The 43,679-nt window shown below is 58.7% G+C and carries 32 protein-coding genes; 15 read left to right on the top strand and 17 right to left on the bottom strand.

The window, feature by feature from the left end; all coding sequences use genetic code 11:
* Positions 1–158: 158 nt before the first annotated feature.
* Entirely contained in the window at positions 159–1,454 is a 1,296-nt protein-coding gene (locus MnOB_RS17640) for a dicarboxylate/amino acid:cation symporter (RefSeq protein ID WP_077525531.1), read from the bottom strand.
* A 323-nt stretch (positions 1,455–1,777) separates the two neighbouring features.
* Between MnOB_RS17640 and MnOB_RS17635 the strand changes: the two genes are divergently transcribed.
* Entirely contained in the window at positions 1,778–2,776 is a 999-nt protein-coding gene (locus tag MnOB_RS17635; protein ID WP_077525530.1) for an AraC family transcriptional regulator, read from the top strand.
* A 138-nt stretch (positions 2,777–2,914) separates the two neighbouring features.
* On the opposite strand, the gene MnOB_RS17630 is transcribed toward MnOB_RS17635, so the two are convergent.
* From MnOB_RS17630 to MnOB_RS17620, 3 genes are all read right to left on the bottom strand, one after another.
* Entirely contained in the window at positions 2,915–4,294 is a 1,380-nt protein-coding gene (locus MnOB_RS17630; protein WP_077525529.1) for an ATP-binding protein, read from the bottom strand.
* Positions 4,291–4,968, bottom strand: coding sequence for a response regulator (locus MnOB_RS17625; RefSeq protein WP_077525528.1), 678 nt, complete (start codon positions 4,966–4,968; stop codon positions 4,291–4,293). Before MnOB_RS17625 ends, MnOB_RS17630 begins: the two co-directional genes overlap by 4 nt.
* 61 nt (positions 4,969–5,029) lie before the next feature.
* On the bottom strand, positions 5,030–5,635 hold the full coding sequence (locus tag MnOB_RS17620; protein WP_077525527.1) for an outer membrane beta-barrel protein: 606 nt from the start codon (positions 5,633–5,635) through the stop codon (positions 5,030–5,032).
* Between the two features lie 404 nt (positions 5,636–6,039).
* On the opposite strand from MnOB_RS17620, the gene MnOB_RS17615 reads away from it, so the two are divergent.
* A complete protein-coding gene (locus MnOB_RS17615) occupies positions 6,040–6,756 on the top strand; it encodes a 4'-phosphopantetheinyl transferase family protein (protein ID WP_077525526.1) in 717 nt (238 codons plus the stop codon).
* Between the two features lie 125 nt (positions 6,757–6,881).
* On the opposite strand, the gene MnOB_RS17610 is transcribed toward MnOB_RS17615, so the two are convergent.
* Positions 6,882–8,498: an ATP-binding protein gene (locus MnOB_RS17610; RefSeq protein ID WP_077525525.1), complete on the bottom strand. Its 1,617-nt coding sequence runs from the start codon at positions 8,496–8,498 to the stop codon at positions 6,882–6,884.
* A gap of 32 nt (positions 8,499–8,530) precedes the next feature.
* Complete coding sequence (locus MnOB_RS17605; protein ID WP_077525524.1) at positions 8,531–9,256, bottom strand: response regulator; 726 nt, start codon at positions 9,254–9,256, stop codon at positions 8,531–8,533.
* Between the two features lie 711 nt (positions 9,257–9,967).
* On the opposite strand from MnOB_RS17605, the gene MnOB_RS17600 reads away from it, so the two are divergent.
* The 3 genes from MnOB_RS17600 to MnOB_RS17590 all read left to right on the top strand — a co-directional run bounded on the left by MnOB_RS17600 (position 9,968) and on the right by MnOB_RS17590 (position 19,469).
* Positions 9,968–12,859, top strand: coding sequence for a ribonucleoside-diphosphate reductase subunit alpha (locus MnOB_RS17600; protein WP_077525523.1), 2,892 nt, complete (start codon positions 9,968–9,970; stop codon positions 12,857–12,859).
* Between the two features lie 252 nt (positions 12,860–13,111).
* On the top strand, positions 13,112–14,359 hold the full coding sequence (locus MnOB_RS17595) for a ribonucleotide-diphosphate reductase subunit beta (RefSeq protein WP_077525522.1): 1,248 nt from the start codon (positions 13,112–13,114) through the stop codon (positions 14,357–14,359).
* Between the two features lie 223 nt (positions 14,360–14,582).
* Positions 14,583–19,469, top strand: coding sequence for a DEAD/DEAH box helicase (locus MnOB_RS17590; RefSeq protein WP_077525521.1), 4,887 nt, complete (start codon positions 14,583–14,585; stop codon positions 19,467–19,469).
* 177 nt (positions 19,470–19,646) lie between these two features.
* Here the strand turns inward: MnOB_RS17590 and MnOB_RS17585 are convergent, their stop codons facing one another.
* Positions 19,647–22,289: an AAA family ATPase gene (locus tag MnOB_RS17585; protein ID WP_077525520.1), complete on the bottom strand. Its 2,643-nt coding sequence runs from the start codon at positions 22,287–22,289 to the stop codon at positions 19,647–19,649.
* A gap of 389 nt (positions 22,290–22,678) precedes the next feature.
* Here MnOB_RS17585 and drt2 point away from each other — a divergent pair, with 389 nt between their 5' ends.
* A complete protein-coding gene (drt2, locus tag MnOB_RS17580) occupies positions 22,679–23,962 on the top strand; it encodes an antiviral reverse transcriptase Drt2 (protein WP_077525519.1) in 1,284 nt (427 codons plus the stop codon).
* Between the two features lie 217 nt (positions 23,963–24,179).
* Here the strand turns inward: drt2 and MnOB_RS17575 are convergent, their stop codons facing one another.
* Genes MnOB_RS17575 through MnOB_RS17565 form a run of 3 tightly spaced genes read right to left on the bottom strand, consistent with a single transcriptional unit; the run spans position 24,180 to position 26,123 of the window.
* The gene (locus tag MnOB_RS17575; RefSeq protein ID WP_077525518.1) at positions 24,180–24,662 is read right to left on the bottom strand and encodes a ubiquitination-like system serine protease family protein; all 483 of its coding nucleotides are present in this window, start codon (positions 24,660–24,662) and stop codon (positions 24,180–24,182) included.
* Positions 24,659–25,858 (bottom strand): ThiF family adenylyltransferase, encoded by a 1,200-nt coding sequence (locus MnOB_RS17570; protein WP_077525517.1) that lies wholly within the window; start codon positions 25,856–25,858, stop codon positions 24,659–24,661. The genes MnOB_RS17575 and MnOB_RS17570 overlap by 4 nt, the downstream gene beginning before the upstream one ends.
* Complete coding sequence (locus tag MnOB_RS17565) at positions 25,833–26,123, bottom strand: multiubiquitin domain-containing protein (RefSeq protein WP_077525516.1); 291 nt, start codon at positions 26,121–26,123, stop codon at positions 25,833–25,835. Before MnOB_RS17565 ends, MnOB_RS17570 begins: the two co-directional genes overlap by 26 nt.
* Before the next feature lie 213 nt (positions 26,124–26,336).
* On the opposite strand from MnOB_RS17565, the gene MnOB_RS17560 reads away from it, so the two are divergent.
* The gene (locus MnOB_RS17560; protein ID WP_077525515.1) at positions 26,337–27,185 is read left to right on the top strand and encodes a helix-turn-helix transcriptional regulator; all 849 of its coding nucleotides are present in this window, start codon (positions 26,337–26,339) and stop codon (positions 27,183–27,185) included.
* 6 nt (positions 27,186–27,191) lie between these two features.
* Here MnOB_RS17560 and MnOB_RS17555 read toward each other — a convergent pair whose 3' ends face one another.
* The gene (locus tag MnOB_RS17555; protein ID WP_158713829.1) at positions 27,192–28,052 is read right to left on the bottom strand and encodes a DUF7828 domain-containing protein; all 861 of its coding nucleotides are present in this window, start codon (positions 28,050–28,052) and stop codon (positions 27,192–27,194) included.
* 142 nt (positions 28,053–28,194) lie between these two features.
* On the opposite strand from MnOB_RS17555, the gene MnOB_RS17550 reads away from it, so the two are divergent.
* Positions 28,195–29,226, top strand: coding sequence for a hypothetical protein (locus MnOB_RS17550; protein WP_077525513.1), 1,032 nt, complete (start codon positions 28,195–28,197; stop codon positions 29,224–29,226).
* Here the strand turns inward: MnOB_RS17550 and MnOB_RS17545 are convergent.
* The gene (locus MnOB_RS17545) at positions 29,223–29,459 is read right to left on the bottom strand and encodes a hypothetical protein (protein WP_077525512.1); all 237 of its coding nucleotides are present in this window, start codon (positions 29,457–29,459) and stop codon (positions 29,223–29,225) included. The genes MnOB_RS17550 and MnOB_RS17545 overlap by 4 nt on opposite strands.
* Before the next feature lie 142 nt (positions 29,460–29,601).
* Here MnOB_RS17545 and MnOB_RS17540 point away from each other — a divergent pair, with 142 nt between their 5' ends.
* Both MnOB_RS17540 and MnOB_RS28870 read left to right on the top strand, forming a co-directional pair.
* Positions 29,602–31,611 (top strand): DUF262 domain-containing protein, encoded by a 2,010-nt coding sequence (locus MnOB_RS17540; RefSeq protein WP_234358284.1) that lies wholly within the window; start codon positions 29,602–29,604, stop codon positions 31,609–31,611.
* Between the two features lie 64 nt (positions 31,612–31,675).
* Positions 31,676–31,888, top strand: a complete 213-nt coding sequence (locus tag MnOB_RS28870) for a hypothetical protein (protein ID WP_158713828.1) — start codon at positions 31,676–31,678, stop codon at positions 31,886–31,888.
* 169 nt (positions 31,889–32,057) lie between these two features.
* On the opposite strand, the gene MnOB_RS17535 is transcribed toward MnOB_RS28870, so the two are convergent.
* The 3 genes from MnOB_RS17535 to MnOB_RS17525 are packed head-to-tail and all read right to left on the bottom strand — an operon-like array spanning position 32,058 to position 35,409.
* Positions 32,058–32,963: a ParB/RepB/Spo0J family partition protein gene (locus MnOB_RS17535; protein WP_077525510.1), complete on the bottom strand. Its 906-nt coding sequence runs from the start codon at positions 32,961–32,963 to the stop codon at positions 32,058–32,060.
* A complete protein-coding gene (locus tag MnOB_RS17530; RefSeq protein WP_077525509.1) occupies positions 32,960–33,856 on the bottom strand; it encodes a ParB/RepB/Spo0J family partition protein in 897 nt (298 codons plus the stop codon). Before MnOB_RS17530 ends, MnOB_RS17535 begins: the two co-directional genes overlap by 4 nt.
* The gene (locus MnOB_RS17525) at positions 33,856–35,409 is read right to left on the bottom strand and encodes a recombinase family protein (protein ID WP_077525508.1); all 1,554 of its coding nucleotides are present in this window, start codon (positions 35,407–35,409) and stop codon (positions 33,856–33,858) included. Before MnOB_RS17525 ends, MnOB_RS17530 begins: the two co-directional genes overlap by 1 nt.
* A 122-nt stretch (positions 35,410–35,531) precedes the next feature.
* Between MnOB_RS17525 and MnOB_RS17520 the strand changes: the two genes are divergently transcribed.
* Positions 35,532–35,885, top strand: a complete 354-nt coding sequence (locus tag MnOB_RS17520) for a hypothetical protein (protein ID WP_077525507.1) — start codon at positions 35,532–35,534, stop codon at positions 35,883–35,885.
* 120 nt (positions 35,886–36,005) lie between these two features.
* Here MnOB_RS17520 and MnOB_RS29640 read toward each other — a convergent pair whose 3' ends face one another.
* Positions 36,006–36,404, bottom strand: coding sequence for an MbcA/ParS/Xre antitoxin family protein (locus MnOB_RS29640; RefSeq protein ID WP_077525506.1), 399 nt, complete (start codon positions 36,402–36,404; stop codon positions 36,006–36,008).
* Entirely contained in the window at positions 36,397–36,732 is a 336-nt protein-coding gene (locus MnOB_RS17510; protein ID WP_077525505.1) for a hypothetical protein, read from the bottom strand. Before MnOB_RS17510 ends, MnOB_RS29640 begins: the two co-directional genes overlap by 8 nt.
* 1,166 nt (positions 36,733–37,898) lie before the next feature.
* Here MnOB_RS17510 and MnOB_RS17500 point away from each other — a divergent pair.
* Genes MnOB_RS17500 through MnOB_RS17485 form a run of 4 tightly spaced genes read left to right on the top strand, consistent with a single transcriptional unit; the run spans position 37,899 to position 43,357 of the window.
* Positions 37,899–38,549, top strand: coding sequence for a TnsA endonuclease N-terminal domain-containing protein (locus MnOB_RS17500; RefSeq protein ID WP_077525503.1), 651 nt, complete (start codon positions 37,899–37,901; stop codon positions 38,547–38,549).
* A 4-nt stretch (positions 38,550–38,553) separates the two neighbouring features.
* Positions 38,554–40,482, top strand: a complete 1,929-nt coding sequence (locus MnOB_RS17495; RefSeq protein WP_077525502.1) for a DDE-type integrase/transposase/recombinase — start codon at positions 38,554–38,556, stop codon at positions 40,480–40,482.
* On the top strand, positions 40,479–41,423 hold the full coding sequence (locus tag MnOB_RS17490) for a TniB family NTP-binding protein (RefSeq protein ID WP_077525501.1): 945 nt from the start codon (positions 40,479–40,481) through the stop codon (positions 41,421–41,423). Before MnOB_RS17495 ends, MnOB_RS17490 begins: the two co-directional genes overlap by 4 nt.
* Complete coding sequence (locus MnOB_RS17485; RefSeq protein WP_077525500.1) at positions 41,420–43,357, top strand: TniQ family protein; 1,938 nt, start codon at positions 41,420–41,422, stop codon at positions 43,355–43,357. Before MnOB_RS17490 ends, MnOB_RS17485 begins: the two co-directional genes overlap by 4 nt.
* Positions 43,358–43,679 lie beyond the last annotated feature (322 nt).

The raw sequence follows: 43,679 nt of genomic DNA, 5'->3' as shown, positions 1-43,679 counted from the left end.
GCGCATGGCCTACGGCTATCGGGACAGCGACTTCTTTTTCATGAAAATCAAAGCCGCCTTCCCCGGTAATCCGTGAAGAACCAAAAAAAAGCCCGGCTACGGGGGCCGGGCTTGAGAAAGTCTCCTCACAGGGAGGAGAACGCTGTAGCAGTCGTCGATCAGGCAGCGGTCTGCGGAGCGGCTGGAGCTTCGGACTTGCCGCCGGAAGCCAGCTCGCGCTGCAGGGTGTTTTCGTCCAGCTGTTTGCACCACTTGGCGACCACGATGGTGGCAACGCCGTTGCCGATCAGGTTGGTCAGGGCGCGGGCTTCGGACATGAAGCGGTCGATGCCGAGGATCAGCGCCAGGCCGGCAACCGGCAGGTGGCCAACGGCGGACAGGGTGGCGGCCAGCACGATGAAGCCGGAACCGGTGACACCGGCGGCGCCCTTGGAGGCGATCAGCAGCACGGCCAGCAGGGTCAGCTGGTGGGTGAGGTCCATGGGGGTGTCAGTGGCCTGGGCAATGAACACCGCCGCCATGGTCAGGTAGATGGAGGTGCCGTCCAGGTTGAAGGAGTAGCCAGTGGGGATCACCAGACCCACCACGGACTTATTGGCACCCAGCTTTTCCATCTTGTTCAGCATGCGCGGCAGGGCCGACTCGGACGACGAGGTGCCGAGCACGATCAGCAGTTCTTCGCGGATGTACTTGATGAAGCGCAGGATGCTGAAGCCGTGGGCACGGGCGATACCACCCAGGACCACCAGGATGAAGAACACGCAGGTGATGTAGAAGCACAGCATCAGTTGGCCGAGCTGCACCAGCGAACCCACGCCGTACTGGCCGATGGTGAAGGCCATGGCGCCGAAGGCACCGATGGGAGCGACCTTCATGATCATGTTGATGATGCCGAACATGACCTGGGCGATGCGGTCGATGAACTCCAGCACCGGCTTGCCGTAGTCACCCATGCGTTGCAGGGCGAAGGCGAAGATCACGGAGAAGAACAGCACCTGCAGGATGTCACCCGAGGCGAAGGCGCCGACGATGGTGCTGGGGATCACGTTGAGCAGGAAGGCAATGGTGCTCTGTTGTTCGCCAGCGGCGGCGAAGGCAGCAATGCCCTTGGTGTCCAGGGTGGACGGATCGACATGCATGCCGACGCCAGGCTGGACGATGTTGACCACTACCAGGCCGATGAGCAGGGCAACAGTAGAAACGATTTCGAAATACAGCAGCGCGTAGCCGCCGGTCTTACCCACTGCCTTCATGTCCTGCATGCCGGCGATGCCGCTGACCACTGTGCAGAAGATGATGGGCGCGATGGCCATCTTGATCAGTTTGACGAAGCCGTCACCCAGGGGTTTGAGCGCAACGCCCGTCTCTGGATAGAAGTGCCCCAGCAGGATGCCGATGGCGATGGCGACGATGACCTGGACGTACAGGCTCTTGTAGAACGGTTGGCGGGACATGGCAGTGTTCCTTTCAAGTGATCCCGACCTGTTCCGTAAGGCCTGGCGTCACTGTGATCGACGGATCTCCCTGTCTGGGAGACTTTTGTTGTTGTGCGGTCCAGTCGAATGGACGGCACTGTCTCCATAGCAGCCACTGTGCCAAGTCTTATAATTTATAAAAATTCTTATATTTCAATCACTTACTAATACATCAAGCTTGAATCGATGTGCTGATCGGGCGGATTTCCGCCAGAGCCCCAGGGGGATTTCCGCCACTCGCACCCTTGTGGCCGCCTCCAGCCGCGCCCTAAGATCGGCCTCCCCGACCACGGATCAGCCTCATGCGCGAGCGCACCATCGCCAGCCATTTCGTCCGGGCCGCCCTGGGCGGTGCCCTGCGCCACGGCGTGGACTGCACCTCCTTGCTGCGTGCCGCCGGTATCCAGCCCGCCGTGCTGGACGAACCACGGGCACGGGTGGCGCCCGAGCAGTTCGCGCGGCTGATGCAGGTGCTCTGGGAAGCGCTCGACGACGAGTACATGGGCTTTGGCCGGCAACCCAGCAAACGCGGCACCTTCGCCATGATGTGCCACGCCATCATCCATTGCCGCAGTCTGGAAAAGGCCCTGGTCAGGGGCACGCTTTTTTATGGTCTATTCCCCGATTCGCCGCGAATCCAGCTGGAACGGGAAGGCGACTTCGCCGTCCTGACGGTGGATGACACATTGCTCCGCGACCCGGACCACTTCCTGGTGGAAAGCCTGCTGGTTATCTGGCATCGGCTCGGCAGCTGGCTGATCGGCCAGCGCATCCGGCTGGAGGAAGCCACCTTCAGCTACGCCAAGCCAGCCCACGCCGCCGAATACGAACTGCTCTTCCCCACCAGCCGCCACTTCGAGGCGCCACGCATCAGCCTGCGCTTCCATTCGCGCTACCTGGCCATGCCCCTGCTGCAGGACGAACGCACCCTCAAGCACTTCCTTGAACATTCCCCGGCCGATCTGCTCGCTCGCCCCGACGGCGGCGACAGCCTCACCAGCCAGATCCGCCGCCTGCTCGGCCGCGACTGCCGCACCTGGCCAGACCTGGAAGCAGTCGCCCAGCACCTGCACATCAGTCCGCAGACCCTGCGCCGACATCTGCGGGAAGAAGGTTCGAGTTTCCAGGAACTGAAGGACCATCTGCGCCGCGACCTGGCCATCTACCACCTCGGCCGGGATGAACTCTCGATCCAGGACATCGCCGAGCAGCTGGGCTTTTCCGAACCCTCGGCATTCCACCGGGCGTTCAAGAAGTGGACCGGGCTTACGCCTGGGGTTTATCGGGCGCAGGAGGCTTGAGCCGCGCTGGGATGTAGGGGCGAATTCATTCGCCAAGCAGAACGCAGTTCTGCCGTAGGTTGGTGCCGAGGAACGAGGCCCAACACTTCGGGCCCTCACCCCCTCCCCTCTCCCAGAGGGCGAGGGGAGAAAAGCAGATCAAATCAACGGAAACCGAATCCTGAACTCCGCTCCACCCAGCGACGACTCTTCGAGGAACAGCTCGCCGTCGTAGCTCTCGATGATGTCCTTGACCACCGCCGTACCGATGCCCTGCCCCGGATGCTGCGCATCCAGGCGTTCGCCGCGCTTGAGGATTCGATCACGCTGGCCCTCCGGTACGCCGGGGCCGTCGTCTTCCACCTTGAGCTCGCAATGACCGTCGCGCACGTGGGCGCTGACCCGGATCTCCCCCAGGCACAGGCGGAAGGCGTTCTCCAGCAGGTTGCCGAGCATCTCCAACAAGGCGCCCTGCTCCATGGGGATCATCAGGTCCTTGTCGAAATCCCGTTCGACCCGCACGCGCTTCTCCCGATAGACCTTGTCCAGCGCGTCGCAGAGGGTGTCCAGCAAGGGCGCCAGGTGCACCCGGTGACGTACCAGGCCGCTCTTGCGCAATGACGCTCGTTGCAGTTGATAGCTGATCTGCTGGCTCATGCGCTCGATCTGGCTCTGCAGCACCCGCGCCTGCTGGCGGTCATCGGGTTTGGCGGCGATGTTCTCGCTGACGCCCTGCAGCACGGAGAGCGGCGTCTTCAAGCTGTGGGCAAGGTCGTCCAGTGAGTTGCGATAGCGCTCGCGCTGGCGGCGTTCGCTGTCCAGCAGGCGGTTGAGTGATTTGGTCAGGCGCAGCAGCTCGCGGGGGTGTTCGTCACTCAGGCTGTCGCGGCTGCCGGATTCCACCTGGTCCAGCTCGGCACTCAGGCCGCGCAGGCTGCGAAAGCCCCAGGTCAGGCCGAACCAGAGCAGCCCGAGCAGCACCAGCAACGCGCCCCCCAGCCAGAGATAGAGCTGCTTGAGGAACCCGTCGTACATGGACTGGTAGTCGCTCACCGGCTGCATGGTGACGACACTGTAGGCAGCCCGTTGTCCGCGCAACAGGTCCACCTCCATGTCGTAGACGAAGAACTCGCGACCCCTGGCATCGGCGACCCGGAGAAACTCGTGCCCCTGGCCGTCGTAGCGCGGCCGGTAGGTCACCTGCTCGTCCCGTGAAGACAGCGACTGCCAGACCAGGACGCCTTCACTGTCGTAGATGTAGCCCAACTGGCTGGCTTCCAGGTTGTCGAACTCCTCGTTCGGCAGCTTGTCGGGCATCTCCAGCTGACCGTTTTCCACCCGGGCCGCCGCGATCAGCGCACTGGCATCGGCCGCCAGGCGCTGTTCGATGGACTGGTCGAGGGCGATCACGAACGCCCCGCGCAGCGCCGGCAGCAGCGCTAGCATGAACAGCACCGCCATAGCCGCCGCACCGAGCATCAGTCGCAGACGCAGCGACCACCCAGTGGGGTGGAAGAAGCCTCGCCATCGCTGGGTCATCGGCAGCGCTCGGTGAACAGGTAGCCCTGGCCGCGCACGGTGTCGATCGGCTTGAAGCCACTGCCGCCCTCCAACTTGCGGCGCAGGCGCCCGACCAGCACTTCGATCACATTGGGGTCGCGCTCTTCGTCATTCGGATACAGCTGCTCCATCAGCCGCTCCTTGGCCACCACCTGCTGGTGATGACGCATGAGGTATTCAAGGATGCGGTATTCGTAGGCGGTGAGCGCCACCGGCTCGCCATCCAGCTGTGCCTGCTTGCGGTTCAGGTCCAGCAGCAGAGGGCCCGCCTCTATCGTCGACTGGACGAACCCCGAAGAGCGCCGCAACAGCGCATTGAGCCGCGCCTCCAGTTCCTCGAACTGGAACGGCTTGACCACATAGTCGTCGGCACCGGCAGCCAGTCCCTCGACCTTGTCCTGCCAGTTGCCACGGGCGGTAAGAATGAGGATGGGGAAACTCTTGCCCTGGCTGCGCAGCTGGCGGATCAGGTCCAGCCCGCTCATGCCCGGAAGGCCGAGATCGACCACGGCCAGGTCATGGTTGTACTCCGCAGCACGATAAAGCGCTTCCTCGGCGTCGGGCACCGCATCCACGACGTGTCCCTGCTCGCCAAGACGGGTGTAGAGGTGATGGCGCAACAGCGCCTCGTCTTCCACGACCAGCAGTTTCATGGGCCGTTCTCCCTTTCATAGAGGCGGCCGGGCAAATGCCCGGCCTGTTGCATGGAACGCATCAGAACTTGTAGTTGGCGCCCAGGTAGGCCTGGCCGCTGCTGTGCAGGTCCAGGGAGCCCAGGCGCGGACCTCCGTGTTCGCCCATGTCGGTGCTGACGTTGGTACGCAGGTAACGGTAGCCGGCCTCGATCGACGCGTTCTTGCTCAGGTCCTGGAGAATACCGGCCTGCAGACCAGCAGCGTAGTTGATGTTGCTGTCGCGACTCATGGCCTTGCTTTCCTGCTCGAGCTTGACCAGGCCGAGGGTCGCGCCGCCGAACAGCTTGGTGTTGTAGTCGCCCACCGGCACGAACACGTCGTAGCTGCCGAGCAGGTTCTGCTGACGCAGCTTGTAGCCACCGTCGGTATCGGAGAAGTTCTCGTAGGTCATGTAGTAGCGGCCGCCGTCAGTCTGCTGGCCGGCACGTACACCCCAGGTGTCGGTCTTGTGAATGACCTTGTCCAGGTTGGGGTTGTTCAGGTTCGCGTTCAGCGAATCGGACTTCTGGATATTGTTGTTGGTCTGACCCCAGGTCAGGCCGACGAAGTTGTCCGCGGCCTGGGCGCCGGCGGCGGCAAGGGCCAGGGCGGAAGCGAGGGCGATACGACTGAAGGTACGGTTCATGATGCGATTCCTCTTCGAGTGGTCGAGTAGTTGGCTGAACTCGGGGCTAGATTGCCCATCGACCACTGAACCGCTCCTGAACCCTCCTTGAACCTGAGCTGAACGAAACTTCTTACCCTGTCTGAAGCCCTATCCGTCAGGCGTCTGCTCATCCCTCGCGCCCTGAATCGCGAGCAAAAAAAACGGGAGCCCATCCGGGCTCCCGCACTCAATTCAGAGAAAATGTCCGGAACCGGCACTGCCGGTCTTCCAGACTACAACCTCACCTGCGTTCCAGAAGAAACGCCCGGCTAGTCTGGCAAAAACCGGGGCCTGGCTTCCGTTTCGCTTTGTTTGCCATTTGCAAACATATGTAAACGGCTGCGCCGCTGGCCGATTCTGACAACGCCGGGCAGAATGCCGCCATGACTTCGATCCACCCCGCCTGCTGCAGCCCCTTCGACGCCACCTGGCCCTTCCCTGAAGCCCTGTCGGGTGTGGTCATGCGCTCCTGCCGCTTTGACCCAGCCCTGCTCGCCGCCGACGACTTTCCGCGCAGCGCCATTGCCGCACCGGCCAATATCCAGCGCTCGGTGGCCAAGCGGCAGACGGAATTCCTCGCCGGCCGCCTCTGCGCCCGCGCGGCGCTCGTCGCCCTGACCGGCCGCGCCGATGTGCCCGCCCTCGGGGAAGATCGTGCACCGGTCTGGCCGGTCGGTATCACCGGCTCCATCAGCCACAGCCACGGCCTGGCCACCGCCCTGGTCGCCAACGCCAATCAGTGGCGTGGCCTGGGCCTGGACCTGGAAGAACCCATGTCGGCCGAACGCGCCCTGCGCCTGGCGGAAGAAATCCTCACGCCGGCCGAACTGCAACGATTGGACGGCCTCACCCCCGACCAGCAGGCCCGGCGCATCACCCTGACCTTCTCTATCAAGGAGAGCCTGTTCAAGGCCCTCTACCCCATCGTGCAAAAGCGCTTCTACTTCCACGATGCGGAGCTGCTGGATTGCGATGACGCGCGAGCGCGCCTCAGGTTGCTGATCGACCTGTCGGCGGAATGGAAGACCGGGAGTGAGCTGGAAGGCTGGCATTGCGACTTCCAGGGGCGGTTGCTGAGCCTGGTGGCAGTCGCTGCCTGAGTCAGAGTTCCTTGTAGGGGCGAATTCATTCGCCAAGGGCAGCGCAGCTGCCCCGGATTCGATGGGCAGACCTTCGGCCTGCTTGGCGAATGAATTCGCCCCTACAGGGTGCCCCGTCGGCAGTGTTACAGCGTCTCCGCCTCGCTCTGCCGCCGCGGCCACACCAGGCTGAAGCGCGCGCCACCCAGCGTTTCGCTGCGACTGATCTGCGCGCGACCGGCGTGCCAATAGATGATGCGCCGCACGATGGACAGCCCCAGCCCATGGCCGCCAGAGGCGCGGGTGCGGCTGTCGTCCAGGCGCATGAAGGGTTTGAAGATCTTTTCCCACTGACTTTCCGGCACGCCGGGGCCATCGTCCTCGACATCGATGCGGCAACGCTTGTGGCCGATCTGGTAGTTCAGCTGAACCCGCGACTCGGCATGGCGCATGGCGTTGCTCACCAGATTCTGCAGGGCGCGGTGCAAGTAACGCGGTTCAGCCTCGACCCAGGCACCATCGGTCCCGACGTTCAGGCACAGGCCGCGCTCGATGCGCACATTGGCGCGCAGATGGGAAAGCTCGGCGATCACCTGGTCGAACAAGGCATCCAGGTCCACGCGCTGGAAATGCAGGGCCGGCGAGCCCTGCTCCAGGCGCGCGTAAGTCAGCATCTCGTCCACCAGCTTGTCCAGCTCCTGGATATCGCTGTCCATGCCATCCATGTACTTGCGCCGGGCACTCTCGCTTTCGGCGTCGGCGATCATCTCCAGACCGAAACGCAGTCGCGCCACTGGGGTACGCAGCTCGTGGGATACGGCGCGGATCAGTTCCCGCTGCAGCATCAACAGGCGCTGCAACTGCTCGGCCATACCGTTGAACGCCGCCGCCAGACGCCCTACTGAGTCCGCGCCCCTGGCCGGCACCCGCGCATCCAGCTTGCCCTGAGCGATGTCGGTGGCGGCACTTTCCAGTCCCATCAAGCGATGTTCCAGCTGCCGCACCAGGAAGTAGACGGTCAGGCCGATCAAGGTCAGGCCAAGCAAGCCGATCAGCACCAGCATCTGCGGTGGATAAGGGTTCATCTGGTGCAGCGGGCCCATCTCCAGTACCCAGGGCGTGTCCACCATCCCGGCGAATACTCGGATGGAATCGCCATCCTTGCCCAGAGCCATCACCGTATCGCCCTCATCCACCCGGCGGCGCTGGTCGATGTCGAGATCGGCGCTCCTCAACGGGATCAGACGCAGGTCGAAGCCGAACTGCTTGTTCTCCTTGAGCGACGCCAGACGCTGGGGTTGCTCGTTGACCGGGAAGCGCACCAGCTCATCCATCAATAGATAGACGGTGGCCCGTGCCAACTGCTCGCTGATCTGCTCCACCTCGCCGGTAAGCAACAGGCGTTCGCTCATGCTGACCAGGCCATAAACCCGCGCAGCATGCGGACCGGTCTGCTCAACCAGCACCTGGCCACGCACCAGACGGCTGCGCGCGCTGCTGTCCAGCTTCGAGGCGTCCATGGATTCCAGTTTCAAGGGAATGCCCAGCAGGCGCCCCCAGAGCACTACCGCGCGGCGGCGCTCCACTTCGTTCATGGGCTGGAGATTGTCCGCCATCAGGCGGAAGGTGCCGCGGGCGAGGCTCTCGCGGTACTGGTCGGAGCGCACTTCGTTGACCTGGTGAATGGTGAACGCGCCGAGAAGCGCCACCAGCACCAGCGTCACCAGCATGCCGCCATAGATACGCAGGAAGATCGAGTTCATGCCCAATTGCTCAAATGGTGACCAAAGGCGGTTCAGACCAGCCCTTCAGCGGCCTCTCTTACAAATAGGTAGCCCTTGCTGCGCACTGTCTTGATCAGGCGCGGGTGCATGGGGTCGTCCCCGATCTTCGGGCGGATGCGCGAAATGCGCACGTCGATGGAGCGGTCCTGGCCGTCGTACTCGATGCCGCGCAGGGAGTTGAAGATCTCCTCACGGGACAGGATGCGGCCGGCGTTCACTGCCAGCAGCCAGAGCAGGTCGAACTCGGCGCTGGTCAGCTCGATGCTGCGCTCACTGAGCCAGGCCTCGCGCATGGCGTTGTCGATGACCAGCGGGCCGAACTCCAGCCGCCGCTGGTTCTCTGCCACCGGCGCTTCGGCCACCGCCTCGGTGCGCCGCAACAGCGCACGGATGCGCGCCAACAGCACACGCGGGCGTACCGGCTTGCAGACGTAGTCGTCGGCGCCGAGCTCCAGCCCGAGAATCTGGTCCATGTCGTCGGTGCGCGCGGTGAGCATCAGGATCGGCCCCTCGTACTGGCCGCGCAGCTTGCGGCAGATGGACAGGCCATCCTCGCCCGGCAGCATCAGGTCCAGCACCACCAGATCGGGGCGCTCCTTGAGAATGCGCGCCACCGCCTGGCCGCCATCGGATTCGATGGCCACCTGCAGGCCGTTGCCTTCCAGATACTCGCGCGTCAGATCGGCCAGTCGCTGATCGTCTTCGACTATGAGGATTCGCCAGGCTTCTTGCTCCACCACGCACTCCCGTAGACAGCGTCCAGACCATCATGAAAAGGGGCGCATTGTATCAATGACGGACCGATAGCACAGCGCATGCCAACCAGATCCGAAAACACAAGATATTGTGTTAGCTTGCGACGCCATCGACAGCGCCGCCGCACCTCGAAAAACGTCCTTTCGGCGGCGACGAACGGCAGAGCCTAGAGCCACTGGGCCTTTGCCTCCGTTACTCCGCAGTCACCCACAAATCACCCACAAGTTATCCACAGGCTAGATGTTGTGGGTCGCCTTGCAATACCCCCAACAGCGCATTATCTTGTACCCCCATCAAGCCCAGCCCCTACATATTGGGGTGAGGGCGTACCACCGGACACAATTAGAATCAAGCGCTAAAGGCTTTTTCAGGGCCTGACCACCGGTGTGTAACTAGCGGTATTTCACCCACCATCTGCCCCAGGCGAATGGTGCCGGCCCAGGACACAAAGAAGGTGACTGGGGGCCGGAAGCCGGTGCGGCGTGAACAGCGTCCACCACTAGGTATTGTGTTTGTCACGGCGCTTTAACACCGTGACGTTTGACTTGTAGGGCCAGGAAGGCACTTGAGTCCTGTCCTTCTGCCTCGTAGCTCCACGTTTCGCGTCCGGCGCATCGCCGTGCGTATCGCGTTGTGAAAAGGAATGAAGGCGACTCGGGCGCCCTTACATAAATCAGAACATGGAGAACCCCATGCAGACCGACACCACTCGCGAGAACCCGCAGGCCGCAGCGCCGCAGGCAGCAGATTCCAATCAGGATCTGGCCGCCACTGCGCCCGGCCAGCTGCGCGTGATCAAACGCAACGGCACCGTCGTCCCGTACACCGACGACAAGATCACCGTTGCCATCACCAAAGCGTTCCTCGCAGTGGAAGGCGGTACTGCCGCTGCTTCTTCGCGCATCCATGAAACCGTCGCCCGCCTGACCGAGCAGGTCACCGCGACCTTCAAGCGTCGCATGCCTTCCGGTGGCACCATCCACATCGAAGAAATCCAGGACCAGGTCGAACTGGCCCTGATGCGCGCCGGCGAGCAGAAAGTCGCCCGCGACTACGTGATCTACCGCGAGTCCCGCGCCCAGGAGCGCTCCAAGCGTGGCGCTGGCAGCGACGTCGCCCAGCCGCACCCGAGCATCCGCATCACTCGCGCCGATGGCAGCCAGCAGCCGCTGGACATGGGTCGCCTGAACACCATCATTAGCGAAGCCTGCGAAGCCCTGGCCGAAGTCGACGGTTCGCTGATCGAGCGTGAGACCCTGAAGAACCTGTACGACGGCGTAGCCGAGAAGGACGTCAACACCGCCCTGGTGATGACTGCCCGTACCCTGGTAGAGCGCGAGCCGAACTACTCCTACGTCACCGCCCGCCTGCTGATGGACACCCTGCGCGCCGAAGCGCTGGGCTTCCTCGGCGTTGCCGAGAGCGCCACTCACCACGAGATGGCCGACCTCTACGCCAAGGCCCTGCCGGCCTACGTGGAAAAAGGCGTCGAGTTCGAACTGCTCGACCCGCAGCTGAAGACCTTCGACCTGGAAAAACTGGGCAAGGCCATCAACCACGAGCGTGACCAGCAGTTCACCTACCTCGGCCTGCAGACCCTGTACGACCGCTACTTCATCCACAAGGACGGCATCCGCTTCGAACTGCCGCAGGTCTTCTTCATGCGCGTGGCCATGGGCCTGGCCATCGAAGAGAAGCAGAAAGAAGAACGCGCCATCGAGTTCTACAACCTGCTGTCCTCCTTCGACTACATGTCGTCGACCCCGACCCTGTTCAACGCCGGCACCCTGCGTCCGCAGCTGTCGTCCTGCTACCTGACCACCGTGCCGGACGACCTGTCGGGCATCTACAGCGCGATCCACGACAACGCCATGCTGTCGAAATTCGCCGGTGGCCTGGGCAACGACTGGACCCCGGTCCGTGCGCTGGGCTCCTACATCAAGGGCACAAACGGCAAGTCCCAGGGCGTGGTTCCGTTCCTGAAAGTGGTGAACGACACCGCCGTCGCCGTTAACCAGGGTGGCAAGCGCAAGGGCGCTGTCTGTGCCTACCTCGAAACCTGGCACATGGACATCGAAGAGTTCATCGAACTCCGCAAGAACACCGGTGACGACCGCCGCCGCACCCACGACATGAACACCGCGAACTGGATTCCGGACCTGTTCATGAAGCGCGTGTTCGACGATGGCCAGTGGACCCTGTTCTCGCCGTCCGAAGTACCGGACCTGCACGACCTGACCGGCAAGGCCTTCGAAGAACGCTACGAGTACTACGAAGCCCTGACCCAGTACGGCAAGATCAAGCTGTTCAAGACCATCCAGGCCAAAGACCTGTGGCGCAAGATGCTCTCGATGCTCTTCGAGACCGGCCACCCGTGGCTGACCTTCAAGGACCCGTGCAACCTGCGCAGCCCGCAGCAGCACGTGGGCGTGGTCCACAGCTCCAACCTGTGCACCGAGATCACCCTGAACACCAACAAGGACGAGATCGCGGTCTGCAACCTGGGCTCGATCAACCTGGTCAACCACATCGTCGATGGCAAGCTGGACACCGCCAAGCTCGAGAAGACCGTCAAGACCGCAGTGCGCATGCTCGATAACGTTATCGACATCAACTACTACTCGGTTCCGCAGGCTCGCAACTCGAACCTCAAGCACCGTCCGGTTGGTCTCGGCATCATGGGCTTCCAGGACGCTCTGTACCTGCAGCACATCGCCTACGGCTCCGACGCGGCTGTCGAGTTCGCCGACAAGTCCATGGAAGCGGTGAGCTACTTCGCCATCCAGGCTTCCTGCGACCTGGCCGATGAGCGCGGCGCCTACGAGACCTTCGATGGTTCCCTGTGGTCCAAAGGCATCCTGCCGCTGGACTCCCAGCAGATTCTGATCGAAGCCCGTGGCCAGAAGTACATCGACGTCGACCTGACCGAGTCCCTGGACTGGGCCCCGGTTCGCGAGCGCGTCAAGAAAGGTATTCGTAACTCGAACATCATGGCCATCGCGCCGACCGCGACCATCGCCAACATCACCGGCGTATCGCAGTCCATCGAGCCGACCTACCAGAACCTCTACGTGAAATCGAACCTCTCCGGCGAGTTCACCGTGATCAACCCCTACCTGGTACACGACCTCAAAGCCCGTGGCCTGTGGGACCCGGTCATGGTCAACGACCTGAAGTACTACGACGGTTCCGTGCAGCAGATCGAGCGCATCCCGCAAGACCTGAAAGACCTGTACGCCACCGCGTTCGAAGTCGAAACCAAGTGGATCGTCGACGCCGCCAGCCGCCGTCAGAAGTGGATCGATCAGGCCCAGTCCCTGAACCTCTACATCGCCGGCGCCTCGGGCAAGAAACTGGACGTGACCTACCGCATGGCTTGGTACCGTGGCCTGAAAACCACCTACTACCTCCGCGCCCTGGCCGCCACCAGCACCGAGAAGTCCACCATCAACACCGGCAAGCTGAACGCCGTATCGGCAGGTGGCAGCGACACCCTGCAAGCCGCTCCGGCTGCAGCGCCGGCACCGGCTCCGGTGCCCAGCGCATGCTCCATCGATAACCCGGACTGCGAAGCCTGCCAATAAGGCATCGCACGGGCCGCCCCCTCTCCTCAGGGAGAGGGCTCTTCCCTCCCCTCTCCCGCTTGCGGGAGAGGGGCCGGGGGGAGAGGGTAAAAAGGCAGCACCGATATCCGAACAAGCCCACCCACAAACCGGGTGTGCACAGGCCAGGGCAATCCACCGCCCCGTCCTTGATCCAACGCTTTCGCGTGCATCCATCCACGCACCCAAACACCCAGGCCGGCACAGACCGGTCCGCAGACCAGGAGAGGAACAATGCTCAGCTGGGACGAATTCGACAAAGAAGACCCCACCGAAGCCAAGGCAGCCACCGCCGTTGCCCAGGCCGCAGCCAAGACCATCGACAAGCTCGACGACGAAGCCGCCGGCTCCGTTGAAGACGCCCGCGCCGTATCGGCCAACGACTCCGATGCCGTCGCCCGCGCCAAGAAGGCCCTCGACGCCCTCGACATCCAGGAAGGCCTGGACGACCTCGAAGGCTCCGCCGCGCGCGTGCAGGTTGGCGACAAGCAGATGATCAACGCCCGCGCCGACCTCAACCAGCTCGTACCCTTCAAGTACGACTGGGCCTGGCAGAAGTATCTGGATGGTTGCGCCAACCACTGGATGCCGCAGGAAGTGAACATGAACGCCGACATTGCTCTGTGGAAGAGCAAGGACGGCCTGTCTGAAGACGAGCGCCGCATCGTGATGCGCAACCTCGGCTTCTTCTCCACCGCCGACTCCCTGGTTGCCAACAACCTGGTGCTGGCCGTGTACCGCCTGATCACCAACCCCGAATGCCGCCAGTACATCCTGCGCCAGGCCTTCGAAGAGGCGATCCACACCCACGCCTACCAGTACTGCATCGAGTCGCTGGGCATGGATGAAGGCGAGATCTTCAACATGTACCACGAGATTCCGAGCGTCGCGAAGAAAGCGTCCTGGGGCCTCAAGTACACCCGCTCGATCTCCGACCCCGAGTTCAAGACCGGCACCCCGGAAACCGACCGCCAGTTCCTGCGCAACCTGATCGCCTACTACTGCGTACTGGAAGGCATCTTCTTCTACTGCGGCTTCACCCAGATCCTCTCCATGGGCCGCCGCAACAAGATGACCGGCACCGCCGAGCAGTTCCAGTACATCCTGCGTGACGAGTCCATGCACCTGAACTTCGGCATCGACGTGATCAACCAGATCAAGATCGAGAACCCGCACCTGTGGGATGCCCAGATGAAGGACGAAGCCACCCAGATGATCCTGCAGGGCACCCAGTTGGAGATCGAATACGCTCGCGACACCATGCCGCGCGGCGTACTGGGCATGAACGCCGCGATGATGGAGGACTACCTCAAGTTCATCGCCAACCGCCGCCTGACCCAGATCGGCCTGAAAGAGGAATACCCGGGCACCAGCAACCCGTTCCCGTGGATGTCCGAAATCATGGACCTGAAGAAAGAGAAGAACTTCTTCGAAACTCGCGTCATTGAATACCAGACTGGCGGCGCGCTGAGCTGGGACTGACGGAAGTAGTCGCTCAAGATCACTAAAGCATGAAACCTTCTCACTAAATGTGAAACGGCTTCACCAAAAAGGCTGCCAAATGGCAGCCTTTTTTTGTTTGTTACCCGCAGATACCTAAGTGCCCCCAACTCCTCAAAAGCTGTAGCAATTCCTTCCAATTGGTAGACTGCTGAGATTTGGTGCCCATGACGCACCTGTCGTGCCTAAAAGGAATTCCTCTTCAATGTCCGCCCTTCAATCCCTGCTCGACACCTACCGATCTGCATCTCTCACCGAACGCGAGAAAGGCACCTACTTCGAAGAGCTGATCTGCACCTACCTGCGCAACGAAGCCACCTACCGTGACCTGTACGATAAGGTGTGGATGTACGCTGATTGGGCCAAGGAACAGGGGCTGGACGGTCGCGACACCGGCATCGACCTGGTGGCACGCACCCAGGGTACCAGCGAGTTCCACGCCATCCAGTGCAAGCTGTACGCCGAGGACTACCGCGTCCAGAAGAAGGACATCGATAGCTTTTTCACCGCCTCGGGCAAGGCGCCGTTCTCGCATCGGATCATCGTTGCCTCCACCAACAACTGGAGCGAACACGCCGAAGACGCCTTGCAGGGCCAGCAGCTTTCGATCAACAAGATCGACCTACAAGCGCTGGAAGACAGCCAGATCGACTGGGCCAAATACCAGCCCAATAAGGCTGTTGCTTTCAAGGCTCGCAAGCAGCTTCGGGATCACCAGAAAACCGCGCTTAATGCCGTAGCAGCAGGTCTAAAGGACGCCGAGCGCGGCAAGCTGATCATGGCCTGCGGCACCGGCAAGACCTTCACCAGCCTGAAGATTGCTGAACAGCAGGCCGGCAAGGGCAAGCGTGTGTTGTTCCTGGTGCCCAGCTTGTCGCTGCTGTCGCAGACCCTTACCGAATGGACGCAGGAAAGCGAAACTCTGCTCCACAGCTTCGCCGTGTGCTCCGATAGTGATGTAGGCAAGAAGCGCAAGGCCGATGAGGATACCCCGCAGGTCTTCGCCCACGAACTGCGCTACCCGGCCACTACTAAGGCAGATCGCCTCGCGGCGGAAATGCTCAAACGCCACGATGCCGAGCACATGAGCGTGGTGTTCTCCACCTACCACTCCATCGACGTGATCAGCCGCGCCCAGCACGAGCACGGCCTGGCAGCATTTGATCTGATCATCTGTGACGAAGCCCATCGCACCACCGGCGCTACCTTTGACGACGATGACGAAAGCACCTTCGTACGCGTTCACGACGCCGACTACATCCGCGCCACCAAGCGTCTGTACATGACCGCTACACCGCGTATCTACGGTGATAGCGCCAAGGTCAAGGCCGAGTCCGGCGAAGTCACCCTCTGTTCGATGGATGACGAGGCGCTGTACGGCAAAGAGCTGTTCGTCATCAACTTCTCCGAAGCCGTCCAGCGTGGCCTGCTGACCGACTACAAGGTGCTGGTACTCACCGTCGAAGAGAGCGCTATCAGTCGCCGCCTCCAGGACTTGCTGAAGGACGAAAACAATCAGCTCAAGGTGGACGACGCTGCCAAGATCGTCGGCTGCTGGAAGGCGCTGGCCAAGCAGGGGCTGGCCGAGCAACTGGTGGGTGATGATGAGCCCATGAAGCGCGCCGTAGCCTTCTGCCAGGTCATTTCACCCAACTACAAGGGCACCAAGCACAAGGTCAGCTCCATCAACATCGCCAGCATGTTCCAGTCGGTGGTTGAGGCCTATCAGGAGTCCGATGAAATCGACGAAACCTCGCGCCTGATCTGCGAGGCCGAGCATGTCGATGGCGGCATGAATGCCAGCCAGAAGGAAGCCAAGCTCAACTGGCTCAAGGAAGAATCTCCGGCCAACACCTGCCGCATCCTCAGCAACGTGCGTTGCCTTTCTGAAGGTGTGGATGTGCCTGCGCTGGATGCCGTGCTCTTCCTCACGCCTCGCAACTCCCAGGTGGACGTGGTGCAATCCGTAGGCCGGGTGATGCGCAACGCACAGGGCAAGAAGCGCGGCTATGTGGTGCTGCCGGTGGTCATCCCGGCCGGCATGGAGCCCCATGATGCGCTCAACGACAACCAGACTTACAAGGTCGTCTGGCAGGTGCTCCAGGCGCTGCGCTCGCACGACGACAGCTTCGACGCCATGGTCAACAAGCTCGACCTGATCGGCTCAGACCCGCGCAAGATGGAAGTCATCGCCATCACCGACAAGGCTGAGAAGAAGGCAAAGAAATCCAGCGGCACCAGTAACGGTAAGGCCGGTAAAGGCCAGTACGGCATTGGCGAGAAACGCCCGAAATACGATGTCGAAGGCCAGATGACCCAGCAGGCCGAGCTGGCCTATGAAGTGGGGGAAATCGAAAAGGCCATCTACGCCAAGATCGTCGAAAAGTGCGGCAACCGACACCACTGGGAAGACTGGGCCAACGACATCGCCAAAATCGCCCGCACCCACATCGACCGCATCCAGGGCATTCTGGAGAATCCGGCCAACCCACAGGAACAGGCTGCCTTCAACGCCTTCGCCGTCGAGCTGCGCGACGACCTCAACGACAGCATCAGCGATGGCGAAATCATCGAAATGCTCGCCCAGCACCTGGTGACCAAGCCGGTGTTCGATGCGCTGTTCGATGAGTACAGCTTTGCCAGCCACAACCCCATGTCCAAGGCCATGCAGGGCGTGCTGGACGCGCTCCACGAGCATCATCTGGACAAAGAAGCCGACACCCTGGAGAAGTTCTACGCCAGCGTGCGCCAACGCGCGGCCGGCATCAGTAGCTCCCAGGGCAAGCAGAAGATCATCGTCGAGCTGTACGACAAGTTCTTCCGCAACGCCTTCCCCAAGATGACCGAGCGCCTGGGCATCGTCTACACCCCGGTCGAGGTGGTGGACTTCATCCTCCACAGCGTCAATCACCTGCTGCAAAAAGAGTTCGACCAGACCCTGGGCAGCAAGGGCGTCCACATCATCGACCCGTTCACCGGCACCGGCACCTTCATCACCCGGCTGATCCAGTCCGGCCTGATCAAGTCGGACGAGCTGCCGCACAAGTACAAACATGAAATCCATGCCAACGAGCTGGTGCTGCTGGCCTACTACATTGCCGCCATCAATATCGAAGCCGCCTACCACAGCGAAGTGATCGACGATTACACCCCGTTTGAAGGCATCTGCCTGACCGATACTTTCCAGATGTACGAGAAGGACGATCTGGTCGATGCCCTGCTGGTGGATAACAGCGCTCGGCGCAAACGACAGAAGGCGCTGGATATTCGGGTGATTGTGGGCAATCCGCCGTACTCGGCAGGGCAGGCCAGTGCCAACGACAACAACGCCAATGTTGAATATCCCGTGCTGGATGAGCGCATTCGCAGCACCTATGCGGCAGGCTCCAAAGCCACACTCAAAAACGCCCTGTACGACAGCTACATTCGCGCCATTCGCTGGGCCAGTGATCGTATCGGTAATGCCGGCATTATCGGTTTTGTGACTAATGCTGGCTTTCTGGATGCCAACACTACAGACGGTCTGCGCAAGTGCCTGGCCGATGAGTTCTCCAGCCTCTATGTGTTCCATCTGCGCGGCAATGCACGCACGTCAGGTGAAACCCGCCGCAAGGAAAAGGACAACGTGTTTGGCATGGGCAGCCGCGCCCCCATTGCCATCTCCCTGTTGGTCAAGAACCCCGATGCCAGCGCGTGCGGGCAGATCTATTTCCACGACATTGGCGACTACCTCAGCCGCGAGGAAAAGCTGGAGAAGATCGCCGGCTACGCCAGCGTGGTCGGTATTGAGCAGTGGCAGCCCATCACCCCAGACGAACATGGCGACTGGCTCAAGCAGCGCGATGACAGATTTGCCGCGTACATCGTGCTTGGAAACAAGGCTAGCGCCAGTGAAATCACCCTATTTGAAAACTACTCGAATGGCGTGAAAACAAACCGGGATGCATGGGTCTATAACGCTTCGCAGAAATCACTGACGCAGACCGTGGAGAAGATGATTGGGTTTTACAACGGCGAGGTGGATCGCTATAGCGCAGCCTGTGTAGGCCTACCGAAGCAAGCGTGGCCCGATCCAGACGCATTTGTGGACTTTGATTCCACCAAGATGAGCTGGACTCGCGAGGTCAAGCAGGACTTAGCTCGGAAAAACCATCGCCCGTATCGCCCGGAGGGAATCGTTAAATCCCTTTACCGCCCATTTTCCAAAGGTTGGATGTACTTCGATAAGCATTTCAACAACTGCGTTTACCAGATGCCGCGCATCTTCCCGGATGCTGGGGCAGAGAATCTGGTGATTGGTGTTTCAGCTGCTGGGGAAAAGGTGGCTTTTAGCGCGTTGATTTCCCGTTATGTGCCAAGCCTTCACTTCGTGGACATTGAAGGTTCGCAGTGCTTCCCGCTCTACCTCTACGACGAAGCAGCCCAGTCCACGGATAACGACCTGTTCGCCAGCTCGTCGGCGGAAGGTCTGCGCCGCCGCGATGCCATCACCGATGCCGGTCTGGCGCACTTCGCCAGCGCCTATTCGGGCGAGGTCATCGGCAAGGAAGACCTGTTCTACTACGTCTATGGCATCCTCCACTCGCCGGACTACCGCGAGCGCTTTGCCGACAACCTGAGCAAAGAACTGCCGCGCATTCCGGCCGTGAAGAAAGCCGCCGACTTCTGGGCCTTCAGCCAGGCAGGCCGCGCCCTGGCCGACCTTCACCTGAACTACGAAACCGTTGAGCCGTACCCGCTCGCCATCGAGGCCAAAGGCACGCTCACCGCCGCCGATTACCGCGTGGAGAAGATGAAGTTCGCCCAAAAGGGCGACAAGACCACCGTAATCTATAACCACCGCATTACCCTCAAGGGCATCCCCGAAGCTGCCTGGGATTATGTGGTCAACGGCAAAACTGCGCTGGACTGGGTAATGGAGCGGCAGGCTGTTCGTACCGACAAGGCTAGCGGCATTGTCAACGACGCCAACGACTGGGCCATCGAAACCATGGACAACCCCAAGTACCCGTTAGAGCTGTTTCAACGCGTGGTCACCGTGAGCCTGGAAACCCAGAAGATCGTCAACAGCCTGCCACTTCTGGATATCTAACCGAGTAGAAACAGGAGAAAGCATTCTCGCCTACGCGAAATTTCGCTAGTAACCGAGCGACCGCTGTATGGTTGCAATGGTGGACGATACTAGCGGTCCGGCGTGGAGCGGCGTGAATTACCCCGCTTCGGTATATTAGATGGAGCACTGCATCTCATCAGTGCTCAGTCGGTAAGACTAACTGAATACGGCGGTAGCCTTGGGCTTAGCCTTCTCCCACTCCTTGCGAGCCTTGCTGTAGTCCGTCTTGATGCTATCAAACTGGGCTAGCTCGTTAGTCACCACCTCCAGGCTGAGCGGCACCTCGTGAAAATCTTCGGAGTGTGAATGTGCGTCGATGTAACGTGACAGTGCCGCCATCCGGTCATGCACACGTAATGCGATGGCATCATCGAAGAAAACCTGATTCAGCGTGAACGTAATGTTCTCTCGCCACCTGCGCACGACGTTGTTGAACAGTTTTTTCTGAATAAAATCCTCATAGGCCGTCCGCAAACTGCCGCATGCCTTTTCCAGCGCATCGCGCTGCGGATCTCCGGTCAGCGCCCGCGCCGCAGCGAAATGTTTCTTCGCACGATCATGCGCGGCTCCTTCGTAGTGTTCGTGCGGAAAAGCCAGCCGGTCGATGGCACCAGGCGCATCGGCGTCGTCACGCCACACCGTGCGGCCCGCAAAGGCCACGCCCTTGTCCTCAGCGGCGGTCGCCAGGTAGTTCGTGAACAGAATGTCATGGGTGAAGATGATGACCTGCCGTCGCGCCGCTTCATCCACAAGACGTTGAGCAATCAACTCCTTGCGCACATGATCCATGGACGTGACCGGATCATCGAAGATGACGCCGGAACAGGCACCATTGAGTTCGATTTCTGTTAGGAAGTCCGCCAGAGCTGCCGCAGTCTGTTCACCCTCACTCAGCACACGGGAAGGATCAACACCGGTCGTTCCAGCATTGCTAATCTCGATCTTCCGATCCGTATTGCCTGCGTCGCCAGCGAAGCGGAACTGCACGGGCAAAGCCAATCGCAGCGCCGTGCAGTTCTCCATAAAGCGAGCAATGAAGCCTTGTGCAACCAACTCAGTCGCAAGAGCTTTCTGTTTGCTTGTGACCTCACGCTGGATGGCCGGGAAACCACGAAGGCACTGATTCGCCTTCTCCCCCCATTTCAGATCTTCGACTGCGGCGGCAATATCGTCGTATTGACTGGCAAGCCGATGTCGGTCACTCAGAAGCTGCTGTTCCAGCAGCAGCGCCTCGATCAGTGCCTTGGGATCGCTGAGCCGCAACTTTTCATTGTCTTGGAGCAAGCGTTCGACCAAAGCGGTGATACGCGATGATACGGTGTCATATTCCAGTAGGGAAAAGCTCGGACTGGAGACACTCGCGACCGCCTGGGTCAAGGTCTCGATGACGAGCCGGTAGCCTTCCACATGGTTCGTGACGTCAGCTTCCAGCGCGGCATCGAGTTCTTGCAGCGTACGGCGCGCGGCGCTTTCCTGAGCGAAGAAAGCCACGTTCACCTTACTCAAGGTGACACCATAGCTCGTCATTGTCTTACGGGAATCAGCCAGCTGTGTCTCAACGTCGCTGGTAGCCATTTGACAAAACCGCGCCAAGCGATCTGCGCTTTCTGCGTCGAGGACCTGATGGCACAATACGCAGCGCGCACCATCAGACTTGGGCGGGAATGTGTCGTCCGGGTAGGCTTCAGTGTTATAGGCGATCGCGGCGGACAGTAGGTCCCTCCATGCGTGCGTTCCAACGGGCTGCACGGGCTCCTCGCCGAACTGGGCCGCAGATAATGCCGCTCCTTTTTCGATGAGCGCACCAATCTGTATCGCCGCCTCGCCCACGTTGGTTACGGTCGCTGGCATGACGCCGGTGGCCAAAGCAGCAATAGACGTTTTGACACCGTTCAGATCAACGATGCGTTGCTCGTTCTTCTTGATGATGTCTTTTGGGTCGGTTGTTCTCAACTCGGTCAACTGCTGCTCGATAGCCTGAAGTCGGGCTGTTTCGGCGTCGCCAAATGCCGCTAGCTCCTTCAACCGCACAAGGTTCGTCTGAGCGGTCAGCATCGCCAGTGCAGACGCAACCTCAGACATACTGTCTTGGATCGCAAACTTGTCCGCCACCGGCGTGCGCCGAGTGATTTGTTCACGTAGCTTGGTTTGTAACTTGCCGAACGTCGTCACCATTCGCGGGAAAACGTCGAAAAGATAGGGCATAACTTGGAATGCGTTGCGATCATCCAAATGCACACGTATGCAGGTTGAGTCGAAGACGGCGAAGCCGTCACGCAACCGCTGGCAAGGCTCCTGGTGTACAAAGGCAACGCTCGCCCCGTCTTCAAAGGTGAACGTAGCCGTTGGCTTGGGCTGCTTGCTCTTGGCGAGCTTGACGTCGCCCAAGATGCTGGTCTCTTTTGAACGCGTGAAACACGCAGACTTCAGCACGCGCGCATAACCGGACTTTCCGGCACCATTCGGCCCATAAACCACCGTGAGTTTGGGGCCGAAGCTCAAAGTCTCACCGGCCGCGAGCGCGTTGACTCCCGATATTGAGGTCATCGCGGCAAGGGGGCTGACCACTGCCACCGCGCCTCCCTGGTGCTGCGGCAAAGCCATGTCCCAACCCACCCGCACCGCGTCTGATTCACCAAGGCACTGATCGATCAGGTACTCGCCAAAGACTTCATCCAAGGACTCATCGGTCAACTCAACAGCTGCCACCAGTTTGCTTAGCAAGAAGTGCTGCCAACTTGGGAGCGTCTTACCCCACGCGGACAGTGCATCGAAGATATTGAAAGCTGATTCAGACATGGCGCTTCCTTTCAATAAGACTCAGCCAAGTGAATGGCTTTTCCGAATTGCGAGGTGCCGACTCGGTTCAGATTTATGCTAGCCTGCAAGCGCTTTGGATATAGATCCAAAGGTGCATCACAAGCTGTCAAGCCCCAAGGCGGCATCCCAGGTGTAACAGCCCAGGGTGACCAGCAATGCGGCCAGCAGCCCTCGGATACTTATCTTCATAGGTACTCCAAGTGTGACGCTGACACTATACGTCGATCCTAGCAATCGCGGCGAAATCGGAACTGGGTGACTGAGACCGATTGGATAATGTGAGGAGCATTTGAGTTTATCCGGCCAGGCGGCTGAGGATTGCCGCCATCCTATGCCTGGCCGGTTGGCTCGAACATGGATGTACGCTGATGCCAGAAAATTGGTACAAATCTCGGGGCTATCTGCACTTTGACCGCCCGATCAACCAGGCTGCGGCTCTGGAGATAGTCTCAAGCCCTAAGACTGTTGCTAAGCATGCCTTTTACCCCTTCATTCGCTATGTCGCACAAACACAGAAAGTGTTTTTCGACAAAAGCATTGGCAAGGTGGTCAAAAAAGACCCTAAGCAACGGCCCATTTCCTACGCCGCGCACGTCGACAGCCATATTTACTCGTACTACTGCGAACTGCTGAACCAGGCCTACGAGGACCATCTGGCGAAGGCGAAGTGGTCCTCTGCCATTCTGGCGTTTCGAGCCCTTGGCAAAAGCAATATCGATTTCGCTCGGGATGCGTTCCTGGATATCGCGGTACGAGACTCCTGCTGCGTCATTGCCATCGACATCAAGGGCTTCTTTGACAACCTAGACCATGCGCACCTGAAAAGTGCCTGGCAGACGCTTCTAGGCACTAGCCAGTTGCCCGACGATCACTTCGCGGTGTATCGATCCCTGACCAAGTATTCGTTCGTCCACAGGGATCAAGTCTACGAGGCGCTAGCGCTCTCGAAGAACAACCCCAAGCAAGGCCGCAAACGGATCTGTGAGCCCCATGAATTCCGGGCCAAGGTTCGCAATGGTCGCCTGATCGAAACCAACAAGGATAAGAAAGGCATCCCCCAAGGCTCGCCCATCAGCGCCATGCTCTCCAATGTGTACATGATGGGCTTCGATGAGCAGATTCACGCCTATGTCGAATCCTGCGGCGGCGCCTACTACCGGTACTGCGATGATGTGCTGCTGATTGTCCCGCTGGAGCAGGAGGCAGCGGCCAAGGCCCTCGTCGAACTACGCGTCAATGCGATTGGCTTGGAGATCCAGCCCGCCAAGACGGAGACCTGCAAGTTCACACGATCCGCCAAGGGATTGCGATCCGACCGACCACTGCAATACCTGGGCTTTATCTTTGATGGGGCCAACATTTACCTGCGCTCATCGTCACTAGCTCGCTATCAGGACCGTGTACACAGAGGTATCTGGCTGGCCGGAAAATGCATGGAAAAGGTCAATGCCAAGCGGATTGCCAGAGGCCAGCTGCCTCGTTCGATGTTCCTGAAGAAGCTGTATAAGCGCTATTCCTATCTGGGCCGGAGAAACTTCATCTCCTATGGCTACCGGGCCGCCAAAATCATGAACGCCCCCTCGATCAGGAAGCAGCTCAAGCCCCACTGGAACAGACTCCGCGACCGAATTTCTGACGCGCAAGGCGAATGATTGCGTGCTGAAGGACGACACCGAGGGCAGCCAGCCAACCTAGCTATCGCTAGAACTCCACTGCCAAACTGGGGATGCCCACCGTCTCGCAAAACCGCCCCAGCGCGGTCAAGCTCGCCCAGGTGTGGAGCGGTTCCAGCAGCCGTCAATACTGGTTGATACCATGCCTACGCACAAATGACTCAGCGCCAGCCCGTTATCTCTAGCGAGGGTCGCATCACCTACGGCCGCGCCACCAAGCCTTAACTTGGGCGAGACAGGCCACGATCAGATCGCCCCATGTGGACTCTCTGTCGCCCGGATCTTGATCTGTCGATTGGTGCACGTGCCCCTGCGTTTCTGCCTTTTGGGCATTCACCCGAGCAATATGCAGCTCAATGTCACGGCGATCACGGGCCTGGACACGCTTGACCATCTGGTCGCTGAACGCCCCAGCCCAGACAATTTGATTACGCCGGATCCAGTAGTGCGACCGACAGGGAAATGACCAGTTGCCGATGGAGGGGGCCAAGGATACTTTCCCGCCTTCTCGCATGACCTTCCAGCCAGAAGGTTTGAGCGGGGTTACCACTTCCAGCCCACAGCCACAGCAGCATTTGTGCAGCGCAGTGCCGTACTTCTCGCTGATGTATAGCACTCCCTCGACTAGCTGATCTGGGATGATCTCGACGAACTCTGGAGTGATGCTGGTTTGCTTCATTCAGTGGCACCAAACTCAGAGCGTGCGAGTGATTGGAGCGCAACCGTAAAGGTCTGATTGTGGGCTAGCTCCTGATCGGAGTAGAACCCGCAATGCTGCTTCCAGCGGATCACGGCTAATGCCGCGTTGAGCGCGTTCATGTCAGCGACCTGAATATTGCTCCGGTAAAGCGCATCGCCCTGATCAGGCTCGATATCAAGCAGCCTATCTAGGTGATCGTTCTTCTGGACGGTTCCCAATGTCACCCGGCATGTACCACGCAGGCTTGAGGTCTCTTCCTGCTTGTTGATGGCCATCCCAACATCAATGAACGGAATGCCGGCATGTCGCAGGTGCCCGCAGATCAGCCCGCGCGCCGGGCCATCGTCCACGCACACGAACACGAAGTTGAATTGCTCCAGCTCGCCGATATTGGTCGACGTCAGATGGTATGGGTGGGCAACCACACCCTTGTGCATGTTGGCGTAGATGCCCTGTAGGTAGTCAACCTTTGCCGGACGGGTTTCCAGCATCTCCAGGGTTGCCGCGCCAGGAGCGCGGAAAGCGTTGTGCCGCTTGAACTCATCTTCATCGAACAGATGGATTTCACGCACCGGGGTCTTCGCCACCAAATCCAGTATGTAGCTCCCCGTCCCCCCAGCCCCGACAATCGCGATCTTGGCCAATTGGAGTTTTTGCGCGATTGCCGTGATGCCCGCCCGTGACGAAGCTGAGTCGCCGTAACGAAAAACCGAGTCTACATCCCGTGAAGGAAAGGCTTTGCCGGTCTTAGGGTCGGCATCGCAGTCGATAACTCGCGCTTGAGCAGCAAGGACCTCAGCGTAGTGGCTGATTTTCTCGTGGTAGGTGTTTGGGAAGGTGGGGTTCGATGTCGGCTTGTTTGAGAAGTAGTGGTTAACCTTGAACTGGTCAAACAGCACACACTCATTCGAGTTATTGATGACCTCCGTCAAGGGTTCACCACTGGCTTTGCAAGGTGTCGCGCCTGCAAACCAGACGGTATGGTCGTTCGGCCGGCCAGCTACGCCCGGAGTGCCTGAATAAGCGCAAACCAGCGTACCCAGTTTAATTTCCCGTTCAGGCGTGACGTAGGGTACGGAGTGGATCAGCAGGAAGCTATGCAGGATCTCGACTTCGTAGCCCTCATCTACGAGCTGCTGAACCGATGAATCAAGACCGGTTGGTTTTGGAGACATCGAATTTCATCCCGTTATAAATCTTCATGGTCTGGCCTTCGGCAAGAGTGCCGTCAGGAACGTGTGGCCCGGTGTACTGCACGGTGTAGAAGGCCTGACTCGGGTCTGCACCATCGGAGCCCATGGCCACGATCTGGGCGTAGGAGACCTGATCGCCTTCGACCGTGCGCGGACGGCCATTGACGATGATGTGAGTTTGATTCGGCTTGCCGTGATCCGGGTTCGCAGGTTCGTGCGGGTGTTCGGGCTTGTCACGCTGGCTCATAAAAATGCTCCTGTACAGCAAAGGTGAGGCCAAGGATGGGGGGCACCTAGACGAGACCAACACTTGTCCAAACCAGGCACCACAGCCACGACTATACGCCCAGACCCACACAATGCAAATACTTTTTATCACGTCATACTTTTTACCCTGTCACTTTTTTTATGCCCACCTGCTAGACTGCAAGCCTCTACTCAAGCCAAGCTAAGCCACCACATGGATCAGCCACGAGACATCCAGCGCGAACGACTGTTCTACATTGAGTTCCTCGCCTTGTTCACCGGCCAGGTCAGTCGAAAAGATCTAGTGTCCCGCTTCGGGATCAGTGAACCAGCGGCCACGAAAGATCTGTCCCTGTACTCGGAATTGGCTCCCGATGTACTGCGTTATGACCTGCGGCAAAAGTGTTACGTCCTGTCCGACGGCAAACCCCACTTCCAGCATGACGTTGATCAGGCGCTGTTCTCACTCGTCGGTGAACGAGCAATCGCCATGGACTCCGAGCATGCCAAGCGTCTACCGGGCTGGATCAGCTCCAGCATCAAAAGAAAGATGCCGTTATCCCTGGTGAGCACGATTACACGTTGCATCTACCTGCGCCGGAAGATGACGGTTGAATACGGCTCGATGAGCAGTGGACACCGAGAACGCGTGCTGTCCCCACTGGCGATGGTGCATGACGGATTGCGCTGGCATATCCGCTGCTTCGACCATGCCAAAGAAGACTTTCGCGACTTCAACCTCGCACGATTCACTTCCGCCCACCCTGGCGAGTCTTCAGAGGCCACGCTCGACAACGACCCGCATTGGACAGCTGACGTTCGCTTGCGGCTTGTTCCGCATCCGGCAGCCGAGCATCCGGACAGCATTCGCCTTGATTACGACATCACCGGCGAGGCCAAGTATGTTGAGCTAAAGGCCTGCCTCGTCGGCTACTTTCTCCGGCAGTGGAATATAGATGTCACGGACTCAGCAACCGGCAACCCCAAGGCCCAACACCTTTACCTGGAGAACAAGCACGAGCTTCTCACGGCCGGTGTTCCTGCTTGGTCATTTGCCCCATGAGCCGAGTCACTCCATCAGTGCGCAACTCTCAAGCCGTTGGAGGAGCCTCGGGGTGACCTCAGCCGGAAAGATCCAATTGCGATACGCGGGTTTGTAGTACCCACCCAGCTGGTATGCCATGGTTTTGAGCAGATCTCTGATCTGAGGACTGTAGGCGAGCGAGCGCACCGCCAGAGACCCTGAGGGCAGCAGTCGTGCTGTCACCCACATTCCCTGGATGGTGTAGCGATACTCTGTCAGCAGGGGTTTCGCCAGAACGGGGGCAACCGGTGGGATCTCCCGTTCTACTGCCGCCCCTACCGGCTCTGGATATACCCACTGCTTGCCGTCGACTCGGTGCAGAATCTGCTGACGAATCGCCTCCGAAGGAATCGCCTCTTGCCCATTGAGCAATTCGCTCACATCAATTTCTAGAGCCCACAGCCCCGCTGCTTTAATACGCTCTCGCTTTTCGTCACCAATGAATGAGGTGACTGCGACCTCGATCAGCAAGCGCTGCCCGCCACGTAGATGGGCAACGAGATCGGGCCTGAAATTGTCCAGCCAGACCTCCTCCTGAACGGCTTCAAAGTCCCACCAGCTCGACAGATCGCCAAACTCCGGAGCGTGGTCTGGCAGATGCGGAACCTGGAGCCCCATCGCCTCACGAATTACCTGCTTACCATAGAGGTGCAGCAGCGTTTCGCGCCCGACTTCGCAGCTGACTTTATTGGAGTAATGGGCGAAGTGGTGTTCATTCAGAGCCCCCTGCCGGGCGATCAATACCTCGCCACATTCCACACAGGTACAGGTGCACGCCAGCCCACGCGGCACCTGCTGAATAGTGACCAACTGCTGCTGGCTGTTCAGCGCAACGAACATCGACATAATGGCGTCCTCCGGTGTTAAGAAGGACTCCAGAGTCATCGCCACCGAAGCGCCAAACAGCCCCCAAACCTCCACAAACGGGGTTTACGGAGGTTTCTACTGGCCAAAAACACCTGAAATAGAGCCTTTAGGGAACATGGACATGCAGGATGCGCTGCGAACGCTGCACCAAAGCTTTTTAACCGACCCCGGCTCGGGCAAGGCCAACAGCATCATTCGCCATATGGTCGCGGAGACATTGCGGCGTGTGGAGGGCGGCCAGGCTGAACCGGTGCAGTTCGTGCGCGACAACTTCGTCGCCGCCTGCCATCCGGATGGCAATCCACAGTGGGTCGACGCCAACAAATGGGTGCCTCGAACCAAGGATCTTCGCGCCGCGCTCAGCGCCCGTGCTCATCTGCTCGCCCCCGGATACGCGTTGGTTTTGCGCGATGTCACCGGGGGCGGAAAAGGCAATATCAGCCAGTTCTGGCTAGCCCTGGAGGAACGCGCGCCCGATACCGATGAGGCCGACGAAGCGCCCACCTTCCCGCTGGACATCACCTACCGGCGCACCGAAAAAGGCGAAGTAAAACCCGCCCGCTGGCTACGCTGGTGGCTGAAGAATGGCGAGGTGCGCAATCGCAGCGGCCGAGGGAAGTTTTTCCTGGGCAGCATCTTGTTGCTATCCGCAGGATGGGTGGTGATGTATGCGCTGTCGATTGTTGGGATGTGGCTATCGAACGCGCCGTTGACCCTCGGCCACGTGGTAAAGCTGTTGGTGACAACAGCCATGTTCTGGCTCGTCTGGCGTGAGGTGTATCGCCCCTGGTGGCAATTGCTCGATGATCGGGTGGTCAGTGCGCCCAGCGCTGTTGTCGCGTTTGCTGAAGACCCGTGCCAGTTGGAGATGTATCGTCACGCAGGAGAAAAATGGATTCGCCTCGTGCGCTTCACGGCCGATTGCCCACTCTGTGGCGGCAGCGTCGAACTGATGCCAGGCAAACCCGACCACCGCATCCCCTTGGTCGGCCGCTGCCTGGAAAGCCCCCATTACCATGTGTTCAGCTTCGACCGCAGCCACCTGCTCGGCACCTATATCGGCCCGCCACTGCCGGCAGCCTTGAAAAGCCCCACCAGCAGCGAGAGGGATACCCAGCGAATCGAGACGCGTGAGCCCGCTATCGCCAGCTAAAGCTCCACGCTCAAACTCCGGATGCCCACCCCTTCGCAAAACCGTCCCAGTGCGGTCAGGCTCGCCCAGGTCCTGACCGGCTCGCGCCGCGAGCGCACCGGCAACCAAAACCGGCCCAGACGGGTACTGAGGCTCCAGCCCTCCCCGCCCGGTCCGCGCGTGGCGCGAAACTCCCGCGCCGCCCCGCTCTCGATCAGCGCCACCAGCGTGTCCTGTTCCACCGCTTTTTTCATTTTTTAACCCCAACCGCCCTCGTCCTGACGACTCAGGCTAGTGGTCGAACCAGGCATCAACCAGCTGGACCCCTTCCGGTCGACCAGCGACCGGGGTGCTGGTGACCAGGCCTAGGAGGGAGTCGCGCCAGGCGGGACCTCAATGAGGGGGCCGATTGACCATAACGGCAAATTACGCGCAGCCCTGCTGCTGCCGCTACACGCCCCGAGTGACGCCACGCGCATCACAGGCCAGAATGCGCAAACAAAAAAAGGGGACGCCATGAAATCCGAAACGCTCACCGTGCGCCAAATCTTCCAGGACCGACGCCAGTACTGTGTACCGTTCTACCAGCGTGCCTATGTATGGACGCTACGGAATCAATGGATGGCCTTGTGGCAGGACATCCAGGAGAAAGCCCAGGCGCGGGTATCCGGCATGAACATCACGCCGCACTTCTTGGGGGCAGTTGTCCTGGAGCCCCAAGCCAAAGAAGGGCTGATGGGCGTCGACACCTTGCACATCATCGATGGCCAGCAGCGGTTAACAACGCTCCAGTACGTTCTGGCCTCGCTCCTGCTCGCCTTACGTGCCACCGGCATCCAGGCCTTTGAGCCCAGCGTGATCGGCTGCATGCAAAACAACAACGAAGAAACCATGCGCGACCCGAAAATGGAGCGCTACAAGCTGTGGCCGACCTTTCGCGACCGCCCCCACTTCATCAAAAGCCTAGGCATCGAGCGCCTGGAGGATTTCCGTAGCGAATTTCCAGCCCATTTCACTCAGCACGGCAGCCTGCGCAAGCACCATGATCACCCACCGTCACTGGCCGCGATTTGGTTCTTTGCCCATGAATTCACGCAGTGGATTCGCTCAGGAAAAGAGCTGGCCTCCGCGTATGCGGAGAGCCTGATCATGGCGGTCCTGCAAGACCTGAAGCTGGTCAGCATTTCGCTGGAAGCAGAAGACGATGCCCAGGTGATTTTTGAAACACTCAATGGACGTGGCGCAGAGCTGCACGCCACGGACTTGATCCGCAACTACATCTTCATGCGCGCCGACCAAGACAAAGTGGACGCCCAAGCGCTCTACGATACGCAGTGGCTACCGTTCGAAGCAGAGTATTGGTCCACCAAGCAGCGACGCGGCCGCCTGAACAAACCACGACTGGAGTGGCTAATCCATGCCACGCTGCAAGCAGAAATGGGCAGTGAGATTGATCTGTCCCGCTTGTACAACGAATACCGGCGGTACGCTGCCGCCGACATCCCACCCAAAACCGCAGACCGCCAACTGGTGACCTTGACCCAATACGCAGAGCACTACCGCGAATTGATCAGCACCGCCGGCTCATCCCTCATTGCTCGTCTTGGTCGCCGTATCGCTGCGTATGACGTCACGACGCTGTACCCACTGGCCTTACTGATTTCGACAGCGGAAGTGCCCGAGGCCGACAAGGCCCGCATGTTCAATTACCTCGTGTCCTATGTGGTGCGCCGCGCCGTCTGCGGGCTCACGCCCAAAAACTACAACAACATCTTCCTGACAGCTTTACGCCACCTGACGAAGTCAGGCATCTCAAGCGGGGTACTCGGCGACTATCTGGACACACTCAAAGGTGACGCCTCCCGCTGGCCCGATGACGCCGAATTCCGTAACGCCTGCGTCAGCGCACCGCTTTATCCAGGTCGGCTCGACACAGCGAAAATGCGCTCGCTGCTGACGGAACTAGAGGGAGGCCTACGCGCATCAGTCAAAAGCGAGGAGCCTGAACTGCCGAACCTATCAGCCCTCGATATCGATCACATTTTGCCGCGTAGCTGGCACACCCACTGGCCCCTGAAAGATGGCAGCGTGGCAGCAGACAGCGACGAGTCGAATATCGAAATGATCGTGCGCGCTGGCGGCGCACTGACGCCCTGGCAGCAACTGATTCGTGAGCGCCACGAGAGCATCCCAACACTGGGCAACTTGACGCTGCTGAACCTGAGCGTAAATAGAGCCGCACAACACTGCGACTTTTCGGTGAAACGCGACAAGCTGATTGCCAACACCAGCCTTCGTCTCAATGTCCCATTGATCGCCAACACCGCGTGGGATGAAGTCGCGATTTCAGCCCGAGCCAGTACCCTCGCAGACGAGGCCTTGAAGATCTGGCAAAAAAGCGAATGACAGCCCACTTGCGAGGAACAGCAACCATGCGTCGATAGCTCTACTGGGTGCCGCAATCGGCGCAATGACGTGGCTTCAACTGATGCCGACCTTGCGTGAGCAATTGCTGGCGCTACCGGGATACGCCTTCGTGCTGATCTTGGGCGCAACCCTGGTGGTCGCATTGGCTGCGCGGGTTACGCCCCACGTTCCCCGGCGTTGGCATCGCCTGGCGATAGCTGGGCTGGATAAGTTGGCCCACCGGTTGCGCGCCCCTATCGGTGTAACCCTTGGCTAGGGGCTTGTTGCGGCACTGCATGCGCTCTATGTCTTCAATGCCACAGGAACGAGTGCGGCAGTCGCTCTGGCGGTTCTGGTCATGAGCCTCAGCTTTGCCGGGCTTGCCATGAACTTACGCCACCTGGCGAGTGCCTGGCGCGAGCAGCCACTTAGCGCAGAATGAGGACCTATTCGCGCTCCAGACTGCGGGCATCGGCGGTGACCGCATCCATGACCACCGCCAGTTCCCGCCCTAGGTCCGGCTCGAAGCGCTCCAGATAGGCGGCGATAGTTTCATTGCGCAGCAAGCGGGAGACGTAGCCCTTGGCAACCACGAGCACCAGCATGGTTTCGCCGAGGGTGTCCTCGACCAATCGGTAGTCGTGGTAGAGCTTCTCCATTTCCCGCTCCATGCGCGCGATGTCTTCGGCCGTCACGCCCTCGCTGACTTTCTTCGGCTCGACCAGTTGTTCGGGTCGCGTTGCGGCCAACACCATTTCGGCGTAGCGGCCGGTAAAACAGTTCGCCGAGATCATCATCTCCACCACTTCGATCTGGCGCATGGGCTTCATCTTGCGCAGCACGCGAAAGACCGCCTGACTGACCATCCGCGTCTTGAGCAACTCCGCGACCTCTGGCGCAATCCCCCGCAACAGGTGCTGGCGTTCGCGGATGCGCCCGACGTTGACGCTCAGGACCTCCGCGATCCGCTCAGCCGTGGCCCCCTTGCGGATGGCCTCGAGAATCATCTTGTGCTCTTGGATCGGCGTGAGGCGGTTGATCTGCCGGTTATAGGTAAAGCCTTCGTCGTCCGTGGCCAGCAGACAGAGCGCTTCCGCCGCGCCCAACTGCTTTAGTGCGGCTAAGCGCAGATGACCATCCAACAGCAGATAGCGGGGCTCCCCGTCCGCCCCCCGAATCGGCTCGGGATGAACCGCCAGCGGTTCGACCACCCCCAGCTCGCGAATGGACGCCAGAATCGCAGCGTATTTGACCGAGGTCAGCATGTCGTGACTGACCTGACGCGATGGCAGAATCTGCGGCAGGGGGACCGAAATCAAGTCAGGCTCGAAGGCGCGTTTGATGGCGCTCATGCATCCCCCTGAATGCGCTCAGCCAACACCTGAGGGATGTCATCGATGCCTTCGCTTCGCAACAACGAGCGGAAGTACTCATCGGCCAACAACCGGCGTAACGCGGTCACCACAAAGAGCAAGCGTTGCTCACCAACATCCGCCTTCTTCACCATCAGGCGCTGGCGGCGCACCTCGGTCTGATAAGCATTCAAAAGCTGGCGCGGTGTGGTCATTCGTTCGGAGATTTGGCGTAACCCATAGCCTTTGCCCAGGAGGCGTCGTCGGTCGATCAGACGTCGCACCTTGATCAACTGATCCCCTTTCAACACCCCGCTTTCGTAGGCCTCCAGCATGGCAGCCTGCACCTCGGCGTCGTCCGCCCGCGCCACCTCAGTTGCCACTTTAATCGGCAGCCAGCCCTTCTCGACCGCTGCGATCAAGCGCTCCTCCCCCTGGCGTAACAGGATCAGGATCCCACCCACGTAAGCACTGTCCAAGCAGGTTTTCTGAGCGATCTGCTTGATGGAATAGCCGCGTTCATGCAGCACGCTGATGGCCATCAGCAGATCGCGGTTCGAGTGTTTTCGTCGTGCCAGATTCTCTACCAGGCTAATCAGATAACGATCCGCCTCGGTCGCCGTAACCACCACCGCCGGAATCGTCGACTCGCCCAGGATCTTGAAGGCTTCGAAGCGCCCCTGGCCACAAATCAGATCGAAGCTCGGACCATTCCGGGTCACCGTAATCGGTCGTTTCAGCCCTAGACTGGCGATGTTTTCCACGAGTCGCGCAAAGACTTGCTGATTGCGACTGCGCGGGTTCAACACGCGAATATCCGTCAGTGGGATCTGGGCAATAGGTGCCGCCTGCGCAACATGAAGCGCAGGATGGTTCCCCAGCGATATGGACATTACGCAGCGCTCACCAGAGGTAGACGCCGACTCAGCGCCGACAGGATGTCCAGGCTGTCGAATCGATAAAGTTCCAACTCGCGGGGGTTGGTGTCTCCCAGACGCAAGTGCGGTGCCGCCAAATCAATCATCGGAAAGAGGTAGTAATCGAGTACCTCCTGCTCGCCCGGTAGCATGCGCACTGCGACCGTCAGGTCAGGCAACAGGCCGAAATCGAAGCGAAGTTGCCAGCGCCTGCGCGCTGACTCAGGACACTGACAGCGACAAAGCACCACCGAGATCGAGAACTCGTCGTTAACCCAAATCAGTTGGGTCTGGGGATCGACCGTGATGCGGCCGCCAACGACACGAATGCGCTCTTGGGTGTCGACCAGTATGTGGGGGTGCCGCTCACGCAGACGCCGATTGGCCTCCAGGTAGCTGTAGTCTCGGGCGGGGGAGTAGCCGATCAGTCTGTAGCTGCGCAACAAACTGCCGAAGCGCTGGCGATAACAACTGCTGGAGGGGCAGTCCTCCTGCTCGTCGATGATCAGCCCGGACAGGCACCCTCGCTCCGCAAAAAGCTGCTTCAAGGTGACCAGCATTTGCTCGTCCGACCAGTGCCGTGAGCGCGCGCGGATGATGGCCTGCGCCGCAAGGAATAACGAGTGGTCGACTACGGGGGAGAAAACGCCGTCGGCTCGCACCCATTGATCAATCGGATTGCGGGTACGGGGCTGCTTCAGTTTGCCAGAGGTGCGATTCCAGACATTGTTGCCGATGTACTTCTCGTTGATCAGGACCTGGTGCACTACGCCCCGTGTCCACGGTCGCTCCCAATCGGTGCGAAGTCCACGCCGATTCAGCAGCGCTGCAATGTCAGCTTCGCTGCGGCCTTCTTTGACAAAGGCCTGATAAATGCCCTGAATCACCTGCTGTTCGTGTTCCGGCCCCGGCGTGAGAATCACCCGATCCGTCTGAAGGCTCTTGTGCTCACCACGACTCAGGAGCGTTTTGGGCTGCCCGGTCTGATCGATCAACTGGCGTCGCAGACCATATCCGGCGGGCCCGCCCTGTCGGTAGCCCAACTCGATCAGGTGCGACTGCCCCGCAAATACCTTGACGGATAGCTCACGGCTGTACTCACCCGCCATCATGCGCTTAACGCTTTTGATGATGCTGGAAACGGGTGAACCATCGTTGACGAACTGTTCGGCACAATACTCGACCCGAACCCCGGCCTGCCGACAGCGGACTTCGTAGCTGGCGCTCACATCAGGATCCTGAAACCGCCCCCAGCGACTCACGTCATAGACCAGGACCACAGAGAAGTCGGACTGGCCCGCGTCAACGTCCCGAAGCAGATGTTGAAGAGCTTCTCGACCGTCCAGGCTCAAGCCACTTTTCCCCGCATCGGTGTACACCCGGACGATGTCCAACTCATGCGCCGCTGCGTAGACGCGAATGGCGTCCAACTGATTCTCCGTCGAGTACTGCTGATGCTCCGTTGACATACGGACATAGGCCGCAGCCCTATTGCTGCCCTCTGCCGTGGATAGATTCGTTCGTCTCATTTTCAGATCGATGCCCCCTCAGCGGCTTTGGGTCTACACCCATGCCGAGCCGTAGGCCGCGCCCCGTCTACCGGTCTGTGACGGATGCACCACTAACGAATCTAGAGAGGGGAAACGGAAAAATGATCGCGAAAATGGGCAATCCATTTCCAATCAGCGCAGAAACCTATGCCAGCGCCCTGGCCGCTGCCTTACGCACCGAGTTGGGCACGTCACATCGTGCGATCAAGACGCTGCGCCACTGGACCGATGCCAGTGAACGCACCGCCAAGCATTGGCTCGCGGGCAGTCATGGCCCTAGCGGCCTTCACTTGCTTGAACTGATTCGGCATTCCGACCACGCCCTCCAGGCGGTACTCGAATTGGCCCAACGAAACTCATCCGTGGCAGTCGTCTGGCTGCCCGCCCTGCGCGAGCGATTGCTGGATACCGCAGAGCTGATTGAGGCTTGCCTGAGCCCTGGCGGCTCTCACTGATTGCCCTCTGCGGCGGCCGGAACTGGTCGCGAAGTAGTCAGCAGAAAAACGCCCTGATCAGATGCGCTCGGCGGGGATACCGTCTGGTTTGTGTCGCCAGGGACAACTGCTAAACACGGCTCATGGCGGCACGCCATGGGCCAACTTTCCGAGTAGCACCAGGATTTCCTGGCGCCCCGCCTTGCTCTGAACGAGGTCTTTCGGGTGTTGCCCACCAAGACCAATCACTGGAGATGAGAACCAACGCGATGCGCTTAGCTGGTCGTAGCCGAAGAACGCCACGACCTGGTGAATAACCCCAACGATGGCTACTGCGTCAGCTCGATCCCCGGCAGCGGGCACCACAAGCTCGACCAACTCGGGCCACAGGGCCCTTGCGATGCAAGCGGTGCAGCGCCCGCAGAGCCGCAACGACTCATCAACCTCTCCCTGAGCCGGGCCAGCTCCCACCCCCCAAGTGCTGCTGGCAGCATCTGTATCCAGGCGGCAACCGCAACCTCCACAGACCGGATTACCCATTTCGCTTCTCCAGGTAGGGCTGACATAGGGTGCAAAGCTTCCAAACTCGCCCGTCTCTTACCAAACGTTGCGGCCCATCCTTCCCACACCGCTGGCAAATCGCATCGGTCACGTACTCCACCGCCATGGCCAAGGTCTGGATGTGAGGTGGTGCGAATGGCTCCTCGATCCTCAGGTACCCATCCACGGGGCGTACGAGGGTGAGCTTGAAGTCGTAATCGAGCGCAGCAAGCTGCAACGCGTTGGCGAAGCGTTGCCAGCCGGCAAAATCAGGTCCAAGGTCGAGGTCCAACGCCTCAATCTGTTGGCTCCAATCCTTCTCCTCCATTGGCTCACCTCTTTTCAGATCGTAAACCTGGTCTCATCGTAAACTTGGCAGGTTTACGATGAGACCAGGTTTACGATCCTAGCTATTCAATGACGGGTGGAGTTCTGGTCAAGGTGCCAAAGAGTCAGGACTCGATACAGCCCTTGCGCTGACGCTAACTTCCTCTTGAGCTTACCCCTGGTACAGTCACCAATGGGATAGATCCTGACATACGTCCCCAACAACAGAGTCAACTGCAAACTTAGCTGCACCGTTTCACGCCTGTATCTGAACGAGATCAGCTCGACCCCGCGCTCGGGAAAATCGGGGAGATCATGGGGCTGGACCAGCAAAATATCCGGATCCCGAATCGTCAACTTCCGAATATCGGAGCAGAAGAGAAGAAGGACAATATTTTGACGCGGCATCAACATGTTGATTTACCCGGAAAGAGATTGCCCTTGGCGAACTTTAGAAAAAGCTAGTACGTGGAAGTTTCCTGTCAACTTCGGCGGCCCGGTGCATTTTTCGCTCTACGGGGCGATGTACGATCACCAGTTACCGAGGTACAAGCCCTCTCAGGCAACCACCACTTGAGAGACTGCCGAAGACACCGCTGGCTGCCTTGGGCAGCACATCACAGCCAAAAAAGCCTTCTATTCCGGGCTTCTCACGGGTTCACAGACAATCCTTGGCGAAACTCTGGCAATAAGACGGCCAGCTCCGAAGCACAACTTTCTATTGACTTTCTCAACAAGCCTCGTTATCATCCGGCAGCATTCTCCTCTTGCGCCCAAAAGCTCAAAACATGACGAAAGTCTTCCCCGCTCCGCACCGCTTATTACCCTCCCTCAGCCGCTGATCAGCGGCCGTTCAGCTCATTGCTGACTATTGCCTATTCGGCGAAAAATTTACTGCGACGATAAATTTTGCGGACTCCACTAGGAATCCTGGCTAGCCATTCGTCAGGTCCACAAAATTTTTTCTTTTCGCATATAAATTAAAGAAAACTCAAAAGACCAATACTCCAAATCATTGATGGAGTTGCGACTTTTACAAAGTCGTCAATATAGGAAACATTCTGAACATGACACTTTTCATGATGTTACGACCCTCTATCTGATAGCCGTTTGACAAGCTGGTGACTAACTACCAGCCTGATTCTCACTACTGATAGAGCACACATCATGAAAAAAATCCGCAGTTCCAGCGGAGGCACTCTTCCGCCCGAAAGATCCATTGGCCGCAGCAAGTACGGAAAACAAACAACTGTTTTCCCTTCCCGAAAAAATAGCTCGCTGATCATCTGCGAGACGCGCCTAGAAGCAGACGCCTGTTTCCATTGGGAGCAGGATCGCAATGTCATTGCCTACCGTGAACAGCCCGAACGGCTGCACCTAGTGGTAGAGGGCAAGGCTCGTACCTACGTACCGGATTTCGTCGTGCAGTACGCTGATCGGCCAATTCGCTTTGTGGAAGTCAAGCCGGACAACGTCTACCAGAAACCGAAGTACCTTGCCCTCTACCGGGCAGCCAAGCAGCTCCTCAAGACCCGAGGCGCTGACTTCGAACTGCTGACTGAGCGGAAGATTCGCCGCCAGCCACTGCTGAACAACCTCATCCGAACCTACAACCAGTCGCGTGGTGTATTGCCGCTCGAACTCGACTTCCTGCGTGACCAGCTCAGCGCCCTGAATCCACCGCTGCAAATTCGTTCGCTACTTGCTCTGCCTTCGCCCCCCTCTCCAGGCGCGATAGCTGCCGCGATTTTCAATCAGGACCTGCGTCTCGACTGGAGCAAGCCTGTAACCCAAGACAGCCGAGTTGAGTGGAGGTAAGACCATGGAAAAACGTCACGAAATACGCCTGGGCGCCCGTTACATGCTCAATGGCGATCTCATCGAAGTGGTTAGTCATTACAACGGCCGCTATCAGCTACGCGGGGTCGACCACAAAGGGGTGATCTACCTTCCTGAAGGAGAAGTGGATAAACGACTGCGTCAGGGATTTCTGGTCCCTGTTCGCAGCGTCATTTTGAATGAAGCTGAAGCACTCAAGATGGTCCGCCTAGATGCCTCTGAGCAACTAAAGCTGGACAATCACACTTTCTACGTCCGCAGACTCCATGAAAAATTTCATGGCTCGCTGCCCCGCAAGCAAACCCTCAACGAACTGCAAAAGCTCGCTGCGGAGCGCGGTGACCCGAAACCTCCGAGGTACACAAAGCTATACAAGCTCATGAAGCGCTACGTTGAGAGCGGTCAGAATATCTTTGCAATCTTGAAATCGTCTGAAGAGAAGCGATTTCGTGCAAAGCGGCTCTGCGCCGAGTCCCTTGACGTTATGCATGATTACATCCGGAATCACTACCTAAAGCGGAATGGGCTACCCGCAGCCGGTGTCTACCAACTTATAAAAGCCCATATTGAGGCGCTGAATGAGGAGCGAAATCTCAAACTGGAGATTCCATCCCCAGCGACGGTTTACCGGGCAGTGAACGCCATCCCTGCGTACGATGTTGATGTCGCACGTTTGGGCAAAAAAGCCGCCGCCAAGAAACACAAGTTCGGAAAAAGCATTCATTGCCCGCGCCGCCTACTGGCAAGGGTAGAGGCCGACACGCAAGAAGTAGATCTCGAACTAGTCGATGACTTTGGCTTCAATATCGGGCGCCCCCATCTGACCATACTCATCGACACGTACACCGGTGCGCTGATCGGCTGGTGTTTGTCGATGACACCTCCTTGCTATGAGAAAACAGCGAGCGCTTTGCGTCATGCGCTCACAGAGCGCGAAGACGGCTCCCCGGCCGGACTGCCGGAGGAATTGGTCGTCGACAACGGTTCCGAATTCTATAACGCCTCGCTTCTGGCTGCCGCTCAGCGATTGGGCATAGTGATCCGCTTTTGCTCAGAAGGACAACCTGATCAGAAATCAGCCATAGAGTCGTTCTTCAAGACGCTCAACGTGCAGCTAATTCATTGCATAGACGGCACCACAAAGTCCAACCCAACAGCTAAAGGTGACTATGACTCCGAAAGTGAAGCGACACTCACCCTGGACGAGCTACGGAATATTTTTGACGACTGGGTAAACAACTATTACCACGAGCGCAGACATGGTCAGCGCAGTCTTCCCACCATAGAAATGTGGAAGCAGAGCATTGACCCGATCTCTCCACCAAAGGTCTTCTCTCTAGAAGACGTTAGCTTTCTATGCATGGCAACATTCCGGTGCAAGATTAACAAGGGCCGGGTCCGGTATAACAACTTGGCCTGGACTGGCCCAAGCCTATCGCACCTTGCAGACATTGTCGGCCCTGGTGAGTCCGTAGAAGTACTGTATGACCGCTCTGATCTAGGAACCGCGTATGTACACGCCCCTGGAAGCAATGACTTCTATCCGGCAGATGCTGTTAGTGATTACCAATACGGCCTATCCATGTTTGAGCACCTTCTTGTACAAGAAAAGCTAAAAGAAGAGAGCAAAAAATATGATGAGAGAGAGGCAAGACAGGCGCTTCTCAGAATACACAAAGAAATCAGCAACTGCAAAAAACGGAACCAACGCCGCAAGCGTCAGCAGCTGCAAGATCTTCTCGCGCGGCAAAGTACTGTCGATTTCACGAACGAATTCTCCCCAGACGAAAACTACGAACTAGATAGCGAGGAAAACACCAGTGGACTTATCACTCAAGAAACTAGAACTGAAACCGACGACTTCGCAGAAGACGACTACGCAACAACCTGGATGCCTAAGAGGAAACCATGAACGAAATAATCACCAACAAGCTCTCGCAGTTCGCAGAGTGCATTGTCAGCCACCCTGAGTACACCCAAGCTCTTGAGTGCATTTATCGCAGCGTAGAAACCACGCAAGTACGTGGCGAGCCTGCTTCTGCGCTCATCGTGGGCGAGCCGGGAACAGGAAAATCCACTGTTTGCAAAGTCGCAATGAGCCGGTTCGGAGATAGAAAGACCATTACCGACGAGCATGGAACAAGAGAAGTTGTACCGACCTTCTATTGCTCGCTGAACGCAGGAGCGACGATCAAGACACTGACCGTCAGCATGTTGCAGCAGTTGGGATCCACCAACTATTCAGGCAACAACTCGACGCTGTTCAATCGCCTTGTAACTCTCCTGAAGACTTGCCAAACACAACTCATTGTCCTCGATGAGTTTGATAATCTGCTCAGAAAGGGTGCGGAAAAGTCCAGGGAACAAGTCTGCGACTGGGTCCGTACCCTATTGAACGAAACGCTCGTTCCAGTGGCAATTGTCGGCATTCCACGTTGCGAAGAGATTATCAACGCCCATCCGCAACTATCCCGGCGCTACCCTTATCGCCATCAGATGACGGAGTTCACCTATTCGACGCTAGACCCGAAGTCAACGTTCAGCAAAACCCTGCGTGTACTCGGCAATGCGCTAAAGGAGATTGGCGAATTCGAAAGCTGCATGAATTTCTGCGCCGACCAACACCTGAAGGCCATGTACCTGGCAACGGGCGGCAATATGAATGGCATTCGGCAACTGCTCAGCGATGCCCTTAAAGTCGCACTCCTGCGAGGCGATGGCTGCTTTAACGACAAAGATCTCGCAAAGGCGGTAGACCTGTCATTCATCCCCACCGCCAAGTGCCCCAAGAATCCCTTCCGTCTGACTACAGCGTCGCTGGACCGAATCATCTCCGGGAGGATGAGCCAATGAAGATCTTCTTCCTTGCTCATGGCCGTCATGAGGAAAGTCCTCGCAGTGTTCTGCTCCGCACCGCAGTGGCCAATGGTTTCGGCTCAGTCTCCGCCATGGCCAGAGCATTCGGGTCCAAGGACTCTCGGCAACCAATCGCATGGCAAATGCGCCACTCCAAGCTAATCACTGAACTCAGCAGAAATAGCGATCTCAATGGCGGTCAGTTCCAGGGTAGCTTCTATACCCAGAACGGTCCCACCAGCGAGAGTCCGGTTGAGATCATGGGGCTGATGGTTCCAGCAGCGGCGATCAGAGCCGATGCTTACAACTTCTGTCCGGAATGCCTCCGGGACGGAGGCCATCGATCTATACAGGACCTCATCTGGCTGGAGACCTGCCCCTACCATGGGTGCCAGTACGGGGCTGCCTGCCCTAACTGCCAGAGAACCATCCACTGGACGCAGTTGGTGGGCAATCTGTGCCGATGCGGTTATGACCTCTGCAATGGTCCCACCGTAGCATCTCAATCCAAGGCCTCCCGTCTGGTTCTAAATTTCTTCAGAACCAGGGACCAGGCAGCGTTGGATCGTTTCATCTTTGCACTGCGGGCACTTCGCTACGAGACACAATCGGACCGCTCCAGTGTCCTCGAAATGGCAGCACGCGTGGCCAATTGTGAAGAGCAAGCGCTCGATGAACTGCTCGCTATCGCTAGCGAACGCTACCCCTGCTTGCCAGTTCGCGCACTCATCGCTCCCTGGATGATATCTAGCGACGAGTGGATCAGCGGCCAGGTCGCGCGTTTGCTACAGGCCAATGCGCCCATGAGCAAGGCGGTCGGCGCGTGCCATTGCTCAGAGCTAAAGCTTTACCAAGACGAAATGCTCAAGGCATTGCAGGCCTCTTCCAAGAAACTCCGCTCTCTGCTGCTGCGCAATCTGGTCCAGCGTGGAAAACAGGGGAAAGTGCGCTGGCTCTACTCCGCGATCAACCTCTGCAAATTGTTGGAGACGCATACGAGCATTCCGCTTGCGGCAGACAACGCTCCGGAGGTTCCTCCCACCGAAGCCGACAACGACATGGTCACTATTGAGGAGGCCGCAGTCCGCGTGGGCGTTTATCCCGACGCGGTGCGCAATGCCCTCTCACACGGTTTTATGCAGACCAACCTGCAAAAAGGCGCCCGTGGCAGAACAATGCTCCATGCATCGGCTGTTGATCAGTTCACGACTGACTTCGCGTTCATCGGTCAGCTTGCCGATGAAATAGATCTTCCTCGCACCACTCTCTCAGCCAAGTTGCTTCACCTAGGAGTGCAGCCTGTATCAGGCCCTTTGATCGACGGTGGACTGGTGACTATCTATCGACGTGCGGATCTTGGCCCGCAGCTGTTGCAAGCACTCCAAGACCTGGATCGTTACAAATCAAATTCCGGTAGAAAGAAATGCCGCATTAGCTGCGACACGCTACCGCCAGACGATTCGTGCGTGAGCGCTGTTGCCGCACGCATGCTGGAGGTGTCTCTTCATGACCTCAGACACTTGCACGAACTTGGGTACCTCAAGCGCGCAGTGGGCTCCAAGCGTCGCTTCACAACAAATTCAGTCCTCACCACCAAGAGTCTGCTGGAGGAAATGCTAACGCTGAAGAATTGCGCCGACGAGGTGGCAATGTCATCGCAGACGTTCTCTCGGCGCTTCGTCCAAAGCGGATTCATTGAGCATTGGCGCCTGGGAAGTAAAACCCTTATCCCTAAGAAACAACTGACGCGAGTGCAAGAACATTGCAGATTGTTCGTCAGTTTCTGCGAAGCGGACAGTATTCTCAGCGCGCCGCTCGGACACTCGGCCAATCTAGCCAAGACAGGCAAACTCCATCCGGTACTACCTAACGACCCCGGCTATGTCTCCACTGTCCGCCTACTTCATCGCGGTGACGTAGAAAAAATCTAACCCCTTCATCCTGAATAATGGCCGGCGCCAAGAGCGTACGGCCATATTTTTTACCTTCATAAAAGTCAGTTCAAAAATAAGCGAGAAAAACTCGCCTCGTTTCACAAAATAGCGAAAGAAGAATTTCATCCCTAGTGACACGCTCCTCTCCAGCCATTGATTTTCCTCAATAATATTTCTCACCTCAGTGAGAGTGAGCGGTAGTAGCAAGACCGCAAGTCAAGACCATTAGAAACGCTGTATACCGAAATGGATTTTTGGGGCAGTGATATGTCTAGTCCTGAAATAGGTTTACACCTATCAGGCTAACCTCCAGACCTCA

Origin of the sequence: Metapseudomonas resinovorans (assembly GCF_002003485.1) — a bacterium.
GTDB classification, from domain to species: Bacteria; Pseudomonadota; Gammaproteobacteria; order Pseudomonadales; family Pseudomonadaceae; genus Metapseudomonas; species Metapseudomonas resinovorans_D.
This window is presented reverse-complemented; position numbering and strand designations above follow the sequence as displayed.

Bases quoted from the DNA above. Each gene is read 5' to 3' on its own strand.
- MnOB_RS17510 (WP_077525505.1), bottom strand. From the start codon at position 36,732: ATGGAGGAGAAGGATTGGAGCCAACAGATTGAGGCGTTGGACCTCGAC.
- MnOB_RS17495 (WP_077525502.1), top strand. From the start codon at position 38,554: ATGGAAAAACGTCACGAAATACGCCTGGGCGCCCGTTACATGCTCAAT.
- MnOB_RS17600 (WP_077525523.1), top strand. From the start codon at position 9,968: ATGCAGACCGACACCACTCGCGAGAACCCGCAGGCCGCAGCGCCGCAG.
- MnOB_RS17525 (WP_077525508.1), bottom strand. From the start codon at position 35,409: ATGAGACGAACGAATCTATCCACGGCAGAGGGCAGCAATAGGGCTGCG.
- MnOB_RS17630 (WP_077525529.1), bottom strand. From the start codon at position 4,294: ATGACCCAGCGATGGCGAGGCTTCTTCCACCCCACTGGGTGGTCGCTG.
- MnOB_RS17530 (WP_077525509.1), bottom strand. From the start codon at position 33,856: ATGTCCATATCGCTGGGGAACCATCCTGCGCTTCATGTTGCGCAGGCG.
- MnOB_RS17595 (WP_077525522.1), top strand. From the start codon at position 13,112: ATGCTCAGCTGGGACGAATTCGACAAAGAAGACCCCACCGAAGCCAAG.
- MnOB_RS17540 (WP_234358284.1), top strand. From the start codon at position 29,602: ATGAGGGGGCCGATTGACCATAACGGCAAATTACGCGCAGCCCTGCTG.
- MnOB_RS17590 (WP_077525521.1), top strand. From the start codon at position 14,583: ATGTCCGCCCTTCAATCCCTGCTCGACACCTACCGATCTGCATCTCTC.
- MnOB_RS28870 (WP_158713828.1), top strand. From the start codon at position 31,676: ATGACGTGGCTTCAACTGATGCCGACCTTGCGTGAGCAATTGCTGGCG.
- MnOB_RS17520 (WP_077525507.1), top strand. From the start codon at position 35,532: ATGATCGCGAAAATGGGCAATCCATTTCCAATCAGCGCAGAAACCTAT.
- MnOB_RS17610 (WP_077525525.1), bottom strand. From the start codon at position 8,498: ATGAACTCGATCTTCCTGCGTATCTATGGCGGCATGCTGGTGACGCTG.
- MnOB_RS17535 (WP_077525510.1), bottom strand. From the start codon at position 32,963: ATGAGCGCCATCAAACGCGCCTTCGAGCCTGACTTGATTTCGGTCCCC.
- MnOB_RS17625 (WP_077525528.1), bottom strand. From the start codon at position 4,968: ATGAAACTGCTGGTCGTGGAAGACGAGGCGCTGTTGCGCCATCACCTC.
- MnOB_RS17615 (WP_077525526.1), top strand. From the start codon at position 6,040: ATGACTTCGATCCACCCCGCCTGCTGCAGCCCCTTCGACGCCACCTGG.
- MnOB_RS17620 (WP_077525527.1), bottom strand. From the start codon at position 5,635: ATGAACCGTACCTTCAGTCGTATCGCCCTCGCTTCCGCCCTGGCCCTT.
- MnOB_RS17545 (WP_077525512.1), bottom strand. From the start codon at position 29,459: ATGAAAAAAGCGGTGGAACAGGACACGCTGGTGGCGCTGATCGAGAGC.
- MnOB_RS17490 (WP_077525501.1), top strand. From the start codon at position 40,479: ATGAACGAAATAATCACCAACAAGCTCTCGCAGTTCGCAGAGTGCATT.
- MnOB_RS17585 (WP_077525520.1), bottom strand. From the start codon at position 22,289: ATGTCTGAATCAGCTTTCAATATCTTCGATGCACTGTCCGCGTGGGGT.
- MnOB_RS17635 (WP_077525530.1), top strand. From the start codon at position 1,778: ATGCGCGAGCGCACCATCGCCAGCCATTTCGTCCGGGCCGCCCTGGGC.
- MnOB_RS17555 (WP_158713829.1), bottom strand. From the start codon at position 28,052: ATGTCGATGTTCGTTGCGCTGAACAGCCAGCAGCAGTTGGTCACTATT.
- MnOB_RS29640 (WP_077525506.1), bottom strand. From the start codon at position 36,404: ATGGGTAATCCGGTCTGTGGAGGTTGCGGTTGCCGCCTGGATACAGAT.
- MnOB_RS17560 (WP_077525515.1), top strand. From the start codon at position 26,337: ATGGATCAGCCACGAGACATCCAGCGCGAACGACTGTTCTACATTGAG.
- MnOB_RS17500 (WP_077525503.1), top strand. From the start codon at position 37,899: ATGAAAAAAATCCGCAGTTCCAGCGGAGGCACTCTTCCGCCCGAAAGA.
- MnOB_RS17640 (WP_077525531.1), bottom strand. From the start codon at position 1,454: ATGTCCCGCCAACCGTTCTACAAGAGCCTGTACGTCCAGGTCATCGTC.
- MnOB_RS17575 (WP_077525518.1), bottom strand. From the start codon at position 24,662: ATGAAGCAAACCAGCATCACTCCAGAGTTCGTCGAGATCATCCCAGAT.
- MnOB_RS17485 (WP_077525500.1), top strand. From the start codon at position 41,420: ATGAAGATCTTCTTCCTTGCTCATGGCCGTCATGAGGAAAGTCCTCGC.
- MnOB_RS17550 (WP_077525513.1), top strand. From the start codon at position 28,195: ATGCAGGATGCGCTGCGAACGCTGCACCAAAGCTTTTTAACCGACCCC.
- MnOB_RS17570 (WP_077525517.1), bottom strand. From the start codon at position 25,858: ATGTCTCCAAAACCAACCGGTCTTGATTCATCGGTTCAGCAGCTCGTA.
- MnOB_RS17565 (WP_077525516.1), bottom strand. From the start codon at position 26,123: ATGAGCCAGCGTGACAAGCCCGAACACCCGCACGAACCTGCGAACCCG.
- drt2 (WP_077525519.1), top strand. From the start codon at position 22,679: ATGCCAGAAAATTGGTACAAATCTCGGGGCTATCTGCACTTTGACCGC.